General features: G+C 46.6%; 51 protein-coding genes and 1 pseudogene (2 of these 52 cut by a window edge). 47 read left to right on the top strand and 5 right to left on the bottom strand.

The window, feature by feature from the left end:
* From PPA03S_RS21180 to PPA03S_RS21145, 8 genes are all read left to right on the top strand, one after another.
* Positions 1 to 368, top strand: the final stretch of a protein-coding gene (locus PPA03S_RS21180; RefSeq protein ID WP_062325965.1) for a sensor histidine kinase. It extends 568 nt beyond the left edge of the window; the window shows 368 of its 936 coding nt (coding positions 569-936); its start codon lies off the left edge, out of view; the stop codon is at positions 366 to 368.
* Between the two features lie 121 nt (positions 369 to 489).
* On the top strand, positions 490 to 1,413 hold the full coding sequence (locus PPA03S_RS21175; protein ID WP_062325964.1) for an ABC transporter ATP-binding protein: 924 nt from the start codon (positions 490 to 492) through the stop codon (positions 1,411 to 1,413).
* A complete protein-coding gene (locus PPA03S_RS21170) occupies positions 1,406 to 2,104 on the top strand; it encodes an ABC transporter permease (RefSeq protein WP_062325963.1) in 699 nt (232 codons plus the stop codon). The genes PPA03S_RS21175 and PPA03S_RS21170 overlap by 8 nt, the downstream gene beginning before the upstream one ends.
* Before the next feature lie 108 nt (positions 2,105 to 2,212).
* Positions 2,213 to 3,019, top strand: coding sequence for a bifunctional hydroxymethylpyrimidine kinase/phosphomethylpyrimidine kinase (gene thiD / locus PPA03S_RS21165; protein WP_062325962.1), 807 nt, complete (start codon positions 2,213 to 2,215; stop codon positions 3,017 to 3,019).
* Between the two features lie 253 nt (positions 3,020 to 3,272).
* On the top strand, positions 3,273 to 3,953 hold the full coding sequence (locus PPA03S_RS21160; RefSeq protein ID WP_062325961.1) for a response regulator transcription factor: 681 nt from the start codon (positions 3,273 to 3,275) through the stop codon (positions 3,951 to 3,953).
* Positions 3,950 to 5,707 carry a sensor histidine kinase gene (locus tag PPA03S_RS21155; protein ID WP_062325960.1) on the top strand — a complete coding sequence of 586 codons (1,758 nt, stop codon included), beginning with the start codon at positions 3,950 to 3,952 and terminating at the stop codon, positions 5,705 to 5,707. Before PPA03S_RS21160 ends, PPA03S_RS21155 begins: the two co-directional genes overlap by 4 nt.
* 20 nt (positions 5,708 to 5,727) lie before the next feature.
* The gene (gene pssA / locus PPA03S_RS21150) at positions 5,728 to 6,273 is read left to right on the top strand and encodes a CDP-diacylglycerol--serine O-phosphatidyltransferase (protein WP_062325959.1); all 546 of its coding nucleotides are present in this window, start codon (positions 5,728 to 5,730) and stop codon (positions 6,271 to 6,273) included.
* A 13-nt stretch (positions 6,274 to 6,286) separates the two neighbouring features.
* On the top strand, positions 6,287 to 6,772 hold the full coding sequence (locus PPA03S_RS21145; protein ID WP_062325958.1) for a DedA family protein: 486 nt from the start codon (positions 6,287 to 6,289) through the stop codon (positions 6,770 to 6,772).
* Positions 6,773 to 6,921: 149 nt separating this feature from the next.
* Here PPA03S_RS21145 and PPA03S_RS21140 read toward each other — a convergent pair whose 3' ends face one another.
* Positions 6,922 to 8,112 (bottom strand): cation:proton antiporter, encoded by a 1,191-nt coding sequence (locus tag PPA03S_RS21140; protein WP_062325957.1) that lies wholly within the window; start codon positions 8,110 to 8,112, stop codon positions 6,922 to 6,924.
* A 374-nt stretch (positions 8,113 to 8,486) separates the two neighbouring features.
* On the opposite strand from PPA03S_RS21140, the gene PPA03S_RS21135 reads away from it, so the two are divergent.
* The 5 genes from PPA03S_RS21135 (at position 8,487) to PPA03S_RS21120 (ending at position 11,717) form a co-directional block, all read left to right on the top strand.
* On the top strand, positions 8,487 to 9,071 hold the full coding sequence (locus tag PPA03S_RS21135; protein WP_082704255.1) for a DUF420 domain-containing protein: 585 nt from the start codon (positions 8,487 to 8,489) through the stop codon (positions 9,069 to 9,071).
* A 69-nt stretch (positions 9,072 to 9,140) separates the two neighbouring features.
* Positions 9,141 to 9,884, top strand: a complete 744-nt coding sequence (gene gpmA, locus PPA03S_RS21130; protein WP_062325956.1) for a 2,3-diphosphoglycerate-dependent phosphoglycerate mutase — start codon at positions 9,141 to 9,143, stop codon at positions 9,882 to 9,884.
* A gap of 170 nt (positions 9,885 to 10,054) precedes the next feature.
* Positions 10,055 to 10,228, top strand: a complete 174-nt coding sequence (locus tag PPA03S_RS33390) for a hypothetical protein (protein WP_167666081.1) — start codon at positions 10,055 to 10,057, stop codon at positions 10,226 to 10,228.
* 149 nt (positions 10,229 to 10,377) lie between these two features.
* A complete protein-coding gene (locus PPA03S_RS21125; RefSeq protein ID WP_062325955.1) occupies positions 10,378 to 11,286 on the top strand; it encodes an aldo/keto reductase in 909 nt (302 codons plus the stop codon).
* Between the two features lie 104 nt (positions 11,287 to 11,390).
* Positions 11,391 to 11,717, top strand: coding sequence for a thioredoxin family protein (locus PPA03S_RS21120; protein ID WP_062325954.1), 327 nt, complete (start codon positions 11,391 to 11,393; stop codon positions 11,715 to 11,717).
* A 532-nt stretch (positions 11,718 to 12,249) separates the two neighbouring features.
* On the opposite strand, the gene PPA03S_RS21110 is transcribed toward PPA03S_RS21120, so the two are convergent.
* Entirely contained in the window at positions 12,250 to 13,038 is a 789-nt protein-coding gene (locus PPA03S_RS21110) for an undecaprenyl-diphosphate phosphatase (protein WP_062326021.1), read from the bottom strand.
* A gap of 244 nt (positions 13,039 to 13,282) precedes the next feature.
* Between PPA03S_RS21110 and PPA03S_RS21105 the strand changes: the two genes are divergently transcribed.
* The 5 genes from PPA03S_RS21105 to PPA03S_RS21085 all read left to right on the top strand — a co-directional run bounded on the left by PPA03S_RS21105 (position 13,283) and on the right by PPA03S_RS21085 (position 16,956).
* Positions 13,283 to 13,915: a TetR/AcrR family transcriptional regulator gene (locus PPA03S_RS21105; protein ID WP_062325952.1), complete on the top strand. Its 633-nt coding sequence runs from the start codon at positions 13,283 to 13,285 to the stop codon at positions 13,913 to 13,915.
* A gap of 180 nt (positions 13,916 to 14,095) precedes the next feature.
* The gene (locus PPA03S_RS21100) at positions 14,096 to 14,947 is read left to right on the top strand and encodes a substrate-binding periplasmic protein (protein ID WP_062325951.1); all 852 of its coding nucleotides are present in this window, start codon (positions 14,096 to 14,098) and stop codon (positions 14,945 to 14,947) included.
* 31 nt (positions 14,948 to 14,978) lie between these two features.
* Positions 14,979 to 15,623, top strand: coding sequence for an amino acid ABC transporter permease (locus PPA03S_RS21095; protein WP_062325950.1), 645 nt, complete (start codon positions 14,979 to 14,981; stop codon positions 15,621 to 15,623).
* A gap of 16 nt (positions 15,624 to 15,639) precedes the next feature.
* Entirely contained in the window at positions 15,640 to 16,386 is a 747-nt protein-coding gene (locus tag PPA03S_RS21090; protein ID WP_062325949.1) for an amino acid ABC transporter ATP-binding protein, read from the top strand.
* A 147-nt stretch (positions 16,387 to 16,533) separates the two neighbouring features.
* A complete protein-coding gene (locus PPA03S_RS21085; protein ID WP_062325947.1) occupies positions 16,534 to 16,956 on the top strand; it encodes an OsmC family protein in 423 nt (140 codons plus the stop codon).
* Positions 16,957 to 17,051: 95 nt separating this feature from the next.
* Here PPA03S_RS21085 and PPA03S_RS21080 read toward each other — a convergent pair whose 3' ends face one another.
* Positions 17,052 to 17,666, bottom strand: coding sequence for a TetR/AcrR family transcriptional regulator (locus PPA03S_RS21080; RefSeq protein WP_062325945.1), 615 nt, complete (start codon positions 17,664 to 17,666; stop codon positions 17,052 to 17,054).
* A 143-nt stretch (positions 17,667 to 17,809) separates the two neighbouring features.
* Here PPA03S_RS21080 and PPA03S_RS21075 point away from each other — a divergent pair, with 143 nt between their 5' ends.
* The 24 genes from PPA03S_RS21075 (at position 17,810) to PPA03S_RS20960 (ending at position 51,736) form a co-directional block, all read left to right on the top strand.
* Positions 17,810 to 18,988 (top strand): MFS transporter, encoded by a 1,179-nt coding sequence (locus tag PPA03S_RS21075; RefSeq protein ID WP_062325944.1) that lies wholly within the window; start codon positions 17,810 to 17,812, stop codon positions 18,986 to 18,988.
* 198 nt (positions 18,989 to 19,186) lie between these two features.
* The gene (locus PPA03S_RS21070) at positions 19,187 to 20,977 is read left to right on the top strand and encodes a sensor histidine kinase (protein WP_062325942.1); all 1,791 of its coding nucleotides are present in this window, start codon (positions 19,187 to 19,189) and stop codon (positions 20,975 to 20,977) included.
* Positions 20,970 to 22,580: a response regulator transcription factor gene (locus tag PPA03S_RS21065; protein WP_062325940.1), complete on the top strand. Its 1,611-nt coding sequence runs from the start codon at positions 20,970 to 20,972 to the stop codon at positions 22,578 to 22,580. The genes PPA03S_RS21070 and PPA03S_RS21065 overlap by 8 nt, the downstream gene beginning before the upstream one ends.
* A gap of 223 nt (positions 22,581 to 22,803) precedes the next feature.
* A complete protein-coding gene (locus PPA03S_RS21060; RefSeq protein WP_062325938.1) occupies positions 22,804 to 25,722 on the top strand; it encodes a glycoside hydrolase family 2 in 2,919 nt (972 codons plus the stop codon).
* A gap of 277 nt (positions 25,723 to 25,999) precedes the next feature.
* Entirely contained in the window at positions 26,000 to 26,983 is a 984-nt protein-coding gene (locus PPA03S_RS21055) for an ABC transporter permease (protein ID WP_062325937.1), read from the top strand.
* Positions 26,984 to 26,995: 12 nt separating this feature from the next.
* Entirely contained in the window at positions 26,996 to 27,898 is a 903-nt protein-coding gene (locus PPA03S_RS21050) for a carbohydrate ABC transporter permease (protein ID WP_062325935.1), read from the top strand.
* Positions 27,899 to 28,081: 183 nt separating this feature from the next.
* On the top strand, positions 28,082 to 29,770 hold the full coding sequence (locus PPA03S_RS21045) for an ABC transporter substrate-binding protein (protein WP_062325933.1): 1,689 nt from the start codon (positions 28,082 to 28,084) through the stop codon (positions 29,768 to 29,770).
* A gap of 380 nt (positions 29,771 to 30,150) precedes the next feature.
* Positions 30,151 to 31,848: an ABC transporter substrate-binding protein gene (locus PPA03S_RS21040; RefSeq protein WP_062325931.1), complete on the top strand. Its 1,698-nt coding sequence runs from the start codon at positions 30,151 to 30,153 to the stop codon at positions 31,846 to 31,848.
* 319 nt (positions 31,849 to 32,167) lie between these two features.
* Positions 32,168 to 33,865: an ABC transporter substrate-binding protein gene (locus tag PPA03S_RS21035; RefSeq protein WP_411835338.1), complete on the top strand. Its 1,698-nt coding sequence runs from the start codon at positions 32,168 to 32,170 to the stop codon at positions 33,863 to 33,865.
* 266 nt (positions 33,866 to 34,131) lie between these two features.
* Positions 34,132 to 36,513: a glycoside hydrolase family 95 protein gene (locus PPA03S_RS21030; protein WP_062325929.1), complete on the top strand. Its 2,382-nt coding sequence runs from the start codon at positions 34,132 to 34,134 to the stop codon at positions 36,511 to 36,513.
* A gap of 16 nt (positions 36,514 to 36,529) precedes the next feature.
* Positions 36,530 to 37,876 (top strand): GH1 family beta-glucosidase, encoded by a 1,347-nt coding sequence (locus PPA03S_RS21025; RefSeq protein WP_062325927.1) that lies wholly within the window; start codon positions 36,530 to 36,532, stop codon positions 37,874 to 37,876.
* A 318-nt stretch (positions 37,877 to 38,194) separates the two neighbouring features.
* Positions 38,195 to 38,458, top strand: coding sequence for a hypothetical protein (locus PPA03S_RS21020; protein ID WP_024631414.1), 264 nt, complete (start codon positions 38,195 to 38,197; stop codon positions 38,456 to 38,458).
* 317 nt (positions 38,459 to 38,775) lie between these two features.
* Positions 38,776 to 39,741: a ubiquinol oxidase subunit II gene (gene cyoA / locus PPA03S_RS21015; protein ID WP_062325925.1), complete on the top strand. Its 966-nt coding sequence runs from the start codon at positions 38,776 to 38,778 to the stop codon at positions 39,739 to 39,741.
* Positions 39,742 to 39,762: 21 nt separating this feature from the next.
* Positions 39,763 to 41,733: a cbb3-type cytochrome c oxidase subunit I gene (locus tag PPA03S_RS21010; protein WP_062325924.1), complete on the top strand. Its 1,971-nt coding sequence runs from the start codon at positions 39,763 to 39,765 to the stop codon at positions 41,731 to 41,733.
* Positions 41,733 to 42,353 carry a cytochrome o ubiquinol oxidase subunit III gene (gene cyoC / locus PPA03S_RS21005; RefSeq protein WP_062325922.1) on the top strand — a complete coding sequence of 207 codons (621 nt, stop codon included), beginning with the start codon at positions 41,733 to 41,735 and terminating at the stop codon, positions 42,351 to 42,353. Before PPA03S_RS21010 ends, cyoC begins: the two co-directional genes overlap by 1 nt.
* The gene (cyoD, locus tag PPA03S_RS21000; protein WP_062325920.1) at positions 42,354 to 42,683 is read left to right on the top strand and encodes a cytochrome o ubiquinol oxidase subunit IV; all 330 of its coding nucleotides are present in this window, start codon (positions 42,354 to 42,356) and stop codon (positions 42,681 to 42,683) included.
* A gap of 132 nt (positions 42,684 to 42,815) precedes the next feature.
* A complete protein-coding gene (locus PPA03S_RS20995; protein WP_062325917.1) occupies positions 42,816 to 43,022 on the top strand; it encodes an alpha-glucosidase C-terminal domain-containing protein in 207 nt (68 codons plus the stop codon).
* A gap of 250 nt (positions 43,023 to 43,272) precedes the next feature.
* Positions 43,273 to 44,277 (top strand): zinc-dependent alcohol dehydrogenase family protein, encoded by a 1,005-nt coding sequence (locus PPA03S_RS20990; protein ID WP_369691092.1) that lies wholly within the window; start codon positions 43,273 to 43,275, stop codon positions 44,275 to 44,277.
* A gap of 170 nt (positions 44,278 to 44,447) precedes the next feature.
* Positions 44,448 to 45,287 carry a 5-dehydro-4-deoxy-D-glucuronate isomerase gene (kduI, locus tag PPA03S_RS20985; RefSeq protein ID WP_062326019.1) on the top strand — a complete coding sequence of 280 codons (840 nt, stop codon included), beginning with the start codon at positions 44,448 to 44,450 and terminating at the stop codon, positions 45,285 to 45,287.
* Between the two features lie 36 nt (positions 45,288 to 45,323).
* Positions 45,324 to 46,082, top strand: a complete 759-nt coding sequence (locus PPA03S_RS20980; RefSeq protein WP_062326018.1) for a DeoR/GlpR family DNA-binding transcription regulator — start codon at positions 45,324 to 45,326, stop codon at positions 46,080 to 46,082.
* 82 nt (positions 46,083 to 46,164) lie between these two features.
* A complete protein-coding gene (kduD, locus tag PPA03S_RS20975; RefSeq protein ID WP_062325913.1) occupies positions 46,165 to 46,917 on the top strand; it encodes a 2-dehydro-3-deoxy-D-gluconate 5-dehydrogenase KduD in 753 nt (250 codons plus the stop codon).
* Positions 46,918 to 46,955: 38 nt separating this feature from the next.
* Complete coding sequence (locus PPA03S_RS20970) at positions 46,956 to 47,801, top strand: sugar phosphate isomerase/epimerase family protein (protein ID WP_062325912.1); 846 nt, start codon at positions 46,956 to 46,958, stop codon at positions 47,799 to 47,801.
* A 247-nt stretch (positions 47,802 to 48,048) separates the two neighbouring features.
* Complete coding sequence (locus tag PPA03S_RS20965) at positions 48,049 to 49,356, top strand: homocysteine synthase (protein WP_062325910.1); 1,308 nt, start codon at positions 48,049 to 48,051, stop codon at positions 49,354 to 49,356.
* A gap of 367 nt (positions 49,357 to 49,723) precedes the next feature.
* Positions 49,724 to 51,736, top strand: a complete 2,013-nt coding sequence (locus tag PPA03S_RS20960) for a heavy metal translocating P-type ATPase (protein ID WP_062325907.1) — start codon at positions 49,724 to 49,726, stop codon at positions 51,734 to 51,736.
* 229 nt (positions 51,737 to 51,965) lie between these two features.
* Here the strand turns inward: PPA03S_RS20960 and PPA03S_RS20955 are convergent, their stop codons facing one another.
* On the bottom strand, positions 51,966 to 52,697 hold the full coding sequence (locus tag PPA03S_RS20955) for a ZIP family metal transporter (RefSeq protein WP_062325905.1): 732 nt from the start codon (positions 52,695 to 52,697) through the stop codon (positions 51,966 to 51,968).
* A gap of 253 nt (positions 52,698 to 52,950) precedes the next feature.
* On the opposite strand from PPA03S_RS20955, the gene trxB reads away from it, so the two are divergent.
* The 4 genes and pseudogenes from trxB (at position 52,951) to PPA03S_RS20940 (ending at position 55,355) form a co-directional block, all read left to right on the top strand.
* On the top strand, positions 52,951 to 53,892 hold the full coding sequence (trxB, locus tag PPA03S_RS20950) for a thioredoxin-disulfide reductase (RefSeq protein ID WP_062325903.1): 942 nt from the start codon (positions 52,951 to 52,953) through the stop codon (positions 53,890 to 53,892).
* 60 nt (positions 53,893 to 53,952) lie between these two features.
* Positions 53,953 to 54,183, top strand: coding sequence for a glutaredoxin family protein (locus PPA03S_RS20945; protein ID WP_056693307.1), 231 nt, complete (start codon positions 53,953 to 53,955; stop codon positions 54,181 to 54,183).
* 196 nt (positions 54,184 to 54,379) lie between these two features.
* Positions 54,380 to 54,536 (top strand): annotated as a pseudogene (locus PPA03S_RS34525) (IS1182 family transposase); the annotation flags it as partial.
* 333 nt (positions 54,537 to 54,869) lie between these two features.
* Entirely contained in the window at positions 54,870 to 55,355 is a 486-nt protein-coding gene (locus tag PPA03S_RS20940) for a hypothetical protein (RefSeq protein ID WP_062325901.1), read from the top strand.
* Between the two features lie 243 nt (positions 55,356 to 55,598).
* Here the strand turns inward: PPA03S_RS20940 and PPA03S_RS20935 are convergent, their stop codons facing one another.
* A complete protein-coding gene (locus tag PPA03S_RS20935) occupies positions 55,599 to 56,819 on the bottom strand; it encodes a stalk domain-containing protein (RefSeq protein WP_062325899.1) in 1,221 nt (406 codons plus the stop codon).
* A 503-nt stretch (positions 56,820 to 57,322) separates the two neighbouring features.
* On the opposite strand from PPA03S_RS20935, the gene PPA03S_RS20930 reads away from it, so the two are divergent.
* Positions 57,323 to 57,671 carry the beginning of a hypothetical protein gene (locus PPA03S_RS20930; protein WP_062325897.1) on the top strand. It continues 392 nt past the right edge of the window, so the window shows 349 of its 741 coding nt (coding positions 1-349); it begins with the start codon at positions 57,323 to 57,325; the stop codon falls past the right edge of the window.

The raw sequence follows: 57,671 nt of genomic DNA, 5'->3' as shown, positions 1-57,671 counted from the left end.
CGGACAGCGATGTCTTTGTGAAAGGAAATGAGGAAGCACTGGAACGGGTGCTGGATAATCTGATCACCAATGCCATGAAATATGGAGCGGAGGGCAAGGTACTTGGCCTCTCACTCGACGTTTCATCAGAACAACAGGTTACGTTAAGTATCTGGGATCGGGGCAAGGGTATCCCTGAACAGGAACACAGCCGAGTATTTGAACGCATGTATACGCTGGAGGATTCCCGTAATCGTCTTTATCAGGGCAGTGGTCTGGGCCTGACGATTACGAAGCGGCTGGTGGAGCGGATGGGCGGAAGCATTGAGCTGCGTAGTGTGCCGTATGAACGTACCGTTTTTAAAGTAGATCTGCCTCTGGCTAGATGATTATTTTAGTGCTCCTGATAAGCTTAAGGTTTTTGTAAGATTTGATTAATAAAAAAGAAGACTTTTCTCTTTACAATACAGATATAAGAACCCGTCAGGGGCGTAAAGGAGAATAAGAACGATGACATATATTGCGCGGACCTTAGGTGTGACCAAGACGTATGAAGGGATAGAGGTTGTCTCGAACGTCAATATGAGTATCAAGCAAGGAGAGATTTACGGTTTTCTGGGTCCGAATGGAGCGGGCAAAACGACGATGATGAAAATGTTGACCAACCTGGTCAAACCGACCGTAGGTGAGATTGAATTGTTCGGAGAGAAACTCACCCCTACATCCTATGAACTGTTGAAGCGGATGGGCAGCATTATTGAGTATCCTTTTTTCTACGATAAACTGTCCGCCAGGGAAAATCTGGAGCTCCATTGTGAATACATGGGATTCTATAACAAGAAGATCATTGACAACATGATGGAAAAAGTAGGTCTGAAGGACACGGGCAAGAAGCCGGTCCGTGACTTTTCTCTGGGAATGAAACAGCGCTTGGGCATCGCCCGTGCACTTATCACAACACCGGAACTGCTTATTTTGGATGAACCGATCAATGGGCTTGATCCCGTAGGGATCAAGGAGATGCGCGATTTGTTCAAACGTCTCAGCTCCGAGTATCGCATTACGTTGTTAATCTCCAGCCACATTCTCGGGGAAATTGAACAGGTCGCGGACACCGTTGGCGTTATTCGGGATGGACGTCTGGTTGAGGAAGTATCGATGGACAGTATCCGTGGAAGCAACAGCGAGTATATTGAGCTGCAGACGCTGGATACACGCCAAGCGACGTATGTCATGGAACACCAGCTGGGATTGAAAAATTATAAATTGGTCGATGACCGTACCGTACGTATTTATGATTCAGGCATCGCTCCATCCGAATTGACTGGAAAACTGATTGGGCATGGCGTTGAGATCGAATCCATTTTCAAGCGGACGCATTCATTGGAAGAACACTTCATGACCTTAATGAAGGGGGATGGGGACGTTGCTTAAACTGATCCAACTGGAGTTGCGCAAACATCGGTTTGCCGGTTATATAGGAGGCGCGGTTATCGCCAATATTGCCATCCTGCTGTTTCTGATCCTGATCGGATTGGTGGACTACGGAACAGAGAACTACGCGTTCTTGAATTATTCGGTGTCTTTCGTTCTGATTGATACGATCGCCCGAGCTACCTTTATTATCTTTGGAGGCGCTCTGATATCGAAGCTGATCATTAGCGAGTATCGAAACAAAACGATGAATGTCATGTTTACCTATCCCATCAAACGTCACAAAATTATCGCGTCCAAATTGATCATTATTTTTTTGTTCATCTTTTTCAATATTATGTTTACCGATGTGTTGATGGGGGCGATCCTGTTGACGACAGATCACTTCTATTCTTTTATTTCTGACGCATTAACGGTGAATGAAGTGCTAACGCTGTTGGTGAAATACACAACTAGTTCTCTCTCGGCTGCTGCCATGGCTCTCATTCCTCTATTTTTCGGGATGCGCAAGCACTCTGCAACGGCAACACTGGTATCGTCCATTTTTCTTGTGTTCGTGGTATGTTCCGGTATCAATGGACCCAGCGTATCCATCAATTCCATCATTGTGATTCCCCTGACATTGGGGGCGATCGGGCTGTGGATTGCTTCCATGTCCATGATCGGTCTGGAGACGAAAGATGTGAACTGAATTCTTCTCTCCCAAACCATACTCCGTATGGCTTCAGATGCCATTGACATCCGCACGTACAAGGGATAGGATAATGTCAATTGAAGGATGAAGGAGAATGCAACTACCATGACGATTCCAAAAACATTAACAATCGCTGGTTCGGACACGAGCGGCGGTGCAGGGATTCAAGCGGATTTGAAAACTTTCCAGGAGCTTGGTGTGTATGGCATGACTGTGCTGACTACCGTTGTGGCTATGGAGCCCGATACGTGGGATCACCAAGTCTTTCCTGTGGAATTAAATGTAGTCGAGGCCCAGCTGCGTACCGTTCTGGATGGTATCGGTTTTGATGCGATGAAGACGGGCATGTTGGGTTCTGTAGATATCATCGAATTGGTTGCGAAGCACATCCGTCGCAGCGGACTGCCACAGATCGTTATTGATCCGGTTATGGTCTGCAAAGGTACGGACGAAGTGCTGCAACCTGAAAATACGGAAGCGATGATCGAATTCCTGTTGCCAGGTGCCGATCTCGTGACACCCAATCTGTTTGAAGCATCACAGCTTGCAAAAAGCGGATTGATCCGCTCCAAGGAGCAGATGGAATCGGCGGCAGCTGCCATTCATGATCACGGGGCGAAGCATGTCCTGATTAAGGACAGAGGGGTTATTAACCCGGGCAAAGCGATGGATCTTCTCTATGACGGAACAAGCTACGAATGGTTTGAAGCCGACGTTGTTGGCTCCGGATATACACATGGTGCGGGCTGCACCACATCTGCAGCAATTACTGCAGGGTTGGCGCGTGGTCTTACCGTGAAAGAGGCTGTTCGTGAAGGCAAGGCCTTCGTGACCAAAGCGATTGCAGGCGGATTCCCGCTGAACCGTTTTGTTGGCCCAACGTTGCATGTGGCACACCGCCTTGAGCATTAAGGCTAAGTGAGTGGTGTTTAATTGCATGGTGTAATCTCGGAGAAAAACGTGGTTTCAGCCGGAAGAAGCCGTCTATGAGCAGGGGATTGCTCAATTGACGGCTTCTTTTTTGTGCGAAAGTGTATGGAATTTAGTAACTTTTGGTATATATTAATCGTATATAAGATGGAGTTCATTCCAGAACATGGATGGACACACGGACGACACACGGAATCGGTATGTTAACAAGAGAATGCTAAAAGGAGAGTCGGCCATGGTCAGAACAGTGCTTTTGGTGGAAGACGAAAGTCGCATTCGTGAGATTGTGGCCGATTATTTCATAAAAGAACAATGGAATGTGATAGAAGCAGAACATGGGGTAGAGGCACTGGAGCTGTTGGCTCTGCATGAAGTCGATCTGGTCATTCTGGATGTGTTGATGCCGGAAATGGATGGGTGGACGCTATGTGGGCATATTCGTTCGCAGTCGACCGTACCTATTATAATGCTGACTGCCCGATCGGAAGATGATGACAAGATTCATGGCTTTCAGCTTGGTGTGGATGATTATGTGACGAAGCCGTTTAGTCCTCGTGTGTTGGTGGCACGTGCAGAGACATTAATGAAACGGGTAGAAGGTGCAGTTAGCAAGGAGCAGAGCGTGATCCGGTTTGGATGCGTGACGCTTGATCCTTGGGCACGACGGCTTGAGAAGGATGGGGCTGAAGTGGAACTTGCACCCAAAGAATATGATCTGCTGCTGTATTTAACCCGCAATCAAGGTATTGTATTGTCCCGCGATGCCATTCTCAACCGGGTCTGGGGATACGACTTTGAAGGGGATTCACGCGTGGTGGATACCCATATCAAGAAACTTCGGAGCAAGCTTGGGGAAGAAGCGAAGTGTATCCGGACCGTTATCGGTACCGGTTACCGATTCGAGGCTGAGGCATGAGACGTAACGGTGTAACGATGAAACTGTTTCTGGTCATGGCCGGATTCCTGCTTCTTCTATATGGAACAACGGTGATTGCCCAACTGGTATGGTTTCCGGACTTCTATCAGCATCAGAAGATTAGCAGTATTAAGAAAAAATTGACGAAATTTGAACAACAATATTCGAATGGACATTGGAATGATGTGCAGCTAGCTAAGGAGACGGGGAAGTTCATGCGACAAAATCAGTCGCATTTGGTCATCCTGACGAACACGGGCAAGCTGGTCAACGACCCTTTTCACATTACATTGCTCCGGGAGGATGGCACACAGGTAAAAGTATCCCTGTCCCTGTTCATCAACAGTGAGAACGCTGGCTGGATCGCCTCCCATCTGAAGTATGGGAAAGAGTTGACTGTTACGGGTCCAGCCAGCGGCTTGAAGGAACCTATGGTATATCCATTCAAAATCAAAGATGCCCAATCCTCTGTATGGGGAACAGAGAGTTTTCAGGAATTGGCTGAACCGGTTCAGGAATGGTCGGGGGTTTTGACCGAGGTAGTTCTACCTAATTTGGCAACATGGAGCCAAAGACAGGGACTGCTTGTGCAGGCACTGGACAGCCGTTTTCCATTGTCTACGGAAGACCAGCTGAGTCTCGCCAATGGGAAAATGATCAATGAAGAATGGACCGATAGCTGGAGCGGAGTGCGAAATGTACTTACCATTGCCCCGGTGCACAGCACCGGACCCCAGCAGCAGCTTATTTTTTCACTGACGTCCTTGCAGGAGATGAGGGAGGCAAGTGAAGCCACACAATTGTTCTATGCCTATTTCGGTATTGCTGCATTTGTATTAATTGTATTTCTTTCACTGCTCTTATCTCGAATCGTCACCAAACCGTTGCTGGCTCTGAACCATGTTGCCAAAAAAATGTCTACCCTCGATTTCACGGTGAAATCGCCTATACGCCGCAATGATGAGATAGGCAGTCTGTCCAATAGCCTCAATGCGCTGTCAACCACATTGGGTCAGACACTGGAAGAGCTTAGACAGGCGAACAGTCAGATGCGCACTGATATGGAAATGAAGCAGCGGATTGAACAGCGGCAGCGGGAGTTTTTTGCCGATGCATCCCATGAGCTCAAAACGCCAATCAGTATCATCAAAGGGTACTCCGAGGGGTTAAAAGACGGGGTTAGTGAGGGCAAACGTGAACGTTACATCGAGATTATTGCCGATGAAGCGGTCAAAATGGAAACGATGGTTGAAGAGATGCTGGATCTGGTACGGCTGGAATCCCAGGCGATTAAGCTAACCAAGGATGCAGTTGCTCTTGGAGATATGATTGAAGATATTGCCGGACGTCTGGGTCCGCAACTGAAGGAAAAGGAACTGGATGTTGTATTGGTCTCTACTACGGAGCAGACCGTTGAGGGAGACCGTAGCAAGTTAGAGCAAGTCATCTATAATATGATGATGAATGCTATACGTCATGCCATTCCTAAGACCGATATTATGATAGAGATCAGCAGGCCCGAAGGGCAGGTTCGAATCTCCATTGAGAATCAGGGTGAGCACATCTCGGAAGCGGAGCGCCAGTACATCTGGGAAAGATTTTACCGTGTGGAACGCTCACGCAATCGCAAAATGGGAGGGACCGGGCTCGGCCTGGCCATCGCGAAGCAGATTCTCGATTTGCATGGATGCAGTTATGGCGTGGAGAACACGCCGGACGGAGTCCGTTTTTATATTATTTTTCCTAATGCTTAGTACGAAAGGGAGTCAAGTCTATGAAATCTTTACCGTCCATATTAACGTTGGGCAATCTAACTTCAGGCATGTTGGCTGTCATAATGGCTATTCATGGCGAATTTGCTCTGGCGGTTACGATGATCTGGGTAGCCATGTTCTTTGATTTATTTGACGGGTTTGCGGCCCGTAAATTGCATTGCGAGGGTGAATTCGGCAAAGCGCTGGATTCGCTGGCTGATGTTGTTTCGTTCGGAACCGCACCGGTGCTAATCCTGTATCTGAACTCCATGAATGAAGTGAATGCGCTGGGTATGGCGTTGACTGCATTATTCCCGGTATGTGGTGCATTGCGTCTCGCTCGATATAATTGCCAGAAAACAGCAAGCCATGGGTTTGTTGGCATGCCGATTACGTTTGCAGGCGGTCTTATGTCCTTTTTCGCGCTCTGGAGTCCTTATTTCACTCATGGTGTAGCCTATCTTGTCATTGTTGTGTTATCCGGTCTAATGGTTAGCCAAATCCGATTCCCGTCTCTAAAACAAGTGCTAGCCCCCCATGAGAAGGATATTGTGGAACCGAAATAAGGAGCGAGTCAGTATGGAATTTGCTAGAGAATTTATTAGTCAATATGGTTATTTCGCAATCTACGGACTGCTGGCTCTGGGCGTGATTGGCATGCCCATTCCGGATGAGGTGATGATGACCTTTGTCGGTTATCTCGCCTCCATCTCGGTGCTGAACTATTCGGTGTCCATCATTGTCAGTTTTGGCGGAGCGTTTACCGGAGGACTTCTGAGTTACACGATTGGCAAGAAGGCCGGTCGACCACTGGTGGAGAAGTATGGTAAATGGGTCGGGGTCAATGCCAAGCGATTGGGCAGGGTGGAATCCTGGTTTTTGAAATATGGGTACTGGTCCATCATACTGGGCTATTTCATTCCAGGCATTCGTCATCTAATGTGCTGCTTCTCCGGGATCAGCCGCATGGCAATAGGGCGATATGTTCTAGTTTCTGGTATTGGTGCATTTATCTGGTGTGTTGTCTTTATATCGATCGGTTTTTACGTCGGTGTGTTAACTTAAAATGGGACAGCCTGTTAGGAACAGGCGAGGATAGAGACCTCTTGTACATGGAGTGGTCTTTTTTTGTTTGTGCGTTAATATTTTCCATTGAAAAATGAAAAGCTCACCGCAAAAAAAGTACGGTGAGCCTGATATATGAATTTTCATGATTACCCGCTTAGATGGGAGTCCTCAATGCCTTTTTCAACACGTCTTTCCCCTTTTTTGCGTGCAAAGGTGATTTTGAGCAAAGGCGGCGTAACCAATGTGGTAACGATAACCATGATGACCACACTGGTGAAATACTCGGCGTCGAGCAATCCGGAAGCAAGCCCGGTGGAGGCGATAATCAGAGCGACTTCGCCTCTGGAGATCATCCCCGAGCCAATAGCCAGAGAAGATGCCCGATCAAATCCGGTCAGTCGTGCACCTGCTCCGCCACCAAGAAGTTTAGTTACAATGGCAATGAGACTGATGACGATAATAAACCAGATTTGTGAACCCACGCCGTCAAAAGTAACATTCAATCCGATACTTACAAAGAATACAGGGACAAAAATCCCGTACGCGATCGGCTCAAGCTTGGTTTCGACCTCATGTTTGAAGTTCGTTTGGGAGATGGCGATCCCTGCGGCAAAGGCACCGATAATCCCGGCAACACCCATCCACTCCGCAAAGTACGAAAAGCCAAAACAAATGATTAATCCGGCTGTAATAACGGTCTCCGTAACCTTCAGTGGTGCCATCCATTTCATGATGCGTGGAACAAGGAACCAGCTTGCAGCGATAATAATAACAAAGAACAACAGCTTCTTGCCGATGAGCAGCGTAATAGAAGTGTCAGTAGCACCTGTCCCGAGCAAACTCATCATGACAGCAAGGATGACCACAACCAGCACGTCGTCCACGACAGCTGCCCCCAGAATGGTTGTACCTTCACGAGAACTGAGCTGATTCATATCTTTTAGTGTCTGGACCGAGATGCTGACCGAAGTGGCACAGAACAAAAGACCAAAGAACAAAGCGTGTGTCTGAGACATGCCGAATGCTATGGCAGCACCATATCCTCCGATGAATGGTAAAATGATGCCACCAACGGCAACAGCAAAAGCGGCCTTCCAATTTTTCTTCAATTGCTCCAGATCCGTCTCAAGTCCCGCGATGAACATAAGCAGCAATACCCCGATTTCAGCCATGTAATGGATGAAATCACTTTGTTGTACCCAACCGAGCAGGGCAGGACCAAGGATGACACCAACGATCAACTTTCCCAAAACCGATGGCTGACCCAGTCTAACGGATAAATCACCGGCCAACTTGGTGAATATCAAAATAAGGGCAAGAACCAAAATAAATTCCATAGATGTACTCCTCTCCAGCAGTAGCGTTTATAGGATTACCCGTCCAAGGGGGGATCATTCCGAGCCTGAGGAACAGAAAAAGGCATAAAACGGCGCTTGTATCGTGCCGCTTTATGCCTTAAAAAAGACAAGGAGGGCCCTTGGTGACAGGCTCCTCCAGTTCAACGCGTATGTGATTTATTGCATTAATTATACCACAAGTACAGGATGGGGTAAACCAGTGGAGGCGTGCTTTTAATGAAAATGGCCTCAAAGGGGCATTTTAAAGGTACGTGATGTGGCTTTTTGTTCAGAGTGTTGTCACTTAACAGTCGAGAAATGGCAAGATATAATGAGATAGAACATAGAAGTTAGGATATAAGGAGGATTTTTCATTGGGCAAACAGGACAAAGGGGACCCGAACATTCAATCCAATCAGATTGCCCCGACCAGTAATAAAAATTTTGCAGGTATCATTATTACCATTTCCATTCTCGCTAATGTCATTATTTTATTATTGTTCTTTGCACCGTCGATCGGATACAAAGGCGATGTGGCCTTTGACATTACAGTGCTGCCGCGGTTTAATGCCGTATTCAACAGCTTCACCTTCATTTTCCTGCTTGCGGCCTTGATTGCCATTATCAAGCGGAATGTGAAACTGCACAAGCGTTTCATCCTTGCTGCATTTACTACGACCCTGTTATTTCTTGTTACGTATTTATCGTTTCACTATCTGTCTCCGGAAACGTCCAAATACGGCGGAGAAGGCATCATTCGTTCCATCTACTTCTTCATTCTGATTACACACAGCATTTTGGCAGCCATCATTGTGCCGCTCGCACTGTTCACTCTGGTATGGGGCTGGACGAATCAATTGAAGAAACACCGTAAAATTGCCCGTTGGACGATGCCGATCTGGTTGTATGTTAGTTCCACGGGTGTAGTTGTATATCTGATGATGGCACCGTACTATTAATTTCATATATCATGGGCATATCCGGCTCGCCTTGCGGGTAATGGTTCCATGGAAGGAGGATTCACGCTTATGTACAGAGTTGTATTAATTCGCCATGGTCAGAGTATGTGGAATGTGGAGAACCGTTTTACCGGTTGGACGGATGTGGATCTGACGACCGATGGATACGGAGAGGCACGTAAAGCGGGAAAAATCCTGAAGGAACAGGGTTTTGATTTTGATTACGCTTATGCTTCGGTACTCAAACGCTCGATTCGAACACTGGATATTGCACTCGATGAGATGGACCGGATGTGGATTCCAATTACGAAGACGTGGAAGCTGAACGAGCGTCACTATGGCGCCTTGCAAGGACTCAACAAACAGCAGACTGCCCTGAAATATGGCGAGGAGCAAGTGAAGGAGTGGAGACGCTCCATTAGCGTATCTCCCCCGGCGCTGGACGAAACGGATGATCGTTATGTACAGGACCAGGACAAGTATCAACGGCTGGGCTGTACCATCCCACGAACCGAGAACTTGATGGATACATCGAAGCGGGTGCTGGAGTATTGGAATGCAGAGATTAAACCGGTGGTATCCGCAGGCAAAAGAGTACTGATCTCCGCGCACGGCAATACGCTGCGTTCACTCGTGATGCATCTGGACCAGATGTCCGAAGCGGACGTCATCGCGCTTAACATCCCGACAGGCATTCCACTGGTCTATGAACTGGATGAAGATTTGCATCCGATAGGTCACTTCTATCTGACTGCGGATGGTTCAACGTATAAACATGAGGAAATGACTCATGTCGCACCACCGTCCGATTGATGAACAGCACGTTAGAAGATGGCTCACCTGAATTCCCAGGCGGTCATCTTTTTTTACGTTAGAATGGATCATTCTCTACTTTAAAAATCGCATTTAGGGTTTCGTTTTTCTCCTACAGGGTAATCTCAAGCAAGACACAATGTATACTAATCCTGAAGGAGGACCAACATATGTCTAAAAAAAGTGGAATCATTGTAACAGCCATAGGAGCAGGCGTAACTTACTTGATGAGGAACAAACAAGCAAGGGATAAGCTGTTCACTACAGTGTCAGGATTCATGAAAAGCTCAAGCCCATCTTCAAGCCCGTCTTATGGAAGCAAAAAAGGTTCACGTGTGAATTGAAAATAGATACTGGTATATGAGTCATATTGTATGAAGCCCGGAACTGGTAAGGTCCCGGGTTTTTGTGTGTTCACATATGACAAGCGATTTTTGCCAGCAAGAATGATACAATGTAAACTTGCAGAACGTATGAAAGGGGAGTATGACATATGAAGAAAAATCGTCTGGGTTCGTCTGAACTTATGGTTGGCGAGATTGGACTCGGCTGTATGTCGCTTGGAATCGAAGAAAAACCAGCGATATCCCTGATTCATGAAGCATTGGATCATGGTGTTAATCTTCTGGATACCGCTGATCTGTATGATGCCGGTCGCAACGAGGAAATTGTGGGCAAGGCCATCCAGGGACGTCGGGATCAGGTCATTGTGGCAACAAAGGTTGGTAATCGTCGCATACCGGGAAAAGAAGGCTGGTCATGGGACCCATCCAAAGCCTATATCAAACAGGCTGTACGAGACAGCCTGAAACGGCTGCAGACGGATTATATTGATCTGTATCAGCTGCATGGTGGCACAATGGATGATCCCATCGAAGAGACGATCGAAGCCTTTGAGGAGCTGAAGCAGGAAGGGTTTATCCGGTATTATGGCATATCCTCCATCCGTCCCAATGTGATTCGGGAATATGTACGGAGGGCTTCCATTGTTAGTGTGATGAATCAGTACAGCGTTGCGGATCGCAGGGCTGAAGAGGAAGTATTGCCTTTATTGGAGCAAAAGGGCATTAGTGTGATCGCTCGTGGACCCGTGGCAAGCGGGGTTCTCGCCGATTCTGGTGCTGCCAAGGCGGATAAGGGTTATCTGGACTATACACCTGAGGAATTGCACATCATACGCAAAGGCCTGAGCCGTTTGGTTATAGACAATCGCAGCATGGCTCAAACGGCTATTCGTTATGCACTAGCACATCCGGCTGTTGCCGCTGTCGTGCCAGGGGCCAGTTCGAGGGAGCAGTTGTTGCATAATATTGCGGCTTCGGAGTCCGCACCACTTACGGCTGCGGAGATTAACGAAATACGGGAGCTCAGTCCCGCCAATCTGTACAAGCAGCATCGGTAAACATTTGTCAGCCTATTTTCAATTGTAACTATACGAGGTACAATAGAGTTGAGCTATAAAGATTATAATGATTATAAAGAAAACGACCAAGGGAGAGATAACATATGGAAAGAATTCAAAGTGAACAACAATATCGTGATACTATCAATTCTGACGGTCTTACCGTCATTAAATTTGATACAACCTGGTGTCCAGATTGCAAAAACCTCGATCGCTTTATCGGGGACGTTATTGACCAGCATGCGGATAAAACCTTCTATGCCCTGGATGCAGAAGAGTTCCTGCCTTTTGCTGAAGAGAACGGTGTACGCGGCATTCCAAGCCTGCTCGTATTTCAGAACGGCAAGAAAATCGCACATTTGCATAGTAAATGGGCTAAAACGCCTGCTCAAATCTCCGAGTACCTGGATACACTTGAGTCCAAGGTATAAATATCATTAGTCGTATATACCTGATCGATTTGAACACCTTCCAACACATGATTGTGATGGAAGGTGTTTTTTGCTGTTTATTTCGATGCATCAAGGGCTTGTTAAGAATTTGTTCAGGCCATCTCCGTATAATGTATATTACAAACTGGTGAATATTGGAGTGAAAGAGATCATTATGAGTAAAACGATTTTTGAGGAAATGCATCAGCTCAGCCACAATGATGACCAAAGATACCGATTGTTAATGAGAGGTGTGAAAAAAAGGCTGGAGGAGCAAAAACAGAGAAGGTACAGTCTGATCGGAAAGATTAAAAATCATCAGAATTATAGAAATCAATATAGAAACATTCAAGTTAAAGAGTGGTGCTGAGTCAGCTTAACTTCTATAGAATATTAGACCCAAGTCCGTTGTACATATCGCCTTTATAATGCTTATTCCAAAGCAAACGAAAAACCAAAGCCAATGGCTAATTCAGTTCCAAAGGAAGCTGAGATTATGATTGGCTTTGGTTTACTTGTTTTGAAAATCAAGTTACATGATAAAAATGATAAAGAATACGGCTGCCAGCACGAAGCGATAGATTGCAAAGACGGTCAGACTCAGTTTTTTCAAAATGGACAGGAACGTCTTGATGGCAAGCATGGCTACGATAAATGCGACTATGAATCCAACGGCAAAGATAGGGAAATCGCTGGTATTCAGGTGATCGATACTTTTGTATAGATCATATCCTGTGGCTCCAATCATAATCGGGACAGAGACCAGGAATGTAAATTCCGCCGCAGCAACCCGGCTTATCCCTGCAAACATTCCACCGGAGATCGTTGAACCCGAACGGGAGAAGCCTGGCCATAATGCGAGAATCTGAAAAAGTCCCACCACAAATGCCTGTTTATACGTAATATCGTCTACATCATGGGTTGTGATGCGCTCACTTCGATGGCTCCATCGTTCAGCGACAATCATCAGAATACCACCAATAACAAGACTGTACAGCACCGTTTGGGCTCCAAACAGATGCGCTTTGATCCAGTCCCGGAATACAAGTCCAATGACTACGGCTGGAACCATGGCCAAAAAGATATGTATAAGGTTCAGACGGGAGGTGTAACTCCTTTTGCCTCCGGTGAAGCGGAACATATCAATGAATTTGTTCCAGTACAGTACCACGACAGCAAGTACAGCTCCGAGCTGCACAACCACCTCAAACGTTTTGACTGACTCGTTGCCCTCCGATAATCCCAGCAAGTGGGCAGTCAGAATCATGTGTCCGGTTGAGGACACGGGCAAAAACTCAGTTAAACCTTCGATGATGCCCATAATAATAGATGATATAAAGTCCAATTTCTCTTCCTCCTTGAAATACAGATGACAGCATACAGGCTGTCATACGGTTGACAGTGCCCGTTCATTTTAGAACAAAGCTATCATCTATTATGCTATCAAATGCGTTCAACTTCAACTTACGCTTGTAATGAATGGTGTAAAACCATATTGACAAAAACCTAGTTATCCCATAGGATATACATTAACTGACTGACTGATCAATCGGGAGGGCAAGCAGATGACCAAAATTAACCATTTGGAACCTGGAGAAGAACGCCGGGACCAAATTATACGCATAGCGATGGAGCGTTTCGCAACCCAGGGCTACCACCAGACGAAAATTTCCGATATTGTCCGTGAAGCTGGCGTCGCGCAAGGCACCTTTTACTGGCACTTCAAAAGTAAGGAAGCCATTGCCTCGGAGATTGTGTTAACCGGCAGGGAGAAGCTGCTTGAAGCGATCGGGCAGGGCTATCGCAAGGATGCCGGATCGGTTGAGGATATGGTGAGGGCTTCGGAAAAGCTATTTACCGACCTGTTCTCCTTCGCCGCGGACAATCGGTACTTTATGGAATTGTTGCTTAGAGGCATCGTTTCTGAGGATTCGGTGCGTCGACTGGTTGAGGAGACACGGGGGGCGGTGGAGCAGGCTTTTCGTCACAACATGGCACGAGCTATTGAGCTTGGCATGCTGCCTGAGGGAATGGATGTCCCACTTCGTGCCGCACTGCTGGTGAGCATGATTGAAGGCATGATTTCGCGCTGGCTGTTCGGATCGGAGGAACTGCACAGCGATTTCTCGTCGATGACAGCAGCAACGCTCGCAGCTGAGGCCGCAAGCTTTGAGTTTTACGGATTGCTCGGTACATAAATATGTGCTGGCACTGCAGGATGATTTTCAGATAACAGGATTAAATATTCACATGATTAAGCCAGCAGCAGGGAATAATGGATACAACTGCAGCTTAAGGACAAAAGACACAAGAAAAAAGAAACAAGAAACCGAAGTTTCAACAAGACATGACTACATGCATGAGAGGAAGTTAACGACATGAACAAAACATATGCAAAGAAATCTCGCAAAGGCTGGACTTTAACAGCCCTGTTGCTAATGACGGTGCTGGTACTGAGCGCTTGTGGCAGTAAAGCTACGGATAATGGAAACAGTAATGGAGCACAGGCGAACAATGAACTGGAGCAGATCAAATCGGCGGGTACCATGAAAGTCGGCATGATGGGAACCTATCCTCCATACAACTTCCTGAATGACAAGAAAGAAATGGACGGCTTCGATGCTGATATCGCGCGTGAGGTTGCCAAGCGTCTTGGTGTAAAGGTTGAGTTTGTATCCCAGGAGTTCTCGGGGCTCACACCAAGTCTGCAATCCAAAAAGCTGGATGCGATTATCAGCCAGATGACGATTACCGATGACCGCAAAAAAGTACTGGATTTCAGTGATCCATACATTACTAATGATGTAAAAATCATCGTGAAAAAAGAAAATAATGATATCGCCAAGCTGGAAGATTTTAAAGGGAAAACGGTCGGCGTAGGCCTTGGGACCAATGATGAAACCTATCTTCGTAACGAAGTGCTGCCCAAAGTCGGCGATTTCACGATCAAGACCTATGATGATGTCATCACATCATTGAAAGATTTGGACGCTGGGCGGATCGATGCAACGATTAACAATCTGTATGCGCTGAAACCTATTGTAGATGCGAATGGCTTCAATATCAAAGCCGTAGGTGAACCCATCAAGAGTGACCAAGCAGGCATCGCTGTTCGTAAAGACAATCCGGAACTTGTAGCTGCTCTGAACGATGCACTGAAAGGCATGAAGGACGATGGCACGTACAATACCATTTTCAAAAAGTGGTTTGGTGAAGAGCCTGCGCAATAATGAACCGGCAGGGCGAAGGGAAGTTTGATCCATGGAACTGGTATTTGAGAATATCCCCTTCTTTCTGAAGGGGGCGTATTACACGCTGTATGTAACTGTCATTTCAATGTTCTTTGCTTTTATCATCGGAGTGCTGGTCGCGATTGCACGTCTGAAAGGACCGATGTGGCTCAGAATGATCGCCCGATTCTATGTATCCATCATGCGGGGAACCCCGTTGTTGGTGCAATTATTCGTTATTTACTATGGATTGGTTGATTATGGTGTAACCTTGGGCTCGCTTACAGCCGCCTGTCTTGGGCTCAGTTTGAACGCAGGTGCGTTTCTCTCTGAGACATTCCGGGGAGCCATTCAGGCAGTACCGAAGGGACAGACGGAGGCTGCATATGCGACGGGCATGACACCAGCTCAAACGATGAGACGAATCGTATTCCCGCAGGCTGTGCGTATTGCTATTCCACCGATGGGCAACACATTTATCGGGATGCTGAAAGAAACGTCACTTGTAGCAGCCCTCGGGGTTACGGAGCTGCTTCGCTCGGCCCAGCTGCTTGTGGCGCAATATTATGTTAACATGCCGTTTTATCTGGCGATTGGCGTGATCTACTGGATCATGAGTATCGGCTTCTCGGCCATTCTGGAACAAGTGGAGCGCCGGCTGGCCCGGGCTTACTGATAGGAGGGGAGAACCGGTGATTACAACCACAGGACTGACCAAACGTTTTGGGAAAAATGAAGTTCTCACAAATATAGATTTGCATGTTGATGCGAAGGATATCGTTGTTCTGCTGGGACCCAGTGGTTCAGGCAAGAGTACGCTGCTGCGCTGTCTGAACGGTCTGGAAGAGCTCTCTGGCGGGAAGATCGAAGTGAATGGTGTTGTCGTCGACAGTGCCGATTCACAGCGAATTCAGCGGGCACGGGTGCTGGAGATCCGTCGCCAGACCGGCATGGTATTCCAGCAGTTCAACCTTTATCCGCACAAGACGGTGCTGGGCAATGTGATGGAAGGCCTCGTGACAGTGAAAAAAACTAAGCGGGACGAGGCAGCCGCGCGGGCCCGGATTCTGCTGGATCGGGTTGGCCTGTCGGACAAGCAGGATGCATATCCATCCCGATTATCCGGTGGGCAGCAACAACGGGTGGCTATTGCGCGTGCGCTGGCGATGGAGCCTGAAGTGATGCTGTTTGACGAGCCTACCTCAGCCCTGGATCCCGAACTGGTGGGAGAAGTGCTCTCCGTTATGAAGGAGTTGGCACAGGAAGGCATGACGATGCTTGTCGTAACGCATGAGTTGAAGTTTGCCCGAAATGTGGCTAACAAAATTGTATTTATGGCGGATGGATCCATTGTGGAAGAAGCAAGTCCGCAGGCCTTTTTTGAACACCCAATCCAGGAGCGGACACGTCGTTTCTTGCAGCAAATTACTGAATTCTAAGAATTCTCAGAGATAAGCAGACTGGTGAAGGGAACGGAATCGATTCTGAAGAAGCGCAGCGTTCGCCTTTGTCTCCGAATGAACGATCCGTACCCGGAACGGTTATCTGCAGAGCGTAAACTATTCTAAGAAAGAAGGATAAACATCATGAATGTAACAACCGTATGGAAAGGCAAACGCGCGTTTACTTCGGAAGGACCCTCTGGCTACGCGGTCGGCATGGATGCCACAGCTGCTTATGGTGGTGACAGCAAGGGTGCTACACCCATGGAATTGTTACTGGCAGGTCTCGGAGGCTGTATGGGGATCGATATCACGATGATTCTGGACGCCTTCCTGGACAAAATTACAGGAATCGAGATTGAAGCACAGGGTACACGCAGTGAAGATATGCCAAAAGGTTTTACCTCCATTGACCTGATCTTCAAGGTGGACGGCGATATCCCGGATTATCGCATCTGGAAAGCGATCCAGATGGCGGAGGAGAAGTATTGTGCAGTCTCCGCTTCCCTGAGCGCCGATATTCATCCCAAACTAATTCTGAATGGGGTAGACACTCCCCGTCCATAACAACACAGCAGTAAACAATATACTGAAAAGGCACTTCCAATCGTGGGAGTGCCTTTTTTTGGCTTGTACAACACTTTAACAGTTAGTAGGTGGAATCAGGCTAAATGCGGAACAAGCTGGTCCCAGATGCCCATAATTTCCGTGATAGCCTGCTCAATCAAGGCAAGAGGGACGCCGTCCCGGGCTTGTGTAGATATGCCTTGCATAAAAGTGTCAAATACGGTGGTCAGCATGACCACATTCGTGGATGCAGGAAGATCACCGAGATCCACAGCACGCTGGATACAATCCTGCAGACGGCTGCGTGTCAGCTTTCTTTTGTCCGCGGTAACGTCACGGATATGATTGTTTTTGGAAGAACATGTACTGGCTGACAGCACTATCAAACAGCCCATTGGATGTGCGCTGTCCGTTTGCATTTTGGCGGTACTTCTTAACGTGGTTTCAATCGCTTCTCTGGGAGACAGTGTGAGATCCGAGAAGCTTTCCGTGACACGTCCAAAGGTACCCATATATCGTTCGACCGCTTCTTTATACAGGGCTTCTTTGGATTCAAAGGCTGCATAGAAACTGGCTGCTGAAATATCCCCCATGGCTGCTCGAAGTTGAAGTAATGAGGTGGCCTCGAATCCTTGCTCCCAAAAGAGCATCATCGCCTGCAACAGTGCTTCATCTCGATCAAAAATACGCGGACGTCCAGTTCTTGCCATAAGAGATTCCCCCTTGGGTTTTCTTAATTATATACTAATCGATCCATAAGTCATTGACAAGGTGAGGCGAGCTGAATAATATAAGGAATGATCGATCCATAATTCGATAGCTTGACTACACTATCCTAAAAGGAGCTGCACTGATGTCTGATATATCTTCTCATCGTTTTCCGTGGTTAGGACTGCTGGCTTTGGCCATGGCAGGTTTTATTGCTATTATGACCGAAACGCTTCCTGCGGGGTTACTGCCTCAAATTAAAGAAGGGCTCCAGGTCTCTGAGGCAGGGGCTGGGCAGCTTGTCACCTTTTATGCTGTGGGGTCTCTGGTTGCCGCGATACCTGTCGCTGTGCTGACAAGGGGCTGGCGACGTCGTCCGCTTTTACTTCTGTCGATCATCGGCTTTCTGGTTTTTAACACCATTACAGCCCTCTCGTACAACTATGTACTGACACTTGCCGCTCGCTTTTTGGCCGGTGTCGCTGCCGGTGTCTCCTGGGGTCTGATTGGCAGTTATGCACTGCGCATGGTACCTGAACATCTCAAGGGCAGGGGCATGGCTGTTGCGATGATTGGTACACCGATTGCCTTATCGTTCGGTGTTCCGGCAGGTACGCTGCTGGGTTCCTTTATGGGCTGGCGCTCGGTATTCTGGCTGATGTCCTTGCTGGCGTTTATACTGATTTTCTGGGTGCTCTGGAAAGTCCCCGATTATCCGGGACAGTCAGCTGATAAGCGCGTCTCTGCAATACAGGTGCTGTTCACCCCTGGTGTAATTCCCATTTTGACCGTCGTTTTGGCTTGGATGCTGGCTCATAATATTCTGTATACCTATATTGCTCCTTTCCTCGCCGATGTCGGTCTGGAATCAAAGGTTGGACTCATGTTACTTATATTTGGCTTGCTGGCTTTGGTGGGCATTTGGATTACAGGCATTCTCATTGATCGGTGGTTACGTCTGCTGGTTCTCATAAGTCTTGCGGGTTTCGCGTTGATCTCTCTGGTATTGGGCCTTTGGAGTGAGTACGCTGCGGTTATCTTTGGTTCTGTTGCGCTGTGGGGCCTGACTTTTGGCGGTGCGGCTACCCTGCTGCAGACCGCACTTGCTCAAGCTGCCGGGGAACAGGGTGTAGATATCGTCATGCCAATCAACACAACCGTTTGGAATCTGGCTATTGCCCTTGGCGGAATGGCGGGAGGCGTTCTTCTGAATCAATGGGGGGCATCGTCCTTTACCTGGGCCATCCTGTTCCTATCACTTGTGGCCTTAATTGTTGCGCAGCGTGCCAAAGGACATGGATTCCGCTCAGCACGCAGCCGTTAAGCAATCTGTTTTTATTCCAACATTCATTAGAATGAGCTACACAACCTTCACGTTTGTTTTATCAATCAGCATACTGCCTTTTTTTGGAGCCCTCTTGCAGGGCTTTTGCTGTTGTGTGGTATGATAAATTGGAAGCACAGGAACAGAATATCCTGCTCCCTATATGTAAGCGCTTATAAGACGACGGAAGGTGCAGATATGTTAAAAAGGCTGATACGAACATCCAACAATCTCAAAATAAAGCATAAATTGCTCATATCCTATGTACTTGTCGTCATGATTCCTGTACTGATCATCGGACTTGCCGTGACGGGATACTTTCGCAAGCAGGCGCTCGATAACGCGATTGGACAGACGATCAATAACGTGGACAGAATCAAGAGCCAGACCGCTACGCTGCTCCGTGTGCCAACGGATATTTCCAATATTCTGATGTTCAACAATGAGCTGAAGGAGATTGTGAACAAACGATATCAAAGCGTTGTGGAGCTGACATCAGCCTACCTCGCCTACAAAGATTTTCAGGAATACAAGCGTCTGTACCGTGAGGTTGCAGGTATCCGATTTTACTCGACCAATCCGACGCTAATCAACAATCTTGAATTCATTCCGGTAGACGAACAGACCAAAGAGAGCTATTGGTACCAGAAGGCACTCACCACAACCAGCATTGGCTGGTTTTACATCCCGGACAAGGGGGATAATCCTGTGCATAAGCTCAGTTTGGTCCGCAAAGTGCCTTTTGCCGAATATCGGTCCGAGGGCGTGCTGATGATTGTGATCAATCAGGAAGAGCTGAATGGACTGTTACGTCAGGAGCCGTTCGAGACGTTGATTACGGACGAGCAGGGTTATGTGGTTGCGGCCAAAAATACCGATCTGGTCGGTAAAACGCTGAATGAATTGAATTTTGGCGTTGATTTGCAAAATCAGGCAAAAGGCACCATTTCAGCTGATTTTCAGGGGGAGCCTTCCAACATTGTCATTGATGAGTTGGGTCCTGGATCAAGCATGAACAGCCTGAAGATCATTTCGGTGTTTGCTACCAAAAATATTGTCAAAGATGCCAATACAATTAGTTTGATCGGCATGCTGTTTATTACGCTTGTGCTGGTCATTGCATTGCTGCTGGTATACATTATTTCATTTCTCACATCGAATCGGCTGCTGCGCCTCAGTAAACATCTGAACAAGCTTGCGCTGGGTGACCTGAATGTCACCTCCCGTATTGACGGGAATGATGAAATCGGGCAGCTGTCGAGGCAGTTCAATTACATGGTGAAGAGTATTAACGAACTGATGACTCAAGTGGTAGAAGCGACCGAACAGAACAATCAATTGGAAATCGCGCAGAAAGAGATTAAACTGAAAATGATGGCAAGCCAGATCAATCCTCATTTTTTGTTTAACGCTTTGGAGTCGATCCGCATGAAAGCCCATATCAAAGGGGAGGCGGAGATTGCCAATATCGTCAGGCTTTTGGGCAAGCTGATGCGCAAAAGTCTTGAGATTGGCAGCGGCAAAACGACCTTCAGAGCCGAACTGGAGATGGTACGTTCCTATCTGGAAATTCAGAAATTCCGTTACGGCGACCGACTTGCTTTCCAAATCCATATCGATCCGGAGGTGGAGAAGATGTACATCCCTCCGTTGATCATTCAGCCTTTGGTGGAGAATGCCATCGTGCACGGTTTGGAAAATAAAGAGGGCACGGTCCATGTGAGTATAAATATTCGTTTGGTGGAAGAACTGGTCCAGGTGCGTGTCAATGACGATGGAGCAGGCATTGCGCCGGAACGTCTGGCGGAAGTGAGGCAGTTCATCTGTGGACCGGAAGAACAGGAGAAGAGCCGGATTGGCATGCGTAATGTACATCAACGCTTGACGTTAACTTACGGTGAACCATACGGATTACAGATTACGAGTATGTACGGGGAAGGAACAGAGGTTTCTTTCACCTTGCCAGCAGGAGGGGACCAGCATGTATAAAGTGTTTTTGGTAGATGATGAACCGAGCATACGTGAAGGACTGACAACCATTATTGAATGGGAAAAATATGGATTCCAGGTGGTTGGTACAGCTGCCAGCGGGCGTGAGGCTATTACCCGCTTTGAGGAGCTGAAACCGGATCTGACCATCATTGATATTCGCATGCCCGGCATGACCGGATTGGATGTCATCGAAGAAGTCCGACAGCATCATCCGGGTTCGCACTTTTTGATCCTCAGTGGATATGCCGATTTTGATTATGCGAAGAAAGCCATCAGTTTTGGAGTGGATGGGTATCTGCTCAAACCGGTGGACGAAGATGAAATCATCAGTGAGCTGGAACGAATTGCTGCGTTGTTGACGCGGGAACGAGAGACTCTGGCGCGTCATGCTGGTGAGGATACAGCTTATCGTGAACATCAGATCGAGGCCTTGCTGTTTGATAGTCTGGAAGGTGCAGGAACCGTGGAAGCCAATGCACTGGGGTTGAACTGGGCGCAGTATCAAATTGTGCTGATGGAGATGCATGCTGCACCTGACTTACAGCGTGGAAGTGTAGTGAAACGCAGACTTGCTGAAGCTTTTGACCAGAAGGATCGGGGGATCGTATTTTCGTTTCACTCTGGGCTGGGCCTATTATGCAAAGAACCGATTCTAACCACGCAATCTGCCCAGAATTTCTATGAAGAGCTTGAAGGATTGTTGGAAGAATGGAATATTCACATGTATGCGGCAGCTGGTCAAGCTGTGAACTCCACCGCTGACATAGCCCAATCTTATAATCAGGCAAACGGTGTGTTGGGCGGACGTTTTCTGTTCGCGGAAAAACGCGTTATGTTGTGGGACGAAGGGGATAAGGGCTTCATTGTGATTGAATCAGCTGGTAACGCTGGGGACGAAGAACGTGCTGAACCGGATGAAGCAGAATTGGCAGACAAGCTGTATTATGCGCTGGACATCCGAAGCAATGAGTCAGTGATGCGGGTACTTACCGAGATGGAAGAACGCTTCGTTCCATATCATCAGACAGAACAGGCGATTAAGACGGCGTTCTCGCAGGTATTTTCACTGGCTATTAACAAACTGGCGGCTTCCAATCAGCATATGTACTCCATTATGCAGGAACATTCCGTTCTTATTACAGAGGTATATCATCAATTAACGTTGCTGGATCTCAAAATCATGGCAGCGGAACATCTGAACAGGCTAATTCAACGGATGGGCGGCGGCAGCAAGGATACGGTACTGAAACAGATGATTGAATTCATTCGTCGAAACCCTGGGGAGAATCTGAAGCTGGAGGTACTTGCTGAGGTATTCAACTACAATAGCAGTTATCTGGGCAAGCTGTTCAAAAATCATACCGGAGAGTATTTCAATGCGTTTCTGGACAAGGTTCGGATGGAAAAGGCGAAGGAACTGCTCGACGAAGGATTAAAGGTACACCAGGTTGCCGCGAGAGTGGGTTATGCCAACGTGGACTACTTCCACGGCAAATTCAAGAAGTACGTAGGTGAATCACCTTCTGCTTATAAACAAGCCAAAGAGCATGCCAGGTTGCAGCAATCCAAGGATCAGTCCAAAGAAGTTAACGAAGAGTAAAAATGATGATTCGATAGAGGCTATTTCATATCGTTCAGGGGTTTATTTACTCTATTGGACGAGAATGATTTGACCACTAAAAATAAAACGTTTTCGTAAATCTGTGGATTGTACATTCTAGAATCCAGATATAGTCCATCGAGATCCTGTTATAAGCAATGGTGTCCACCTGCCTGACATTTTAAACTGAATGTACCTATATCAGTATGAGGAGGGACAGCAGTTGAATATATCCAATAAATATGCTCTCCGCCACACGTTTAACTTGAATGGGACATGGCAATTTTGCCTGGATTCGAAGGCTCTGGAGTCCTCGTATGAGCAATATCTTCCTCCTATACAATCGGATGATCAGACGATCTGGGAAGAGATTCAAATCCCTGGTTCCTGGGAGGAACAGGGATATGGTGATGAGCCTGAATATCAAAGGATGGATACATGGACGAAAGTTCGTGAGTATGAGGGGGCAGCCTGGTACGCCAAGGATGTGCATATTCCGGTTGGTGATCCGGGCTGCAGATATGTATTCAGACTGAAAGGAGTCCGCTGGACGACCAACGTCTGGATCAATGGATGTTATGCCGGACAACAGGATAGTCTTCTGACTCATCAGGAATGGGATATAACCTCTTTCATGAAGGAAGGGGGCATGAATCGAATTGATCTGCGTGTGGATAATACGATGAAGTATCCTTTGGCTGGAAGTCACATTCATTCATTACACACAGCTACGACTTGGGGCGGCATTACAGGCGGAGCCTTTTTGGATCGTCTGCCTCCACACCGAATCCAACAATTTCGACTGCAACCGGAGCGGATAAAAGGCACATTATCCGTTCATTGTTTTGTAAGCGCTCCCGTGAAACGGTCTGGGAAAAGACTTCAATTGCATATGGATATTCAGCATCCTACCGGAAGGTGGCTTCCCCGCTGCAGCTGCGACGTGGAGATGGACCATCCGAACGTACCTGCATCTGTTGATGCCACTGGTAATATGAGTGAAGTAATCCGCGAAGTACAGGATTGGCAATTAGAGCTAGGCGAAGGAGAGGACATTGCACTGTGGTCGGATGAATCTCCTGCATTGTACAGGGCAGTCATCTGTCTGCATGATGGTGAGCAAGAGTTGGATCGGATGGAAGAGATATTTGGTGTGCGTTCTTTTGCTGTTAAGGGGCAACAGTTAGAATTAAACGACACACCGGTGTTTCTGCGCGGTTATGTGGATTGCTGTATCTTTCCGCTCACGGGTTATCCAGTCTGGGATAAAGAGCATTATAACCAACAGTTTCGAATCGCCAAATCATATGGCTTCAATCATGTACGTCTGCATGGATGGAGCGCCCCTGAGCCTTTTTGGGAAGCTGCTGACGAAGAAGGGATGCTGGTTCAGGCAGAGCTGCCGCATTGGTCGCGATTATTCGAGCAACGGGGACAGTCCGCACCCGCTGAAGTGTTATCCTATTTGACAAACGAACTGGAAGGGCTTTTGCAGGTTCTGCACAAACATCCGTCTTTTGTTATGTTCTCCATGGGCAATGAACTCATTGGTCCCAATGGTCATCCTGAATTGAATGAATTGGTACAGCGGGCGAGGCACTTGGACCCGACTCGGTTGTATACCGATAATACAGGCTTTGGCCAACTTCCGGCTCAAGGGCGGGAAGCTGACTATTACATCCAGTCCTTGAACTGGCATCCGCCTCTCGAGTCCGAGCTTTCCGCTATACCTGATACGACTCTGGACTATCATGCTGTAACCCGACTTGCGGATCGTCCAGTTGTGGGACATGAGCACGCACAGTTTACGATGTATGTTCGTCCCCAGGAACGACAGAAGTATACAGGGGTTCTGCGTCCAAGCTGGCTGCAGCCGATTGAAGAGTCGTTGTCACGCAAGGGATTGACCGCAGATCTGGAGAACTTCCAGCAAGCCAGTGGAATACATCTGGTTCGTTCATTAAAAGAAGCCATGGAGCGTATACGCCGTACTGAAGGTGCTGCTGGTGTACAGCTGCTGGATATTCGGGATTTTCCTGGGCAGGGTCATGCCACCACAGGTATTCTGGATGTGTTCTGGGAAAGCAAGGGCATTATTGAACCAGCAGTATTCAGGCAATTCAATGCAAATGTAGTGCTGTTGTTGAGCTGCAGCGAGCGTACATTTTATGCAGGAGAGGCCATATGTATTGAAGCACGTATATCTCATTATGGACAGACAGTGATACGCGATGCGAGTATTCATTGGCGGCTTGTCAGCGAAGATGTGATTCTGGACGAAGGGATATTACATTGTGGGAAGCTAAGTTGTGGCGAGATACACGATGCTGGCAGACTGAAGACTCATGCCCCACTGGCAGGGGCATCCTCCTTTTACATCGAAGCGGAGCTGAGAGCGGGGGATTCAGAGAGTATTGCCACCAATGTATGGCATGGTTGGTCGTTTCCTTTATATCAGACAAACTCCACCTCCAATCGGATCTGGAGCAGCGTGGACGAACTGCAGCCCTATCTTCTCGGAGCTCATCATGATCAGGTTGACCACCTGGATGGCAGTGCAATATTGAAAAATCGGGAGCAAGAACTGGTCATCATACATTCGCTTACGCCGAACGCACTCGACTACTTGATCAACGGCGGCAGTGTTTGGCTTCATACACACTCGCATGATTTATATGACCGGGTGGAGACCAAGTATCTACCTGTATTTTGGAATTATCTCATGTTTGCAACGCAGCCGGGAGCGACGATGGGCATGCATTTACAGGATTCAGTACCTTTGCTCGGCTCCTTCCCGTATGATCGGGCTTCGGATTGGCACTGGTACCATCTGGTGAATGGTGCACCAGCCATATGTCTGGATACATTGGAGGGTGTGCAGCCACTCATTGAGGTGATCGATCATTTTCACAGAGGGAAGCGTCTTGCTTACGTCTTTGAGGCAAAAGTGGGAAAGGGAAAATTACTTGTATCCTCATTGCCATTTACGGATACATCTTTAATGAAACGACCCGAGGCAGCTTACCTGTTTCAGGAGATGGTCTCTTATCTGCTCGGAGAGGAGTTTCACCCCGAATCTTCCATATCTGTAGGAGAACTGTTGGGTACAGTGAAGTTAAACACCATCCGTTTTGCCCTCTAAACCCAAGGACCGTTAAGGTCCTTTTTCTTTTGCCATTTTTATAAAGTAACCGATTTCTATAAAACGTTTTCGTATATTTCCATTTTAATTTATATTTCCCTTTTATTTTAAATTATTAATAGAAGATGGCGTCAAAATCACTGATTTGGAAGAAATAATATCGGATTATAGGGGGGCATATCTAATTTTTATATGATTTTCTCTAAAATCCAGATGGTATTTTGAAAACGCTCTATCAGGTATGATTAATTTATAAAACAGAGGAGGGGGAACGGAGATGGAAACGCTAACAAAAAAATCCGCTTCCACGAAAAGAAGCAATGACCCCAAACCGCCAACACAAAACCGGCGGAACAGAATTTGGGACAGCATGAAACAGCAGAAGTATCTCTATCTCATGTCATTGCCATTCGTAGTTTGGGTTTTTGTATTCAACTATCTGCCACTATGGGGATGGACGATGGCATTCCAAAATTATAAACCGGCCAGATCGTTCGGCGATCAAGAGTGGGTTGGTTTTAAACACTTTGTAGAGTTGTTCAGTGATGATCGTTTCTATCTGGTACTTCGGAATACGCTTGCAATGAGCTTGATGGGACTGGTTGTCGGTTTTGTCGTGCCGATTTTCTTTGCCATTCTCCTGAATGAGATGAGAGGCATGTTCTTCAAGCGTGCAGTGCAAACGGTATCATATCTGCCTCACTTTGTATCCTGGGTCGTTGTGGCAGGGATTATTACCAAGATGCTCTCCACCGATGGAGGGATTATCAATGACATTTTGGTAAACCTAAACATTATTGATCAGCCGATTCAATTCATGGCCAAAGGGAACCTGTTTTGGTACATTGTAACCGCTTCAGATGTTTGGAAAGAAACAGGCTGGAATGCCATCATCTATCTGGCAGCCATTACGGGTATTGACCAAGAATTGTACGAGGCTTCCCGTGTCGACGGAGCGAACCGTTGGAGACAAATGTGGCATATCACACTTCCAGGTATTCGAACCACGATTTCCGTACTGTTAATCATGTCCATCGGGCATCTGGTCAGTATCGGAATGGAGAAACAGTTACTGCTGGGTAACAGCCTGGTCACCGATTACGCGGAAGTCCTTGATCTATATGCGCTCAATTATGGTTTGAATATGGGACGGTTCTCATATGGTACCGCCATAGGCATATTCAACTCCGTTGTCAGTATCATCCTTCTGTTTACTGCGAACGGCTTGTTCAAAAAAATCACCAAAGAAAGCATCATGTAGGGGGGAGAAATTATGGCGAACAAAGCATTCAATGCTACTCGGGGCGATAAAGTGTTCGATATATTCAACATCCTTGCGATGACCCTGGTGCTTATCGTAACTTTATATCCATTCCTTAACGTACTGGCCATCTCGCTCAATAATTCGACGGATACGGTACGCGGCGGAATATACTTGTGGCCTCGTGAATTCACGTTGCAGAACTATAAAACGATTTTCCAATATGAAGGCTTGCTGCAAGGTTTGCAGATTTCCATTCTGCGTACGATTGTAGGTACTGTGCTTGGTTTGATCAGTTCTTCGATGATCGCCTTTACGCTTAGTAGACCTGACTTCGGTCTTAGAAAATTCGTTTCCACTACGCTGGCACTCACGATGTACTTCTCCGGTGGTCTGATTCCAGTATACCTGCTGATGCGTGACCTTCACCTGATCGGTACATTCTGGGTATATGTATTGCCAGGTATGATCAGTGCATTTAACGTGTTCATCATCCGTTCATTCATTGATGGCTTGCCGTATGCCTTGCAGGAATCGGCAAAACTGGACGGTGCGAACGACTTTACGATTTACTACAAAATTATTTTGCCACTCTGTAAACCGGTATTGGCAACGATTGCCTTGTTCCTGGCAGTAGGCCAATGGAATGCCTGGTTGGATACGTATCTGTATAACGGCTCAAAAGCGCATCTGACCACGCTCCAATATGAGCTGATGAAAGTACTGCAAAGTACGCAGCAGGGCTCGGGCGCTGGACGAAATGCCAATGATATGGCACAGCAGATGACACAGATTTCGCCGGAATCGATCAAAATGGCGATCACGATCGTTGTTACGGTTCCAATCCTGATTGTATATCCTTTCCTGCAAAAGTATTTTGTAGGTGGTATGACATTGGGTGCAGTAAAAGCATAAGCAAGTTTGTACAGGTTGCCACATAGAGCGGCCGTACATTAAAAAAAGCATCAGGATATCCGAAGCGCAGCCATTTGGTCTGCGCTTCACCGTATAGGGCTGCGGAGCGGTATCCATGAAGCTATAGACAGGGACAAAAAAGTCCCGGATAAGACAGACATATGAAATGGGAGGATTACCATTATGGCAAGCAACAAAATGAAGATTGCACTGGCTCCAGTGCTTGCGATGTCTTTACTCGCAGGTTGCGGTGGAGGAAATAGCGGCGAAACGTCGTTTAAGGACACAAGCGGTGATACGACTCCGATTACATTCAGCTTTTTTAGCGTGGACCCCAGTCCGAACTGGAACGGCATGAAAGATGAGGTAGGCCAGGTACTTACGGAGAAAACAGGTGTAACCCTCAATGGTGAATTTGCCGTTAGCGGTGGTCAGGATAAAATATCTTTAATGGCAGCGAGTGGAGATTATCCGGATATCGTGTCACCCAAAGGAGAGCTAAGCAAGCTCGTGGATGCCGGAGCCATGTTGGATCTGACAGATCTGATCAATCAATATGCTCCCAATCTGAAGAAGCTGTATGGTAATTACATGGACCGGTTGAAATACAGCAATGAGGATCAGGCAATTTATGTGCTGCCAACGTATTATGCGGTAGATCAGAAGTACTTTGATGCAGGCGGCGGATTTGGTATTCAGCATCGTGTATTAAAAGAGTTGGGATATCCCGAAGTGCGTACGTTGCAGGATTATGAAAATGTGTTGAAGGCATATAAGGAGAAACATCCAACGATTGATGGCCAGCCAACAATTCCGTTATCCCTAGACGCTGATGACTGGAGAATCATGATTACGGTAACAAATCCGGCCTTCCAGGCAACAGGCGCTCCGGATGACGGTGAATACTACATCAATCCAGAAACGTATGAAGCCATGCTGCATTATAAACGTCCAGAGGAAAAGGAGTACTTCCGCTGGTTGAACCATATGTACAGCGAAGGATTGCTTGATCAGGACAGCTTTGTACAAAAAACAGACCAATATAAATCCAAAATTGCAAGTGGACGTGTACTGGGTGTCATTGACCAGGATTGGGGATACTCTGATGCAGAGAATGCTTTGAAATCTGCCGGTAAGGATGAGGCGACATATTCTCACTTCCCTGTAACACTGTCCAAGGACATCAAAGACCATTCCTATCAGGATCCTGGCTTTGTATCCGGGTGGGGTGTAGGCATTTCAACAACGAATCCGGACCCGGTTCGTACAATCAAATTCTTTGATTACCTCGCTTCTGAAGAAGGGCAGGTGCTGATGAACTGGGGGATTGAAGGCAAACAGTACGAAGTGAAAGATGGCAAACGTGTGATTCCTGCCGATGTGCTGGATCAAAAGACAAACAATGCTGCCGTATTTCAGAAGGAAACAGGTATTGGCCTCTACACCAATATGACGGGTCACTATGGAGATGGTGTTAAAGATTCGACTGACAACTATTATACAGCGAATTTCCCTGAGCAGATTGTAGCAGCCTATTCCGATGCGGAGAAAGAGACACTCAAAGCATACGGTGCTACAACGTGGAAAGACCTGTTCCCTAGTGAAGATGAATTCCAGGTTAAGCCGTGGGGGGCAGCGTATAATCTGCCGACGCCTGGTGACTCGGACTACAATGTAATTTTCCAAAAAACACAGGATATTATCCGTAAACGCATTCCAGAAGCGATTCTCAGTTCCCCAGATCAATTCGATGCCATTTATGATGGAATGATTGCCGAGCTGAATAAGGCCGGAGCGGAAAAAATGGAACAGCAATACACTGAACTGGTGCAAAACCGTGTGAAATTGTGGAACGGTGAAGCGAGCAAGTAATTCGTTTTAGCAAGCCGATTTTTTTGAGATCAAGAACCCAGGAAACTGGGTTCTTTTTATATCTAAAACGTTTTCTAAAAAACGTTTTCAATTTTACATATTCACTATTGACAAGGAGTTGGGGAGGTATTATTATTCAAATATGAAAGCACTTTCATTGCTGATGTATCAAGCCTTGTACACTAATATTTCAGTCCCAGAGAGTAGTCATTGATTCCGTTAAATGATGGATGAAGAGAGTAATCTAACTTGAATTTAGAAAACGCTTTTTATGTTACAATATCAAACGTTTTACAAATCGAAATCACCTGATTACGGTATGTGCAGGTCAGCCTGTTCTACAATAGATAGCTTCATCTTATCCATAAGGGGGATTACACATGAAGGGCAAAACACCAAAAACATTCGCAATGCTTCTGTTAGCCAGCGCTCTTGCTATTACAGCAGGTTGTGGCGGCGGAGGAACTACGGCTTCAGAGACACCAACGGACACAGGAGATACCACCAGTCCAGTCACCTTTACGTTCTTTGGTGCTGACGCAAGTCCAAACTGGAACAAGATGAAGGACGCAGTCGGCCAAGAAATTACGAAACAAACAGGTGTTACCATTGAGGCCGAGTATGATGTGAATAATGGCGGGGACCAGAAGATACCTTTGATGGTTGCCAGCGGTGATTACCCTGATATTATCTATCCTAAAGGTAATTTGTCTAAGCTTGTGGATGCAGGTGCGATGCTTGACCTGACAGATCTGATTGACAAATATGCACCAAATCTGAAGAAAATCTATGGGGACCAGATGAACCGGCTGAAATACAGTTTGGAAGATCAGGCCATTTACACGATCCCAACAAACATGGGTGTAGATAATGTATCGTTTGATGCAACAGGCGGATTTGAGATTCAGCAGAAGGTATTGAAAGAACTCGGTTATCCGGAAGTGAAAACGCTTGAGGATTACGAGAATGTATTGAAAGAGTATGTGAAAAAGCATCCGACGATTGACGGTCAGCCGACCATTCCATTAACGCTGAATGCTGATGACTGGAAAATTATGATTACGGTAACGAACCCAGCCTTCCAAGCAACGGGTGGTCCGGATGACGGAGAATATTACATTAACCCTGAAACCTATGAAGCAATGCTGCACTACAAACGTCCAGAGGAGAAGGAATACTTCCGCTGGTTGAACAAAATGTACAATGAAGGAATTCTCGACAAAGATACATTTGTTCAGAAGGATGACCAATATAAATCCAAAATTGCCAGTGGACGTGTACTGGGTCTGATTGATCAGGAATGGAACTATGGCGAAGCTGAGAACGCTATGAAATCAGTGAACAATGGCGAGAATACGTACGCTCACTTCTCTGTTTCACTCAATAATGATATTGTGGATCATACGTTCCAACCAACCGGATTTGATGGATATGGTATCGGGATTTCCACTTCCGCCAAAGATCCGGTGCGGATTATCAAATTCATGGATTGGCTCGCATCAGATGAAGGCCAGGTGTTGAGAAACTGGGGAATTGAAGGTCAGCACTACAACGTTGAAGATGGCAAACGTGTCATTCCTCAGGATGTGCAGGACCGCAAAACGAATGAAAACTCAGCTTTCACCAAAGAAACAGGGATCGGAATGTACAACATTTTCAGTGCAAGATATGGGGATGGTGTAAAAGATTCCACGGACAATTACTACACAACGAACTTCCCAGAGCAGATCCAGGCAGGGTATACTGCTGCAGAGAAAGAAACGTTGAAAGCATATGGAATTACAACATGGAAAGATTTCTATCCTTCTGAAGAGGATTTGAAGTTGAAAGATTGGGGCGCGGCCTATAACATGCCAGTACCTTCGGATACGGATTATAATGTAACGTTCCAGAAAACACAGGATATTGTCCGTAAACGGATTCCTGAAGCCATCCTGGCCAAACCTGAGAACTTCGACAAAGTTTATGATGATCTCCTGGCTGAACTTGATAAAGCAGGCGCAGTAGAGATGGAGAAACAATATACCGTTTGGATCAAAGAACGTGTAGCTCTGTGGACAGGTAAAGACGTGAAATAATAGTGAAAATAAGGCATAATGTATGATCATTTTCATTGCGAGAAAGGTCCCTCCAAAGGGACCTTTTTTGTTGTTGACGAAAGGGGTCGGATAGCATATAATCTTTAATGTAAGCACTTTCAGTAAGCGTTTTAAATCATTTTACGAAAACGTTTTACATTGTTAGAAGAACATGTATTGATTCAATACTGGAACTTTGTTTTGTTTACAGAAAGCCGCAATTTTCAATATCGAAAGCGCATTCAAAAAAAGTGGTATCCTCAGGCTTCAAGCCTGTTATACAGATAAAACCTTCATAAATAATAGGGGGAACTAGACAATGAGAGGCAAAATGAAAGGCAATACACCCAAGACGTTTGCAATGTTGATGCTCGCAAGTGCAATGCTGGTTACAGCTGGCTGCGGAAATTCGGGAAGTAAAGAGACCACGGAGTCCAGTGGAACCGATCCGGTTACTATTACTTTCTTTGGCGCGGATGCAAGTCCAACCTGGAACAAGATGCAGGATGCAGTAGGTAAAGAGATTACGAAGCAAACAGGCGTTACAATTGAAGCTGAGTATGATGTGAACAATGGTGGCGACCAGAAAATTGCACTTATGGCGGCCAGCGGTGATTACCCTGATATCGTTTTCCCAAAAGGTAACTTGTCTAAACTAGTAGATGCAGGGGCTATGCTTGACCTGACGGATCTGATTGAGGAGCATGCTCCAAACTTGAAAAAAATCTATGGGGACCAGATGAACCGGCTGAAATACAGTTTGGATGATCAGGCCATTTATACGATCCCAACCAATATGGGTGTAGATAATGTTGCGTTTGACGCTACAGGCGGTTTCGAGATTCAGCAAAAGGTATTGAAAGAGCTCGGATACCCTGAAGTGAAAACGCTGGAGGATTACGAGAATGTATTGAAAGAGTATGTGAAAAAACATCCGACGATTGACGGTCAGCCGACCATTCCATTAACGCTGAATGCCGATGACTGGAAAATCATGATTACGGTAACGAACCCAGCCTTCCAGGCGACGGGAGCACCGGATGATGGCGAATATTATATCAATCCTGAAACGTATGAAGCGATGCTGCACTACAAACGTCCAGAGGAGAAGGAATACTTCCGCTGGTTGAACAAAATGTATAATGAAGGACTGCTGGACAAAGATACATTTGTCCAAAAGGATGACCAATATAAGTCCAAAATCGCAAGTGGTCGTGTACTCGGTCTGATTGACCAGGAATGGAATTATCAAGAAGCTGAAAATGCACTCAAATCAGCGGGCAAAGATGACAGCACATATGCTCACTTCTCTGTATCCCTGAACAAGGACATCGTGGATCACACGTTCCAGCCAACCGGATTTGATGGATATGGTATCGGGATCACAACTTCTGCCAAAGATCCGGTTCGCATTATCAAATTTATGGACTGGCTTGCTTCGGACGAAGGCCAGGTGTTAAGAAACTGGGGTATTGAAGGCCAACACTACAATGTAGAGAATGGTCAACGGGTGATCCCTCAAGATATTCAAGATCGCAAAACGAATGACAACTCTAACTTCACCAAAGAAACAGGAATCGGAATGTATAACGTGTTTAGTGCGAGATACGGTGATGGCGTGAAAGATTCCACGGATAACTATTACACAACAAACTTCCCTGAGCAGATCCAGGCTGGCTATACTGCTGCAGAGAAAGAAACGTTGAAAGCATATGGCATTACAACATGGAAAGAATTTTATCCTTCTGAAGATGATTTGCAGCTGAAAGACTGGGGCGCAGCATACAACATGCCTGTTCCTTCAGGTACAGATTATGAGGTAACGTTCCAGAAAACACAGGATATCGTTCGCAAACGTATCCCTGAAGCCGTTCTTTCCAAACCGGAAGACTTCGATAAAGTATATGATGGTTTCCTGGCTGAGCTGGACAAAGCGGGTGCAGTGGAAATGGAGAAACAGTACACCGTTTGGGTTAAGGATCGTGTCTCCCTGTGGACCGGAAAAGACGTTAAATAATGTAGGTTATAGTAAATATGTCGAAAACCAAAAGAAGGCCCTGATAAAGGGTCTTTTTTTGGTTTTTATGTGATGTTTAACATTGACGCATATTTCGAAATCCAATATAATTTTCTTACTGTAAGCACTTTCAGATGCACATGCTTTAAATATGAATGGAAAGAGCATAAGTCCAAAAAGAATCGCAATATATGCTATTTTATCAATTTTTCGAAAACGTTTTAGTTTCAGTAATAAAAGAACTACTTACGAACAGGAGTTTATCTATGTCCTCATTGAATAAGACAACAAAGCAAAATCGCCTGTGGTATCGCCAACCTGCGACCCGGTGGGAAGAGGCGCTACCGATTGGGAATGGTCGCCTTGGCGGCATGGTGTACGGTGGAGCAGCGGATGAACAAATCCAGCTAAATGAGGATACATTGTGGTCCGGATTTCCACGTGACACCATTCAGTACAGCAGCCAGCGTTACCTGAAGCAGACTCGTGAACTGATCATGTCTGGGCAATACAGCGAAGCTGAAGAATTGCTGAACCGAGAAATGCTGGGACGTGATGTGGAAGCTTATCAGCCGATGGGTCACTTTAAGTTGCAGCATGATGAACTAAATGGGATTTCGTACGATGAATTTGAGCGGGAGCTTAATCTCAACACCGGCACCGCTACGACGAAGTATTCGTATAAAGGGATTCAGTATGTGCGTGAGGTATATGCCAGTGCACCGGATGACCTTATGGTCTGTACCGTAGCTGCTGATCGGGAGGGAGCCGTAAACGTCAGCGTTACGTTGGACAGTCCACATCCTTATCACGTTGAGGCTTCGGGCGATGCACTTACACTGTTCAGTCGCTGTCCGAGTCATGTTGAATCGAATTATTTCAGGGATCATCCGGAGTCTGTCATCTATGAAGAAGATCGGGGAACGGCTTATGCTGTGCGAATAGCTGCCACTGCCAAAGGCAAGCAGGCTATGATATCGATTATAGATGGGAAACTGCAGGTTCATGGAGCGGATCAGGTTACTTTTTATTTGGCGGCGGTAACTTCGTTTGAACGCTATGATGTGGTGCCCGTGAAAGAGGGCGTGTTGCTGGAAGAGGAATGCAGCGATGTAATTACCAAAGCGATGACTCAAGGTTCGGAAGTCCTTCGTGAACGACATGTAAAAGACCATAATGCCTTATTTTCACGCGTTACCATTGATCTCGGTGCATCAGCCAATGAAGAATTGCCTACAGATGAACGGCTGCGAGCTTATCAAGCTGGCGCGAATGATCCCGGCCTGGAGGCCCTTTATTTTCAATATGGCAGATATCTGTTAATGGGCAGTTCACGTCAGGGAAGCCAACCTGCCAATCTGCAGGGAATCTGGAACCATCAGGTGGAGCCGCCCTGGCACAGTGATTACACGATCAACATTAATACCGAGATGAATTACTGGCCGGCAGAAGTATGCAATCTGAGTGAATGCCATGAACCTTTGTTTGGCATGTTGGAAGATTTAAGCCATACGGGGAGAAGAACGGCACGCATTTTGTACGGAGCCCGCGGTTGGACAGCTCATCATAATGTGGATATCTGGAGAACAACCACGCCTACAGGTGGAGACGCTAGCTGGGCATTCTGGCCGATGGGCGGGGTGTGGCTGACTTCACATCTATGGGAGCACTATCAGTTCACCCAAGATCGGCAATTTCTCGCGGAACGTGCCTATCCCATCATGAAGGAAGCCGCGCTCTTCTGTCTGGATTGGCTGGTGGAGGGACCGGACGGTTATCTGGTTACTGCTCCATCGACCTCTCCGGAGAACAAGTTCCTCACCGAGGAAGGTGAAGCTCGCAGTATTTCCATGGCTTCGACGATGGATATGACATTGATTCGTGAATTGTTCAATCGTTGCATCGAGACGACCCGATTGCTGGATGTGGATCAGGAATTGGCGAATGATTGGAGCAAGGCACGCAGCAAACTCTTTCCATTCCAAATAGGAAGTGAGGGTCAGCTCCAGGAGTGGTTTAAGGATTTTGCCGAATCCGAACCGGGGCATCGACACGTCTCCCATCTGTATGGTCTATATCCGGGAGAGCAGATCAATCGGTTGCACACGCCTGAATTGACGGAAGCGGCACGGGTGTCACTTGAACGTCGAATCTCACAAGGCGGCGGGCATACGGGCTGGAGCTGTGCCTGGTTGATTAATCTGTATGCGCGATTGCTGGATAGCAACCTGGCACATCAGTTTGTACGCACGCTGCTGGCCCGATCCACCCATCCCAATCTGTTCGATGACCATCCACCATTTCAGATCGATGGCAACTTTGGAGGTACTGCGGGCATTGCCGAGATGCTGTTACAAAGCCATTTGGGAGAGATACATCTGCTGCCGGCGCTGCCTGAACAATGGGCTAACGGCAGTGTGGAGGGGCTGCGTGCACGAGGAGCCTACACGGTGGCCATTCAATGGACCGAAGGCAGAATTGCAAATGCAGATATTAAGGCTGATTGGAGTGGCTCCGTGACTATTCGCAGTGCATATCCATTGCGAGTGGCAGGAAACGAGCAGTCCACAGCACAGCTCACCCCTCAGGGTGATTATGTAATGATTTTAACCATGACCGCAGGACAGACGATCCGCGTGTCATCATGAGACGGAGGAGAAACCCATGACCATTTTTCAGTTTCCGCAAGATTTCCGCTGGGGAACAGCAACAGCTTCATATCAGATAGAAGGCGCAGCGCAAGAAGGGGGACGCGGGGTGTCCATCTGGGATACGTTTGCCCGTACGCCTGGTAAAGTATTTAATGGAGACAATGGGGATGTGGCTTGTGACAGCTACCACCGCTACGAGGAAGACATCGAGTTGATGAAAAAGCTTGGGATCAATACCTACCGATTCTCCATTGCATGGCCTCGTATCATCCCGGATGGAGACGGCGAGATCAATCGTGAAGGCTTGGACTTTTATCATCGATTCGTTGATAAGCTGCTCGAAGCAGGGATTGAACCATTCTGTACGTTATATCACTGGGATCTGCCACAGACCCTTGAAGACATCGGGGGCTGGGGGAATCGCAGAACAGTGGATGCTTTTGTGAAATATGCAGAGGTGATCTTCAAGGAATTCTCCGGCAAAATTAATCTCTGGCTGACGTTCAATGAACCATGGTGTATTGCATTCTTGTCCAACCTGCTTGGTATTCATGCGCCAGGAAACAAAGATCTGCAAACGTCAATCAATGTCGCACATGGATTGCTTGTTGCACACGGAAAAGCAGTACAATCCTTCCGTCGCCTGGGAACAACAGGACAGATCGGAATTGCACCAAACGTGTGCTGGGCTGAGCCGTACAGCAAATCTCCTGAGGATCAGGCTGCCTGCGACCGTTCTATTGCACTCAATACGGATTGGTTCCTGGATCCGATCTATAAAGGTTCATATCCACAATTTCTGGTGGACTGGTTTGCGGAAGCGGGCGCTACCGTACCCATTCAGGAAGGCGATATGGAGATCATCTCGCAACCGATTGACCTGCTGGGAATTAACTATTACACGATGGGCATCAATCGTTTCAATCCGGAAGCAGGTGCTTTGCAATCCGAAGAAGTGGACATGGGGCTGACCAAGACGGATATTGGTTGGCCAGTGGAGTCACGAGGCTTGTATGAGTTCATGCATTACTTGCAAAAATATGGGAATGTGGATGTCTATATTACAGAGAACGGCGCGTGCATTAACGATGATTTGGAAAACGGCAAAATCAATGATGATCGCCGGATTGCATATTATGAGCAGCATCTGGCCCAAATCCATCGGATTATCAATGACGGGATTAACTTAAAAGGGTACATGGCTTGGTCGCTGATGGACAATTTTGAGTGGGCAGAGGGATACCGCATGCGTTTTGGTCTGGTGCATGTGGATTATCGTTCGCTGGTAAGAACACCAAAGGAAAGCTTTTACTGGTATCAAAGTGTCATTAGAAATAATTGGCTGGAAATACGCAATTAGTCTGTATCCTCCAGGTGAATTAAAGGAGACGGTTGTTTCGGGAAATCCGATACGCCGTCTTTTTTGTTTTATTATTTAAGGTGTGACACATAAGTTCATGAAGGTTTCATACGGATCGACTGTTCTTTGTTATGAAGAGGCCATTTTGGGGTTATAAGAAGTAAGGAAGAAACAATCAGGCGCTTGTCAACAGTTGAAATGCAAATAAAGTGTCCAAATTGCGAAGAAAATTTGAACATTTGTTGACTAAAAATCATACTGATGTGGTATATTGGTATAAGGAAAGCACTTACAAAAAGGGAAAAGGAAGTGTTTACTATGGCATCGAAGACAGCAATGGTAAGCCAATTGGAGCGCAAAGACAAAAATATGCGGCGCGCAGTGTTAACGATGACAGTTCTGGCTTGGATTGCTCTAATAACAGGAGTAGTCATGTGCCTGATCAATCTGAATGATTTTAATGATCGCAACCTCGGCTTAATGGTGGGTATCGGATTTTTGGTCGGCAGTGTATTTATTTATGTCATTGCCAAATCGATTGGACTTGTTCATACACGCCGGGAAGACGAAGGCGCCGATTAAATAATCTTGCGTTAATTCGTTCATAATAAGACTGGATGAGCACCCGGAATCCCAGTCAATAAAGCCCTTTGCGGATTCGTTGATACTGTTCAACGGGACTGCAAAGGGTTTTATTTTGTGACTTGAAGTGTAAAGATTACAATGAGGAAATATCAAGTGTGCAAGCGATTTGTGAGAAAAAATTCACACATTTGAGATGCAAAATCGACAAATTTGTTAACAAGAACAAAAAACTTGCTCATTTCTGATATCTTTAGAAGGAAGAGAGTAGTATACTGTTTTTTCAGTATGAGCGAATTTAAGGAGAGGGGATCAAGATGAACAAGAAACCTAGGTCGCTAATTCGGATAATCATTCCGGTTGTCCTGACGTTGGTTACAATTGCATTGATTGTCTGGCCAATGCTGGCAGGCGGACAGTACGTTGTTCTGGATCCGAAGGGGCCCATCGGCTCTTCGCAGAGAGATTTGATTGTCATTTCGACAATTCTTTGTGCAATTGTTATTGTGCCTGTATTGATTTTGTCTGCTGTAATTGTATGGCGTTACCGCGACAAACCGGACAATAAAGCTGCATATGAGCCTAACTGGGCTCACAGCACCAAAGCGGAGGCTATTTGGTGGACTGTTCCGATTATTATTATTGGGCTGCTTGCGATTGTAACCATTCGCTACACCTATGATCTGGAACCTTCGAAACCACTGGCTTCTGAGAAAGCACCGGTAACCATTCAAGTATCTTCACTGGACTGGAAATGGCTGTTTATGTATCCGGAGCAAGGTATTGCAACGGTCAACACGTTGAATATCCCGGCAGACCGGCCCGTAAAATTTGAGCTCACCGCGGATTCACCGATGAACTCGTTCTGGATTCCGCAGCTTGGTGGACAAATTTATACAATGTCGGGTATGGCGATGACCTTGTACTTGCAAGCTGATCATGAAGGTCAATATTGGGGTTCAGGTGCCAACTTTACCGGGGAACACTTCGCCCAAATGCGTTTTGATGTGAATGCGACATCGGAGGAAGACTTCGATAAATGGGTGAGTGATGTGAAACAGCAATCCCAGCCACTGACACAAGAGACGTACAACACGCTGGCAGAACCGGGAACAAGCAATGTTGCTTATTATTCTTCTTTCCCAGAAGGTCTGTTCCAGGATATCGTGACCAAGTACGTTATTGACGGTCAAGGTGCTCACAGCAAGCATGGCGGAAGCTCGGATGAAGCTTCAGGCGCCAAAGAAAGTACTACACAGGACGTGGACAAGAGTGCTAACTAAAGATTTGAAAGGAGGCCCCCAATGTTAGAGAGACTTAAGGAGTTTGCATCGGAATTTTTCGTAACCGGTGATCCGCTGATTTATGGTGCGGACGTGGCGATCGGAATTACGATGATTACCATCGTAGCGGTGCTGACTTATTTCAAAAAATGGGGCTGGCTCTGGCGTAACTGGTTAACTACCGTCGATCACAAAAAGATCGGTATTATGTATATCATTGCTTCCATAATCATGCTGTTCCGTGGTGGTGTGGATGCACTGATGATGCGTCTTCAGCTGGCCATGCCTAACATGGATTTCTTACATCCCGAGCATTATAATCAGGTCTTTACGACGCATGGTACGATCATGATTCTATTCATGGCGATGCCATTTATGTTCGGTTTGTTTAACGTTATTGTACCGCTTCAAATAGGAGCAAGGGACGTTGCGTTCCCGTTCCTGAATGCACTGAGCTTCTGGTTATTTTTCCTGGGAGCAATGCTGTTTAACCTGTCCTTCGTTATCGGTGGTTCACCGGACGCAGGCTGGCTCAGTTATCCGCCTTTATCGGAGCTATCGCATAGCCCGGGGGTGGGACAGAACTTCTATATATGGGGTATTCAGATTTCGGGTATCGGTTCCCTGGCTACCGGTATCAACTTCCTGGTTACCATCATTAAAATGCGTGCGCCAGGCATGAAATGGATGAAAATGCCGATGTTTACATGGTCGGTATTCTCCACTTGTATTATCATTCTGTTTGCTTTCCCAATCTTGACCGTGACACTTGCATTGCTCTTCCTCGACAGGTTTGCCGGGGCGCATTTCTTCACGCTTGATCTGGGTGGTAATCCGATGATGTATATCAACTTGATCTGGATGTGGGGTCACCCTGAGGTATACATTGTAGTCTTGCCGGCATTCGGTGTGTTCTCCGAGATTGTAAGTACCTTCTCGAGGAAAAAACTGTTTGGTTACAAATCGATGGTATTTGCGATGCTGATCATTAGCTTCCTGTCCTTCTTTACATGGGCGCATCACTTCTTCACGATGGGTTCGGGAGCGGACGTTAATGCATTCTTCGCTGTAACCACGATGTTGATAGCCATACCAACAGGGGTTAAGATATTTAACTGGCTGTTTACGATGTATCGAGGAAGGATACGCATGGCCACTCCAATGATGTGGACCATTGCCTTTATTCCGTGCTTTATTGTCGGGGGGATGACAGGGGTACTGTTGTCTGTTGCTCCTGCTGACTTCCAGTTCCACAACAGTTACTTCCTGATTGCCCACTTCCACCAAGTACTGATTGGTGGCGTAGTCTTCGGATACTTCGCAGGTCTGTACTACTGGTGGCCTAAAATGTTCGGTTTCCAACTTGAAGAGAAACTGGGCAAATGGGCATTCTGGACTTGGAATATTGGTTTCTATGTCTGCTTCATGCCGCAGTACGCTGTTGGCTTGATGGGTATGACACGTCGTCTGAGCACCTACGGCTGGGATACCGGCTGGTGGGAATTGAACTTCGTATCCACCATCGGGGCTTTCCTGATGGGTGTCGGATTCCTGTTCCAGGTTGCGCAAATTGCAGACGGTATTCGCAAATACAAATCACTCAAAGCTTCGGCTGATCCATGGGATGGACGTACGCTCGAGTGGTCGATTCCTTCACCAGCTCCTGAATACAACTTCGCCGTTACACCGCGCGGAGATGATGTTGATGAGTGGTGGGAAGAGAAAGAACGTCGTGCCAAAGGCATCTATCCACCAGAACAGCCGCTTGAGCCGATTCATATGCCTAAAAATTCCGCGATTCCGTTCGTTATGTCGGTCTTCTGGTTTATCGCTGGTTTCGGCTTTGTATTCGGATGGCTATGGATGGCGATTCTTGGACTCGCCGGTGTAGGGATCTGCATGATCGCCCGTTCATTCTCATACGATACGGATTATTACATTCCGGTCGACGAAATTAAGCGTACCGAAGCGTCGTTAAGGGGGTCGGTATAATGGCTCAAGCAGCCGCTAAGCACGGTGAGAATCATGCACATGGTCATGACCATGGCCATCATGATCCACAAGAGCTGAAAATACTCGGATTCTGGTTCTTCCTGATTTCCGACGTTATCCTGTTCTCCGTATTGTTCGCAACCTTTATTGTGTTGCGTGACAATACGGCGGGCGGACCTATATTGTCTGATTTAATCAAAATGCCTGGCGTTATTGCAGAGACATTTATCTTGCTGACAAGTTCATTTACAAGCGGACTTGCGGTCCTGGCAATGAACCAAGGTAAAGTCAAACAACTGATCAGTTGGCTGGTCGTTACTGCTGTTCTTGGTGCGAGCTTTATCGCCCTGGAAGTAACGGAGTTTGTTGAGATGGTCCATGAAGGATTCAGTTACACGACGAGTGCTGCTTCCGGTGCATTCTTCACCCTTGTGGGAACTCACGGACTTCACGTATCGCTCGGTCTGATCTGGATGATCGGTCTGATGCTCCAACTGAAAAAACGTGGAATTACCGATGTAACTCGCGGTAAAATCAACGTGATCAGCTTGTACTGGCACTTCTTGGACGTCGTCTGGATTTTCCTCCTGTCGGTCGTCTATCTGATGGGGGTGATGTAGATGGCAGAACATAACTCACATGAATCCCATGGCCACGAGCAGCATGGTTCACTCAAGTCCTATGTCATCGGCTTCATTCTGTCCGTCGTCCTCACAATCATCCCACTTGTGGTGGTTCTGAATGATATGATGGGCAGAACAGCTACACTGGCTGTTGTGTTGGTAACAGCTGCACTTCAGTTCGTGGTTCAACTCTTCTTCTTCATGCATATCCGTGAAACGGAAAAACCACGCTGGAATGTTATGGCTCTGATTTTCGGTCTATTGATCATGCTGACCATCGTAATTGGTTCTGTCTGGATCATGTTGAACAACACAGTTGCCCATTAATATTTGAATAGAGAACTCCCGACCTTGGTTTAAGGTCGGGAGTTTTTTTGTCATAAAACAGGGAGCAACACAATTGAAACTAAATTATTGCCGCAAGGTAATCTAATTGCCCTGTGTAAAACTCACGCGGTTATGGTTCTATGGAGATTACGTGACCAATCGGCAGGGGAAGAGCATGTATATGCATATAGCAGCAGTCTGGATGGGGAGACATGGCTTGTCATTCTCAATCATTCGGACCAGGAGCAGTCCTATCGTCTGCCGGCTTCATTCGCTGATCGAACCATGATGCCCGCCTGCTCATTGGTAATCTGGATCAGTCAACTTCCGATGAGGTGAGAGAAGGCAATATTCGTTTGCTTTCTTACGAGGCGCTTATTTATTCGTTAATAATACATCGCAAGATCACCAGAGCCTGGCGGGGATTTTTCCGTCAGGTTCTTTTTTTATCTTAACATTGGGGAGATGAGTGTTATATTCTTACAGAGCAATCAATTGTATTGTGATCTGTTATACGATCATTTGCAAAACGTTCTTCACTTCTTTCTTAGTAATAACGTTTACACTAACATATTTAATTCTAAGAAAAATGATTTTAGGAGATGCACTAATGAAGACTAAGGTTATACGTTATTATCGTTTCGGCGAGCCGAACGAAGTGCTGTGCATAGAGGAGAAGGAGCTTGTGCCCCCTGGCCCCGGTGAATTAGCGGTGAGGATGTGCGCTCGGCCTATTAATCCCTCAGATGTCATTCCTGTCCGTGGTGCATATCCGCATCGGACAACATTGCCAGCTGTACCTGGGTTCGAGGGAGTGGGGGTAGTAGAGGCGGTCGGGCCGGGAGTGTCCAATCAACTGTTGGGTCGACGCGTCTTACCGCTGAGAGGCGAGAACACATGGCAAGAGGTCGTGAAGACTTTGGATCGACATGCGATCATTGTGCCTGATGATATTGATGATCAATCGGCAAGTCAGATCTACATTAACCCGATCACAGCTTGGTTGATTTGTACGGATATACTTCATCTTACGTACGGCGATACCTTGATTGTCAATGCTGGTGGTTCCGCGATTGGGCGAATCTTCGCACAATTATCGAAGATTTTGGGATTTCGCATGATTGCGATCACAAGAAATGATCGCCATACTGCTGAGTTATACCGCCTTGGGGCAGTTTCAGTCGTGAATACGATGGAAGAGTTGCTGCAGGAGAGGATTGCAGAATTAACGGAGGGGCGTGGCGCTAATGCGGCCGTCGACTGTATCGGAGGGGCTGATGGAGAGCAACTCGTGAGTTGTATAAGGCCGTATGGCACGGTAATAAGCGTCGGACTGCTCTCGGGTATATCACCGTCATGGCATGAGATGACCCACGGAACGCAAGTTAATGTTAAACTCTTTTGGCTAAAGCATTGGGTAGAGCATTGTTCGCAACAACGATGGGAACAGGTATTCAAGGAAGTGATTGAGTTAATTCGGGGTGGGCGGCTATTGATGGCCAACATTGGGGCGACGTTTGAACTGGAATATGTGAAACAGGCCATTGCAACTGCTGAATCAAGCATCGAGGGAAAGGTTCTTTTATTAAGTTAGTGCAATAGATTGTAAAATTATCGCAGTATAGGATACTGTTCGTATTATGAGGTTAGCCAATAAATACTGGTTAGCCTTTTTTTATAAAAAAAAGGTACACAAAAGATACAAAATGAACTAAAATGAACTTATATGAACATTATCTGACTAACGAAAGGAATGGATTAATGATGCAAAACCGTTATGCTGCACACCCGAATGAAGTGAAAAACTATGATACATCCCGTCTTCGTGAGGAATTCCTGATGGAGCAATTGTTTGCAACAGATGAATTGGTAACCGTTTACTCTCATGTAGATCGTTATGTTGTAGGAACGGCTGTACCTCAAAGCAAGGATATCGCACTTGAAGTAAATCTGAAGGATATCGGAACGAGCTTTTTCCTGGAACGTCGTGAAATCGGTATCATTAATGTTGGAGGCCACGGAACCGTAACAGCCGACGGACAAGGATACGAGATTGGTGCGAAGGAATGCCTGTATATCGGAAGAGGTGTGAAAGAGGTTGTATTCAAGAACAGCGGTAACGACCAGCCTGCTCAGTTTTATTTTGTATCCACACCGGCGCACCATACGTACCCTACGCAAAAGGCTACTCAGGAGCAGGCTCAACCGAACCATCTGGGCAGTATCGAAAGCTCGAATGAACGGACGATCTACCGTTATATCCACCAGGGAGAAGGCGGTATCCAGAGCTGTCAGCTGGTGATGGGTATTACAGAACTTGACAAGGGCAACATGTGGAATACGATGCCAGCACATACTCACAATCGCCGCTCCGAAGTATACTTGTATTGGAATTTGCCGGAAGATGGCGTTGTGTTCCATATGATGGGCGAGCCAAACGAAACACGGCATCTAGTTGTTCGTGACCGTCAGGCCATCATCTCTCCAAGCTGGTCGATCCATAGTGGTGTCGGTACAAGCAGCTATACCTTCTGTTGGGCAATGGCTGGTGAAAACCAGACGTTCGAGGATATGGACGGCGTGGCGATGAAGGACCTGAAATAGCGCGTAAATTCCAAAGAAACAGGAAGTTGATCTATGATGAATCCATTGAAAAGACATGAAAAAATTATGGAGGCTCTGCTGGAGCGACAGGAAGTTACCGTCAGTGATCTAAGTGAGCTGTTGCAGGTGACGGGCAAGACTGTACGGGAGGATCTCGATAAGCTGGAAAGCATGGGATTGCTCGTGCGTGTCCATGGGGGTGCGATGCTGGCTCAGAACGACCAGTATGGTATCCTCACAAGTCGAGGGGCTACGGAAAAGCATCACTCGGAGAAAACGGAGATTGCCGAGCGAGCCCTGGCTTATATCCGCCCAGGAGATATTGTTGCGCTGGATGGTGGAAGCACCACGCTGGAGATGGCGAAGCGCATGGACAATCAACCCATTACCGTGGTTACCAATGATCTGTTCATTATTGCTGAGCTGACCAAAAAGGAGCAGGTGCGACTGGTTGTGCCCGGCGGAGCAAGAGTGCGCAATATGCTGGTGGGAGACGACACGGCGTCCTTCATATCCGGTCTCAATATTCACAAAGCGTTTATCTCAACGACAGCACTTCATCCAGAATTTGGACTTTCCATATATACAGGAGATTTGGTACCCCTGAAAAAGGCAATGATTTCTGCCTCGCAGCAGGTCTACGGCGTCGTGGATCATTACAAATTCGGACAATTTGCCCTTCGGACCTTTGCGCACTGTTCAGAGCTGGATTGCATCATCAGCGACAGTCGCCTGGATGAGGAGACAGCAGCGCTGTATAGGCAAAACGGGATCAAAGTGGATTATCAGAGCTGATCTTCAGTTCCCCAGTGTTTACGTGACTGCCGAGGCTGAAGAACACGGTTTGCAACCCAATAACCATGCGGAGGAATCATTCATGAACCCATTTGATTTAAGCGGACAAGTTGCACTTGTCACTGGTACATCAGGAGGTCTGGGGCAAGGAATGGCGATAGGCCTTGCTGAAGCCGGGGCGGATGTTGTGCTGGTCTCCTACTCCAATCCATCGGAAACAGCGCGTGCCATTGAGGCTCTCGGGCGCAAAGCGTATGTGATTGAAGCTGATTTGAGCCGTGAGGACGAACTGACCGGTGTGTTTGAAAAGGCGTTAGCCTTTCAAGGGAGAATTGATATTCTGGTCAACAATGCGGGGATTATTCGTCGTACACCTGCAGCTGATCATGGTCAACAGGATTGGCATGATGTCATTGGACTTAACCTGAATACGGTATTTTTCCTGAGCCAGTTGGCTGGCAGACATATGATTGAACGGGGAAGCGGCAAGATCATTAACATTGCATCCATGCTGTCCTATCAAGGCGGAATTAACGTTCCTGGATATACGGCCAGCAAGCATGGGGTTGCCGGGTTAACGAAAGCACTCGCGAATGAATGGGCAGGCAAAGGCGTTCAGATCAACGGGATAGCACCAGGCTATATGGAAACAGACAATACCACTCAGATTCGCGCCGATGAGAACCGTTACCGTGACATTACAGCACGGATTCCGGCTGGACGCTGGGGAACACCTGAGGATCTGAAAGGCCCGGTCGTATTCCTGGCATCGGCGGCTTCGGATTATTTGAATGGTCACATTCTGAATGTGGATGGCGGCTGGATGGCTCGTTAAAACCCTGTCAGCAATCCGACTGTAAAGGAGGCAGTGACATGAAACTTGGTATTCTTGCACATACGTTTGGCAAGCAGCCTACAGTACAGCTTGCACAGACTATTGCGGACAACGGGTTCAATTCGGTACAGCTGGCATTAGCCAAGGCCTTATCGGATGTGGATTCGGCCAATGGCAAGCTGAGCCCGGGGCTTGCGAATGAGATCGGAGATCAATTTGCCCAGCGAGGGGTCAAGATTGCGGTACTAGGGTGCTACATCAACCCAATTGATCCTGATCCTGTGCGCCGACGTGCAGACATTGATCGATTCAAGGAACATCTGCGTTATGCCCGCGATTTCGGTTGCAGCATGGTAGCAACGGAGACAGGGGACCTGGGTACGTATCGTGACACTCATCCGGCTGGATATGAAGAAAAGGCGTGGACGGTGCTGCGGGAGACGGTAGAGGAACTGGCGGAAGAGGCGGAAAAGTGGGGTGTTCATGCGGCGATTGAGCCTGTATCTACCCATACACTTCATACGCGTGAGCATATGACCCGGCTGTTTGAAGAAATTCCTTCATCCAATCTGGGCATGCTGTTCGATCCTTGTAATCTGATCAAGCAGCCCCATGTGGCCGATCAGTCTGCATTCCTGCGGGAAGTGATGGAAACGCTGTATCAGCGTATCATTGTCATTCATGCCAAAGATGTGGCTTTCAATGCGCAGGGTGAGAAGTTCAATCCGGTGCCGGGTGAGGGCATCCTGGATTATCCGTTATTTTTTGAACTATTGAAAACCTATAAACCACACATCGATATTTCACTAGAAGGGGTGACGGCGGAAGAAGCGGTCCCGGCAGCCCAACATTTACGTGAGATATGGAGTGGGGTTCGGGTATAGTTGGTAAAAATATCTGGTAGTCATCCAACAGATGATGGTTACCCAACCTCAAAAAACCTTTGCTCTTGCAAAGGTTTTTTGGTATAGCTACCTTATGGAATACATAATTAAACATTTCTCATCGGAAAAATCGGAAATATTTCTTTTCAAAAGCGACATCTTGTGAGAGAATATGGAAAACATACGCCACCATGTTATGACATCTAGGATCGTACCAAACGTATAAGATAAGGGAGGAAACAGATTTATGTCAAACGAACGTGAGCTTTCATTTGAAACATTGGCAATTCATGCAGGCCAGGAGATTGATCCGACCACCCACGCACGTGCTGTGCCGTTGTACCAAACAACATCCTACGGATTCCGTGATACGGAGCATGCAGCCAATCTGTTTGGATTGAAAGAGTTTGGCAATATCTATACACGTCTGATGAATCCGACGACGGACGTGTTTGAACAACGTATTGCTGCACTTGAGGGAGGTGCTGGTGCACTGGCTACCGCTTCCGGTCAGGCAGCGATTACGTTCTCCCTCTTAAACATCGCAGGTGCGGGAGATGAGATTGTTTCCGCAGCCAGTCTGTATGGGGGAACGTATAATCTGTTCTCAACCACACTACCGAAACTTGGACTGGATGTAAAGTTTGTAGATTCCAGTGATCCTGAGAATTTCCGGGCGGCGATTACGGAGAAGACCAAAGCATTATACGCTGAAACGATCGGTAACCCGCAGGGTAACATACTGGATATTGAAGCTGTAGCAGCGATCGCTCATGAACATGGCATTCCTTTGATTGTCGACAATACATTCCCGAGTCCATATCTGCTTCGTCCAATCGAGCATGGCGCTGATATTGTCGTTCATTCAGCGACCAAATTTATTGGCGGTCACGGTACCTCCATTGGTGGAGTTATTGTGGATAGCGGCAAATTCGACTGGAAAGCGAGTGGCAAGTTCCCGGGACTGACGGAGCCGGATTCCAGCTATCATGGCGTGGTGTATACGGAAGCGGTTGGACCGATTGCTTATATTATCAAAGCACGAGTACAATTGATGCGTGACCTCGGGGCACCGATCTCACCTTTCAATTCATGGCTGCTTATTCAAGGACTGGAGACGCTGCATCTGCGTGTCGAACGTCATAGCAGCAACGCACTGGCTGTGGCGCAGTATCTGGAGAAGCATGAGGATGTGGAATGGGTAAGCTACGCAGGTTTGCCGAGTCACCCGTCCTATGAGCTGGCACAGAAGTATTTGCCAAAAGGCCAGGGAGCCATTCTGACCTTTGGTATCAAAGGCGGGGTGGGTGCAGGACGCAAACTGATTGAGAATGTGAAACTGTTCTCCCACCTTGCGAACGTAGGTGACTCGAAGTCACTCATCATTCATCCGGCAAGTACGACGCACCAACAGTTGAGCGAAGATGAGCAGACCGCAGCAGGTGTTAATCCTGAGCTGATTCGTCTATCTGTGGGTACAGAGAATATCCAGGATATCCTCTATGACCTGGAGCAAGCCATTAAGGCTAGCCAGCAATCCAGTGTTACGGTCTAATTCATAACATGAATACTTGATCATCATCCGAGCCGCTTGTCCTTATGGACGAGTGGCTTTTTTGACTTTCCACCAACGACCAGCTAACCGTGAAAATACCCATTTACAAATACAGAGCACAGGCATATAATAAAGCAAAAGTTGTATTGGGTAAAAATAATTGCATAAGCACAAAAATGATTATCATTCTCATTCAAAATGATTTGAAAATCATTCAATAACCATGCTGCTGCGGGATTCCCGCAGCAGCATGTGTCATTTTTAGGGCATTAACAATGGCTCTCATTCTCAATACGACTTCAATACCGGGGACATGGACGCCGCAAAATCAATCCAGGTCCCCCATTCAGAAAGGACTGTGATTCATATGCAAGCGATACACCAACCCACTCAAACCCAAGCTAAAGCTGAACAGCGTTCAGCCAATACGCCTGGCTCAGGCCGGGGGCGCAAACAGGACTTTCGGGCCATGCTGCGCAACAAGGAAATGCAAGCTGCTCTAGGCAGTGGACTTTTGATGCTTCTCGCCTGGACAACGGCATCGTGGTCCAACCCGTTATCTGTACTTTTGTATATTCTTGCTTATACCATAGGTGGATGGACCAAGGCCAAAGAAGGCATAGAGACACTGGTCAGGGATCGTGATCTCGATGTGAATCTGCTCATGATTGCAGCATCGTTAGGAGCCGCCGCCATTGGCTACTGGAATGAAGGTGCCATGCTGATCTTTATTTTCGCGTTAAGTGGTGCGCTGGAAAGCTATGCAACGGAACGAAGTTATAAGGATATTTCATCCCTGTTGGCGCTCAAACCGGAAACGGCGCTGCGCATTGAGGACGGGAAGATGAACCATGTATCCATTGATGATTTGCAGCCGGGGGATCTGCTGCTGGTGAAACCAGGTGAACTGGTTCCGGCAGATGGTGTCGTGTACCGGGGGAGCTCTTTTATCAATCAGGCTACGATTACAGGGGAATCCTTACCGGTGGATAAAGTCGCTGGTGACGAAGTATATGCGGGTACCGTGAATGGCGAAGGTGCTTTATATGTAGAGGTAACCAAATCTGCTGAAGGATCGTTGTTTGGCAAAATCATTAAACTGGTAGAAGAAGCGCAGACGGAAGTGCCGGATTCCCAACGCTTTATTGAGCGATTTGAGGGGATCTACGCCCGGATTGTTGTTGCTGTAACAGTGGTGGTTATCGCGGGAGCACCGTTATTGCTTGGTTGGACATGGAATGAGGCTTTTTACAAAGCAATGGTCTTTCTGGTTGTAGCTTCACCTTGTGCCCTGGTTTCTTCGATTATGCCCGTCATGTTATCAGCCATGTCCAGCAGTGCGCGTCGCGGTATTCTCTTCAAGGGTGGCGCTCATGTGGAGAATATGGCCCAGACGCGGGTGGTTGCTTTTGATAAAACAGGCACATTGACGATGGGGACACCACAGGTGACCGATATTATACCGGCAGACGGGTATGAACGGACACAGTTATTGGGTACGGCAGCCGCGATCGAGAACCTTTCGATGCATCCACTGGCTCGGGCCATTGTGGAGCAGGCGACCAAGGAGGACATTGGACTCCCGATTGCTGAACAGGTTCAGGCTTTGACAGGCTGGGGTATTGAGGGGATAGTCAACGGCGTCCTCTGGAAAATTGGCAAAACGGATGAATTGGATACGCATCATATCAGTGAGGTAAGTAATGCCAATGATACAGAGAAGCAATGGGGTGCTTCTGATATGAACGATCTTACTATGTGGCGTGGGTTACGTGCCCAACTTGAGGGAGAAGGCAAGACCGTGTCGGTTATATCAGCGAATGGAGAAATGGCGGGTCTGATCGCGATGAGAGATACCGTACGCCCAGAAGCGGTCGCAGCGGTGAGAAAGCTGGAAACCATGGGTGTGAAGGTAGCCATGCTGACAGGCGATCGTCCCGAATCGGCCCAAGTAATTGCCCGTGAAACAGGCGTAAGCCTGGTATACGCAGGTTTGCTACCCGAAGACAAAGTGAAGCAGGTGCGTCTGCTGCGCGAACAGTACGGGCATGTGTTGATGGTTGGGGATGGTGTGAATGATGCACCTGCACTTGCAGCGGCAACAGTTGGCATGGGCATGGGTGTGTCAGGGAGCGGTACGGCATTGGAAGTAGCGGATGTTGTGCTGATGAATGACAATATTGAAGAGATCGCTTGGGTGATCAGGCAGGCCCGACGTGCACAGCGGACGGTGAAGCAGAATATACTTTTTGCCATCACGGTAATTCTGGTTCTAATCGCAGGCAATTTCTTACAAGATGTTGCAATACCATTGGGTGTGGTAGGCCATGAGGGCAGCACGATTCTGGTTATTCTAAATGGGCTGAGGTTGCTTCGATAACAAGGCTGGGTAAATGTGCTGCCGAATCATGGCATTTGTGCCATTGCAATCGATTTTAGAGGTTACGGCAAGGTGGGATCTTGGCTGGCCTTTACAGATCATTCCAACTATTTCATTGAATCTTCATTTGTGAACAAACAAAGAACCTGGAAGTCAGCGAGGGCTGTTCTTTCAGGTTTTTTGCCGTCTATTGTCGTGTTTATGTGGGAGCTGCTCTTTGTTCTTTCCATTAAAAGAGTTCAGTCAAGCCAATCATCGTGATCAGTCCGAGCAAAAAGGAAACCGTTGCCGCCCGTGCATTGCCGTCGCCGTGACTTTCGGGAATCAGTTCCTTGTACACGATGAACATCATCGCACCCGCTGCAAAGGCAAGACCATAAGGAACGAGACCGGAAACCAAACTGCTCAGTGTGTAACCAATCATAGCAGTAATAATCTCTACCGCCCCCGTCAGAGTTGCTATACCGAGCGCCTTGAAGCGACCAATGTTCTGATTTACAAGGAAGAGGGCGACCAGAAATCCTTCTGGCGCATTTTGCAATCCAATGGAAAAGGCAATCAGATTGCCAAGTCCTGCGTCACTGCTCGCGTAGCTGACACCTACCGATAGCCCTTCGGGCAGGTTATGCATGGTGATGGCTGCAATGATCATGAAGGCTTTGGCTTCAATTTTGAAAGGCATCTTCTCCGGGTTCTCCAGATCCACATGGGGAATCTTCATCTCCAGCACAAGTAGGACCATGCTGCCCAGCATAATACCAAGGGCAAGTACAAACAGATTGGATTGCCCGAGCGCTTCCGGAATGAGATTGTACACCGAGGCAGAGGTCATGATGCCTGCTGCGTAAGCAAGCAAAATATCACGCAGACGGTGGGTGACTTTACGCATAAATAGAATAGGTATGGCCCCAAGGCCGGTAGACATGGCTGAGATAAAGCTGCCAATGAGTGCATCGTTCATGCTTCCATTTTCCCTCCTGATGAAGACTTCTTCATAATCGCTGCCGAGCATTGACACCGTACATAAAAGAGATCATAATGAACAACAGATTAGAATGATTATAAATTAGAATTCCGTTTCTGCATAGGTTAATTGTCATAACGGGCAGATCATGTGGACATGATGTAGGCTTTCGTTCTAGTGTATGCAAAAGCATTTGCTTTTGATGCCGGAGTGCCTGACCTTTTTGCAGAACCCGGGGGAGGAACTATACATGTATAAATCAATTATTATTGGAACAGGCCCTGCAGGGCTGACAGCAGCAATCTATCTGGCACGTGCCAACTTGAACCCACTCGTTATTGAAGGACCGCAACCTGGTGGTCAACTGACAACAACAACTGAGGTGGAGAACTTCCCAGGTTTCCCTGATGGTATAATGGGTCCTGAACTGATGGATAATATGCGTAAACAAGCGGAACGCTTCGGCGCAGAATTCCGTACAGGCTGGGTAAACAACATCGATATGAGTGAGCGTCCATTCAAAATTCAGGTTGAAGGCATGGGTGAACTCGTAGCGGAAACCTTGATCCTGTCTACTGGTGCATCAGCCAAATACCTCGGTATTCCTGGCGAAGAAACGAATGTGGGCCGTGGTGTCAGCACATGTGCGACATGTGACGGATTCTTCTTCCGTAACAAAGAAATCATTGTCATCGGTGGTGGTGACTCTGCCCTTGAGGAAGCAAGCTTCCTGTCCCGTTTCGGTTCCAAAGTAACCCTGGTTCACCGTCGTGAAGAACTGCGTGGTTCCAAAATTATGCAGGATCGTGCACGCAGCAACGAGAAAGTGGAAATGGCATTGAACCGTACCCCGCTTGAAGTAATCGCAGGCGACAATGGGGTTACTGGATTGAAAGTATTGAACAACGCAACGGGTGAAGAAGAAATCATTCCGGCAAGCGGTGTGTTCGTAGCGATTGGTCACACACCAAACACCGGATTCCTGGGTGGACAGATTACAACGGACGAACACGGTTATATCCTAACTACACCAGGCACATCCGAAACCAATATCCCAGGCGTATTCGCATGTGGTGACGTTCAGGATACACGTTACAAACAAGCGATTACAGCTGCAGGTAGCGGATGTATGGCTGCTATGGACACAGAGAAATACATTGAAAGCTTGGAGCACAGCGCAGTTGTTCTGTAAGGAAAAGCTGATTCCAAACAAACTATAGATTCATATAAAACCATATGAGGTGAATTAAACATGGAAAACGTAATTGTATACACATCAACCAACTGCCCGAACTGCAAATCGGTAAAAAGCTTCCTGGCTGACAAAGGTATCGCTTATGAAGAGCGTAACATCGAAACTAGCGACGAGTTTGCTCAACAAGTATGGGACATGGGCGTACGTGCCGTACCTCTGACTGTTATTGGTGAACACCGCATTCTGGGAATGAACAAAACCCAATTTGCCAAAGCGTTGGACGCTTAATTTCCCTCTATAGGGTAAGTTTAAGTCACATGCAGCTATTCCGGTTCGCGCGAGCCGTTTGAATATATATTGGAGAAAGGGGCTGTCCCATAAGTCATAAATGGCTAGGGACAGCTCTGTTTTTAAAATAGAAAAACAAAAGAAACCGTGCTGCCCCGGCTGCAAAAATATGAACAGCAGATTGAAACTGCTGGTGGGTGGGCGCAGTAGTTACAGCAAAACCGATCCGGATGCTACGTTCATGCGAATGGAAAGAAGACCATATGCGAAATGGTCAACTGAAACCGGGATACCATGTACAGCTCGGAACGGAAAACCAGTTTGTTTTGGGCAACAGTGTCCACCAGCACCCACGGATACAAGCGATCGTCTAATACAGGACGTACCACAAAGAGAAAACGAGGCCTGGACACAAGCAGTCCTCCCGATCAGCAGTTGTCAACGTTCTCTTATAGTCTGTATTCATTGATCCCTCACCGTACATGGTATCTTCATAAACCGGAGAATGCCCTACACGAAGAGAGTGACCGATTTCATGAGTCATCGTACTTTGAATATCACGAAAATTTTTTTGGAGTGCAGCCCTAATTGGGCTGCTTTTTAAATTAAAATGAAACATTTATGGTTTTTATTACGTTGATTAGGTAACAAGTACCAAGGAGGGGATTGTCACAAAAGTAAAGACGATGTATTTTATTCTCAGTGTTGTAGCGGTATTTTTACTATCAGCTTGCACAAATGGTGTTACTGGCTCTAGTCAGCAGAATGAACTAGGCGAACCTTATCGTGTGGCGTTGGATGAATTAATTTCAGCAGATACGGCTCTTAATGAGAACACGGAGTATATTTCATTGAATTTCGATAAAGGACTTCAAATAAAGGATTCAGATAAGAAAAGCATTGAGGATTACCTTCAAAGCAAATATAACGTAAAAATTTATAATCTAACCTATGAAGAATTGATTGAAGAAGGACTGTCTGAACAATCTGAAAGCACGCTTAAAGGGATTTTACTGAAAATTGAAAAGCAGGAGAAGCAATCAGATAAAAACATTACCATAGAGGTCAGTAAGTATCGTTCCAATGAGGGTGCGCTCTCTGCAAAAATAACGTTAACCTATGAGGAAGGTCAATGGAAAGTTGCTACTCATACTCCTACAAGGGAAAGTTAAATGAAATAATTTCTTTTACCAGAGAGTGCTGGGAAAAGTTGATTACGACTATTATGGAAGTAGCCCTTTAGGGCTTTTTTTGTCCGTATTTTCTGAGTATATACCATCCGTAAAGGTATACAAAAAAGGATCGTTAGCATTTCTGCAACGATCCCTATTGTCATCCGTTGTTGTATACCGCAGTTCTTGTTTTAAAGCTGAGTCCTTATCTTCAAATATTATTCTGTAATTCCATTAAGGTGCTTAATTTTTGAAAATCACGACCATATGCTTGCTTCCCATATATTCAACGGAAGTATTTAACTGCTCCGCCACAAAACGAACAGGAACGAACGCACTGCCGTTCTTCAGAAGTAAAGGAGCATCTTGCATCACCGTTTGCTGGTTTACTTTTACCTGCCTGTTCCCTACAGCCCAACGAATCGTTTTACCATCCTTCTGAATCGTTACCGCTTTGGTGCTCTGGTTCCAATTCACGTTTGCCCCAAGCTTCTCGGAGATGAAACGGATGGGCACATAGGTACGTCCTGTCTGAATAAATGGCGCTGCGGTAATACGATAAGCACTTTCTCCCACATAAGCTGTCGTGCTGCCGATCACCAAGCGCTGTGTCTTACGCTGACCGCCAGGCAACTCACTTCCTGCCAGTTCCACGAATAATTTATATGTTTTCGATCCTTTGCTTAAATCTAAATAGTTATTTTGCAGCGCAAGTGGTTCAATGAATGCACCTGTGTCGTAATACGGAAAAAAATTACGTTGTTGGATCGGCTCTAAATCCCACACTCGATTATTTTTCAAATAGAGGTAACTCAAACTTTGAAGATTTCTCAACGGCTCCAAATCATAGATTTGGTTAGATGATAAATTCAGAGTAACCAAGACAGTTGATTTAGACAAAGGAGCAAGATCTTTGATGTTATTATTCGCAGCTTCGAGGCTCCTAAGCTTAACCAATCCTGCTAGCGGCTTTAGAACTGTGATCTTGTTGGAACTTATGGACAACGTACTCAGATTGACTAGTCTCGCTAGCGGTAAAAGATCATTGATTTGGTTGCTAGCTAGAGATAAATCTGTCATCTTCGTTAACTTCCTGAGGGGCTTAATATCCACAATTTGATTGCCACTCAAATCCAAAGTCGTCAAATTCACAGCATCGGATAGAGGTGAAATATCAGCAATTTGATTTCCGCTTAAAGAGAGCTTCGTCACATTGACTGCATATTCCAAACCCTGCAAACTCTTAATTCCTTTACCCGATAAATTAACGTCGGTCAGTGACTCTAAATCCTCTTTTGTTAGTGATTCATCGTCGTTTTTATTCAATAATGACTTAATCGCTTGTTCAAGATTGAGATCCTCAAAAGCCAAAGGCTGTTGGTTAGACGCCTCCATGTAAGCCTGTCCTGGTAAGCCCAAACATAGGACAAAAATAATTAATAATCCAGCAAGGTATTTCTTCATTCTGACCATTCCTCTCTAATCACTGTATAAACTAGCCAATAGTTGCTTCGATTAAGACGCAATTTGCAAAGAAAAGTTGTATTGAAGAGTAATGTAATTATTTTAAGTATTCTGCCCGTTAGCTTAATGAGGTCATCAGTCTAATATTATTTTTCCTTTCGCTACTGTCCTAAAAGGTATACCTTTAGAGACGTAGAAAATAAAGACTCCCGACAATACCTAAAGGTATTGTTTTGCCTATTGAACTGAAGCGTAGCCTGGGTATCGAGCATGGCGATCCAATTGAATACTTTTTTCTAATCGATGTATCCCAAGGACGAATGAGTCAGTTAATTCAAAAATTGAATGAGGCAGCCCCAAAAGATTCTGGAACGATGTGATGTTCGAGGTTATATAACATAACATTAACTTTATTCGTAAATAATGTTAATGTTATGTCATTCATCAGTTCAGTTGTGCTGATATAATTTCTGCTAGGTAGTAGATGAAAGGGGAATATAGTGTTGAAAAAAGAGCTTGGTGTAGTAATGCTGTTGAGTGCTGTTTTGCTTTCAGGTTGTGGGTCAGATAAGCCAGAAACAGTTACGCAAGGGTCGGGAGATTCTCCCAGTAAACAAGTAACAACACAGCCGGAACAAGATGCTGATGCAAAAGAGATTGGATCCTCGGAGAATGAAAAGGTAAAACTTTATTCAACAACTGATGGAGTAAAACTGGATATTAATAGTAACCAAAAGGGCTTTGATTGGAACGTTCCTAGTGATACCGGAACTGATCCCCAGATATTCTATACTGACCTTACGGGCGACGGGAAAGAAGAAGCTGTAGTTATTATCCAGACTGGAAGAGGGA

The organism is Paenibacillus pabuli NBRC 13638, assembly GCF_001514495.1.
Taxonomy (GTDB): domain Bacteria; phylum Bacillota; class Bacilli; order Paenibacillales; family Paenibacillaceae; genus Paenibacillus; species Paenibacillus pabuli.
Note: the sequence above shows the minus strand (reverse complement) of the source record. Positions and strands in the feature narration are given on the sequence as shown.

Excerpts from the sequence above, each read along its gene's own strand:
- PPA03S_RS21065 (WP_062325940.1), top strand. The coding sequence starts at position 20,970 with ATGTATAAAGTGTTTTTGGTAGATGATGAACCGAGCATACGTGAAGGA.
- PPA03S_RS21055 (WP_062325937.1), top strand. The coding sequence starts at position 26,000 with ATGGAAACGCTAACAAAAAAATCCGCTTCCACGAAAAGAAGCAATGAC.
- cyoC (WP_062325922.1), top strand. The coding sequence starts at position 41,733 with ATGGCTCAAGCAGCCGCTAAGCACGGTGAGAATCATGCACATGGTCAT.
- PPA03S_RS21095 (WP_062325950.1), top strand. The coding sequence starts at position 14,979 with ATGGAACTGGTATTTGAGAATATCCCCTTCTTTCTGAAGGGGGCGTAT.
- PPA03S_RS21075 (WP_062325944.1), top strand. The coding sequence starts at position 17,810 with ATGTCTGATATATCTTCTCATCGTTTTCCGTGGTTAGGACTGCTGGCT.
- PPA03S_RS21080 (WP_062325945.1), bottom strand. The coding sequence starts at position 17,666 with ATGGCAAGAACTGGACGTCCGCGTATTTTTGATCGAGATGAAGCACTG.
- cyoA (WP_062325925.1), top strand. The coding sequence starts at position 38,776 with ATGAACAAGAAACCTAGGTCGCTAATTCGGATAATCATTCCGGTTGTC.
- PPA03S_RS21040 (WP_062325931.1), top strand. The coding sequence starts at position 30,151 with ATGAAGGGCAAAACACCAAAAACATTCGCAATGCTTCTGTTAGCCAGC.
- trxB (WP_062325903.1), top strand. The coding sequence starts at position 52,951 with ATGTATAAATCAATTATTATTGGAACAGGCCCTGCAGGGCTGACAGCA.
- PPA03S_RS21110 (WP_062326021.1), bottom strand. The coding sequence starts at position 13,038 with ATGGGCATCATCGAAGGTTTAACTGAGTTTTTGCCCGTGTCCTCAACC.
- PPA03S_RS21175 (WP_062325964.1), top strand. The coding sequence starts at position 490 with ATGACATATATTGCGCGGACCTTAGGTGTGACCAAGACGTATGAAGGG.
- pssA (WP_062325959.1), top strand. The coding sequence starts at position 5,728 with ATGAAATCTTTACCGTCCATATTAACGTTGGGCAATCTAACTTCAGGC.
- PPA03S_RS20980 (WP_062326018.1), top strand. The coding sequence starts at position 45,324 with ATGAATCCATTGAAAAGACATGAAAAAATTATGGAGGCTCTGCTGGAG.
- PPA03S_RS21105 (WP_062325952.1), top strand. The coding sequence starts at position 13,283 with ATGACCAAAATTAACCATTTGGAACCTGGAGAAGAACGCCGGGACCAA.
- PPA03S_RS21160 (WP_062325961.1), top strand. The coding sequence starts at position 3,273 with ATGGTCAGAACAGTGCTTTTGGTGGAAGACGAAAGTCGCATTCGTGAG.
- PPA03S_RS21145 (WP_062325958.1), top strand. The coding sequence starts at position 6,287 with ATGGAATTTGCTAGAGAATTTATTAGTCAATATGGTTATTTCGCAATC.
- PPA03S_RS21140 (WP_062325957.1), bottom strand. The coding sequence starts at position 8,112 with ATGGAATTTATTTTGGTTCTTGCCCTTATTTTGATATTCACCAAGTTG.
- PPA03S_RS21125 (WP_062325955.1), top strand. The coding sequence starts at position 10,378 with ATGAAGAAAAATCGTCTGGGTTCGTCTGAACTTATGGTTGGCGAGATT.
- PPA03S_RS20965 (WP_062325910.1), top strand. The coding sequence starts at position 48,049 with ATGTCAAACGAACGTGAGCTTTCATTTGAAACATTGGCAATTCATGCA.
- PPA03S_RS20935 (WP_062325899.1), bottom strand. The coding sequence starts at position 56,819 with ATGAAGAAATACCTTGCTGGATTATTAATTATTTTTGTCCTATGTTTG.
- PPA03S_RS21050 (WP_062325935.1), top strand. The coding sequence starts at position 26,996 with ATGGCGAACAAAGCATTCAATGCTACTCGGGGCGATAAAGTGTTCGAT.
- PPA03S_RS20945 (WP_056693307.1), top strand. The coding sequence starts at position 53,953 with ATGGAAAACGTAATTGTATACACATCAACCAACTGCCCGAACTGCAAA.
- PPA03S_RS21085 (WP_062325947.1), top strand. The coding sequence starts at position 16,534 with ATGAATGTAACAACCGTATGGAAAGGCAAACGCGCGTTTACTTCGGAA.
- kduI (WP_062326019.1), top strand. The coding sequence starts at position 44,448 with ATGCAAAACCGTTATGCTGCACACCCGAATGAAGTGAAAAACTATGAT.
- PPA03S_RS20970 (WP_062325912.1), top strand. The coding sequence starts at position 46,956 with ATGAAACTTGGTATTCTTGCACATACGTTTGGCAAGCAGCCTACAGTA.
- PPA03S_RS21020 (WP_024631414.1), top strand. The coding sequence starts at position 38,195 with ATGGCATCGAAGACAGCAATGGTAAGCCAATTGGAGCGCAAAGACAAA.
- PPA03S_RS20995 (WP_062325917.1), top strand. The coding sequence starts at position 42,816 with ATGGTTCTATGGAGATTACGTGACCAATCGGCAGGGGAAGAGCATGTA.
- cyoD (WP_062325920.1), top strand. The coding sequence starts at position 42,354 with ATGGCAGAACATAACTCACATGAATCCCATGGCCACGAGCAGCATGGT.
- PPA03S_RS20990 (WP_369691092.1), top strand. The coding sequence starts at position 43,273 with ATGATTTTAGGAGATGCACTAATGAAGACTAAGGTTATACGTTATTAT.
- PPA03S_RS21010 (WP_062325924.1), top strand. The coding sequence starts at position 39,763 with ATGTTAGAGAGACTTAAGGAGTTTGCATCGGAATTTTTCGTAACCGGT.
- PPA03S_RS20955 (WP_062325905.1), bottom strand. The coding sequence starts at position 52,697 with ATGAACGATGCACTCATTGGCAGCTTTATCTCAGCCATGTCTACCGGC.
- PPA03S_RS21100 (WP_062325951.1), top strand. The coding sequence starts at position 14,096 with ATGAACAAAACATATGCAAAGAAATCTCGCAAAGGCTGGACTTTAACA.
- PPA03S_RS20940 (WP_062325901.1), top strand. The coding sequence starts at position 54,870 with ATGTATTTTATTCTCAGTGTTGTAGCGGTATTTTTACTATCAGCTTGC.
- PPA03S_RS21120 (WP_062325954.1), top strand. The coding sequence starts at position 11,391 with ATGGAAAGAATTCAAAGTGAACAACAATATCGTGATACTATCAATTCT.
- PPA03S_RS21045 (WP_062325933.1), top strand. The coding sequence starts at position 28,082 with ATGGCAAGCAACAAAATGAAGATTGCACTGGCTCCAGTGCTTGCGATG.
- kduD (WP_062325913.1), top strand. The coding sequence starts at position 46,165 with ATGAACCCATTTGATTTAAGCGGACAAGTTGCACTTGTCACTGGTACA.
- PPA03S_RS21070 (WP_062325942.1), top strand. The coding sequence starts at position 19,187 with ATGTTAAAAAGGCTGATACGAACATCCAACAATCTCAAAATAAAGCAT.
- PPA03S_RS21030 (WP_062325929.1), top strand. The coding sequence starts at position 34,132 with ATGTCCTCATTGAATAAGACAACAAAGCAAAATCGCCTGTGGTATCGC.
- PPA03S_RS21025 (WP_062325927.1), top strand. The coding sequence starts at position 36,530 with ATGACCATTTTTCAGTTTCCGCAAGATTTCCGCTGGGGAACAGCAACA.
- PPA03S_RS20960 (WP_062325907.1), top strand. The coding sequence starts at position 49,724 with ATGCAAGCGATACACCAACCCACTCAAACCCAAGCTAAAGCTGAACAG.
- thiD (WP_062325962.1), top strand. The coding sequence starts at position 2,213 with ATGACGATTCCAAAAACATTAACAATCGCTGGTTCGGACACGAGCGGC.
- gpmA (WP_062325956.1), top strand. The coding sequence starts at position 9,141 with ATGTACAGAGTTGTATTAATTCGCCATGGTCAGAGTATGTGGAATGTG.
- PPA03S_RS33390 (WP_167666081.1), top strand. The coding sequence starts at position 10,055 with ATGTCTAAAAAAAGTGGAATCATTGTAACAGCCATAGGAGCAGGCGTA.
- PPA03S_RS21155 (WP_062325960.1), top strand. The coding sequence starts at position 3,950 with ATGAGACGTAACGGTGTAACGATGAAACTGTTTCTGGTCATGGCCGGA.
- PPA03S_RS21035 (WP_411835338.1), top strand. The coding sequence starts at position 32,168 with ATGAGAGGCAAAATGAAAGGCAATACACCCAAGACGTTTGCAATGTTG.